54 protein-coding genes (2 of these 54 only partly in view) are annotated in these 56854 nt (G+C 68.7%); 41 read left to right on the top strand and 13 right to left on the bottom strand.

Annotation, left to right across the window (positions count from 1 at the left end):
* The 7 genes from ING98_10135 to ING98_10105 all read left to right on the top strand — a co-directional run.
* On the top strand, positions 1 to 741 hold the 3' portion of the coding sequence (locus ING98_10135) for a four-carbon acid sugar kinase family protein (protein MCA3102223.1). The gene continues 540 nt to the left of window position 1, outside the view; the window shows 741 of its 1281 coding nt (coding positions 541-1281); its start codon lies beyond the left edge, outside the window; its stop codon occupies positions 739 to 741.
* A 35-nt stretch (positions 742 to 776) separates the two neighbouring features.
* Positions 777 to 1430, top strand: coding sequence for an aldolase (locus tag ING98_10130; GenBank protein MCA3102222.1), 654 nt, complete (start codon positions 777 to 779; stop codon positions 1428 to 1430).
* Between the two features lie 105 nt (positions 1431 to 1535).
* Positions 1536 to 2534 carry a tripartite tricarboxylate transporter substrate binding protein gene (locus tag ING98_10125; GenBank protein ID MCA3102221.1) on the top strand — a complete coding sequence of 333 codons (999 nt, stop codon included), beginning with the start codon at positions 1536 to 1538 and terminating at the stop codon, positions 2532 to 2534.
* A 40-nt stretch (positions 2535 to 2574) separates the two neighbouring features.
* Positions 2575 to 3597: a tripartite tricarboxylate transporter substrate binding protein gene (locus ING98_10120; GenBank protein MCA3102220.1), complete on the top strand. Its 1023-nt coding sequence runs from the start codon at positions 2575 to 2577 to the stop codon at positions 3595 to 3597.
* A gap of 43 nt (positions 3598 to 3640) precedes the next feature.
* Positions 3641 to 4648 carry a tripartite tricarboxylate transporter substrate binding protein gene (locus tag ING98_10115; protein ID MCA3102219.1) on the top strand — a complete coding sequence of 336 codons (1008 nt, stop codon included), beginning with the start codon at positions 3641 to 3643 and terminating at the stop codon, positions 4646 to 4648.
* Complete coding sequence (locus ING98_10110; protein ID MCA3102218.1) at positions 4648 to 5724, top strand: Gfo/Idh/MocA family oxidoreductase; 1077 nt, start codon at positions 4648 to 4650, stop codon at positions 5722 to 5724. Before ING98_10115 ends, ING98_10110 begins: the two co-directional genes overlap by 1 nt.
* Positions 5725 to 5744: 20 nt before the next feature.
* Entirely contained in the window at positions 5745 to 6731 is a 987-nt protein-coding gene (locus ING98_10105; protein ID MCA3102217.1) for a tripartite tricarboxylate transporter substrate binding protein, read from the top strand.
* Between the two features lie 357 nt (positions 6732 to 7088).
* Here the strand turns inward: ING98_10105 and ING98_10100 are convergent, their stop codons facing one another.
* Positions 7089 to 7595, bottom strand: coding sequence for a DUF1993 domain-containing protein (locus ING98_10100; protein ID MCA3102216.1), 507 nt, complete (start codon positions 7593 to 7595; stop codon positions 7089 to 7091).
* Between the two features lie 170 nt (positions 7596 to 7765).
* Between ING98_10100 and ING98_10095 the strand changes: the two genes are divergently transcribed.
* Together ING98_10095 and ING98_10090 are read left to right on the top strand one after the other, a co-directional pair.
* Positions 7766 to 8614, top strand: a complete 849-nt coding sequence (locus ING98_10095; protein MCA3102215.1) for an RNA methyltransferase — start codon at positions 7766 to 7768, stop codon at positions 8612 to 8614.
* A 30-nt stretch (positions 8615 to 8644) separates the two neighbouring features.
* Positions 8645 to 9808, top strand: a complete 1164-nt coding sequence (locus tag ING98_10090; protein MCA3102214.1) for a mandelate racemase — start codon at positions 8645 to 8647, stop codon at positions 9806 to 9808.
* Between the two features lie 7 nt (positions 9809 to 9815).
* Here ING98_10090 and ING98_10085 read toward each other — a convergent pair whose 3' ends face one another.
* Positions 9816 to 10733, bottom strand: coding sequence for an NAD(P)-dependent oxidoreductase (locus ING98_10085; GenBank protein ID MCA3102213.1), 918 nt, complete (start codon positions 10731 to 10733; stop codon positions 9816 to 9818).
* Positions 10734 to 10751: 18 nt separating this feature from the next.
* A complete protein-coding gene (locus ING98_10080) occupies positions 10752 to 11711 on the bottom strand; it encodes an ornithine cyclodeaminase family protein (protein ID MCA3102212.1) in 960 nt (319 codons plus the stop codon).
* A 108-nt stretch (positions 11712 to 11819) separates the two neighbouring features.
* On the opposite strand from ING98_10080, the gene ING98_10075 reads away from it, so the two are divergent.
* The 7 genes from ING98_10075 (at position 11820) to ING98_10045 (ending at position 20068) form a co-directional block, all read left to right on the top strand.
* A complete protein-coding gene (locus ING98_10075) occupies positions 11820 to 13037 on the top strand; it encodes a CoA transferase (protein MCA3102211.1) in 1218 nt (405 codons plus the stop codon).
* The gene (locus tag ING98_10070) at positions 13025 to 13753 is read left to right on the top strand and encodes an enoyl-CoA hydratase/isomerase family protein (protein MCA3102210.1); all 729 of its coding nucleotides are present in this window, start codon (positions 13025 to 13027) and stop codon (positions 13751 to 13753) included. The genes ING98_10075 and ING98_10070 overlap by 13 nt, the downstream gene beginning before the upstream one ends.
* A 90-nt stretch (positions 13754 to 13843) precedes the next feature.
* On the top strand, positions 13844 to 14605 hold the full coding sequence (locus ING98_10065; protein MCA3102209.1) for a DsbC family protein: 762 nt from the start codon (positions 13844 to 13846) through the stop codon (positions 14603 to 14605).
* 158 nt (positions 14606 to 14763) lie between these two features.
* Complete coding sequence (locus tag ING98_10060; GenBank protein MCA3102208.1) at positions 14764 to 15903, top strand: MFS transporter; 1140 nt, start codon at positions 14764 to 14766, stop codon at positions 15901 to 15903.
* Complete coding sequence (locus ING98_10055) at positions 15900 to 17096, top strand: MFS transporter (GenBank protein ID MCA3102207.1); 1197 nt, start codon at positions 15900 to 15902, stop codon at positions 17094 to 17096. The genes ING98_10060 and ING98_10055 overlap by 4 nt, the downstream gene beginning before the upstream one ends.
* A 59-nt stretch (positions 17097 to 17155) precedes the next feature.
* Complete coding sequence (locus ING98_10050) at positions 17156 to 18427, top strand: MFS transporter (GenBank protein MCA3102206.1); 1272 nt, start codon at positions 17156 to 17158, stop codon at positions 18425 to 18427.
* Between the two features lie 105 nt (positions 18428 to 18532).
* Positions 18533 to 20068, top strand: a complete 1536-nt coding sequence (locus ING98_10045; GenBank protein ID MCA3102205.1) for a hypothetical protein — start codon at positions 18533 to 18535, stop codon at positions 20066 to 20068.
* A 27-nt stretch (positions 20069 to 20095) separates the two neighbouring features.
* Here ING98_10045 and ING98_10040 read toward each other — a convergent pair whose 3' ends face one another.
* The 5 genes from ING98_10040 to ING98_10020 all read right to left on the bottom strand — a co-directional run bounded on the left by ING98_10040 (position 20096) and on the right by ING98_10020 (position 24255).
* Positions 20096 to 20794: an alpha/beta hydrolase fold domain-containing protein gene (locus ING98_10040; protein ID MCA3102204.1), complete on the bottom strand. Its 699-nt coding sequence runs from the start codon at positions 20792 to 20794 to the stop codon at positions 20096 to 20098.
* Between the two features lie 8 nt (positions 20795 to 20802).
* Positions 20803 to 21408 (bottom strand): molybdopterin adenylyltransferase, encoded by a 606-nt coding sequence (gene mog / locus ING98_10035; protein MCA3102203.1) that lies wholly within the window; start codon positions 21406 to 21408, stop codon positions 20803 to 20805.
* Between the two features lie 58 nt (positions 21409 to 21466).
* Entirely contained in the window at positions 21467 to 22486 is a 1020-nt protein-coding gene (locus tag ING98_10030) for a tripartite tricarboxylate transporter substrate binding protein (protein MCA3102202.1), read from the bottom strand.
* Between the two features lie 127 nt (positions 22487 to 22613).
* Positions 22614 to 23624 carry a diguanylate cyclase gene (locus ING98_10025; GenBank protein ID MCA3102201.1) on the bottom strand — a complete coding sequence of 337 codons (1011 nt, stop codon included), beginning with the start codon at positions 23622 to 23624 and terminating at the stop codon, positions 22614 to 22616.
* A gap of 91 nt (positions 23625 to 23715) precedes the next feature.
* Positions 23716 to 24255 carry a DUF615 domain-containing protein gene (locus ING98_10020; protein MCA3102200.1) on the bottom strand — a complete coding sequence of 180 codons (540 nt, stop codon included), beginning with the start codon at positions 24253 to 24255 and terminating at the stop codon, positions 23716 to 23718.
* Positions 24256 to 24362: 107 nt separating this feature from the next.
* On the opposite strand from ING98_10020, the gene pmbA reads away from it, so the two are divergent.
* The 5 genes from pmbA to ING98_09995 are packed head-to-tail and all read left to right on the top strand — an operon-like array spanning position 24363 to position 29805.
* On the top strand, positions 24363 to 25703 hold the full coding sequence (gene pmbA, locus ING98_10015) for a metalloprotease PmbA (protein MCA3102199.1): 1341 nt from the start codon (positions 24363 to 24365) through the stop codon (positions 25701 to 25703).
* A 50-nt stretch (positions 25704 to 25753) separates the two neighbouring features.
* On the top strand, positions 25754 to 26623 hold the full coding sequence (locus ING98_10010) for a potassium channel family protein (GenBank protein ID MCA3102198.1): 870 nt from the start codon (positions 25754 to 25756) through the stop codon (positions 26621 to 26623).
* Between the two features lie 28 nt (positions 26624 to 26651).
* Entirely contained in the window at positions 26652 to 27572 is a 921-nt protein-coding gene (locus ING98_10005; protein MCA3102197.1) for a DMT family transporter, read from the top strand.
* Positions 27573 to 27574: 2 nt separating this feature from the next.
* Positions 27575 to 28645 carry a DUF2891 domain-containing protein gene (locus ING98_10000; GenBank protein ID MCA3102196.1) on the top strand — a complete coding sequence of 357 codons (1071 nt, stop codon included), beginning with the start codon at positions 27575 to 27577 and terminating at the stop codon, positions 28643 to 28645.
* Positions 28642 to 29805, top strand: a complete 1164-nt coding sequence (locus tag ING98_09995; protein MCA3102195.1) for a geranylgeranyl reductase family protein — start codon at positions 28642 to 28644, stop codon at positions 29803 to 29805. Before ING98_10000 ends, ING98_09995 begins: the two co-directional genes overlap by 4 nt.
* A 9-nt stretch (positions 29806 to 29814) precedes the next feature.
* On the opposite strand, the gene ING98_09990 is transcribed toward ING98_09995, so the two are convergent.
* Entirely contained in the window at positions 29815 to 31434 is a 1620-nt protein-coding gene (locus tag ING98_09990; protein ID MCA3102194.1) for a GGDEF domain-containing protein, read from the bottom strand.
* Between the two features lie 584 nt (positions 31435 to 32018).
* Between ING98_09990 and imuA the strand changes: the two genes are divergently transcribed.
* From imuA to ING98_09975, 3 genes are read left to right on the top strand one after another with little or no spacing between them, the layout of a single operon-like run.
* Positions 32019 to 32873 carry a translesion DNA synthesis-associated protein ImuA gene (imuA, locus tag ING98_09985; protein ID MCA3102193.1) on the top strand — a complete coding sequence of 285 codons (855 nt, stop codon included), beginning with the start codon at positions 32019 to 32021 and terminating at the stop codon, positions 32871 to 32873.
* A gap of 18 nt (positions 32874 to 32891) precedes the next feature.
* Positions 32892 to 34493, top strand: coding sequence for a DNA polymerase Y family protein (locus tag ING98_09980; protein MCA3102192.1), 1602 nt, complete (start codon positions 32892 to 32894; stop codon positions 34491 to 34493).
* Positions 34494 to 34506: 13 nt separating this feature from the next.
* Positions 34507 to 37719, top strand: coding sequence for an error-prone DNA polymerase (locus ING98_09975; protein MCA3102191.1), 3213 nt, complete (start codon positions 34507 to 34509; stop codon positions 37717 to 37719).
* A 72-nt stretch (positions 37720 to 37791) separates the two neighbouring features.
* Here ING98_09975 and ING98_09970 read toward each other — a convergent pair whose 3' ends face one another.
* Both ING98_09970 and ING98_09965 read right to left on the bottom strand, forming a co-directional pair.
* The gene (locus ING98_09970; protein ID MCA3102190.1) at positions 37792 to 39156 is read right to left on the bottom strand and encodes an MmgE/PrpD family protein; all 1365 of its coding nucleotides are present in this window, start codon (positions 39154 to 39156) and stop codon (positions 37792 to 37794) included.
* 56 nt (positions 39157 to 39212) lie between these two features.
* Complete coding sequence (locus tag ING98_09965; GenBank protein ID MCA3102189.1) at positions 39213 to 40292, bottom strand: HRDC domain-containing protein; 1080 nt, start codon at positions 40290 to 40292, stop codon at positions 39213 to 39215.
* A gap of 162 nt (positions 40293 to 40454) precedes the next feature.
* Between ING98_09965 and ING98_09960 the strand changes: the two genes are divergently transcribed.
* On the top strand, positions 40455 to 41672 hold the full coding sequence (locus tag ING98_09960) for a TRAP transporter substrate-binding protein (GenBank protein MCA3102188.1): 1218 nt from the start codon (positions 40455 to 40457) through the stop codon (positions 41670 to 41672).
* A gap of 87 nt (positions 41673 to 41759) precedes the next feature.
* Here the strand turns inward: ING98_09960 and ING98_09955 are convergent, their stop codons facing one another.
* Together ING98_09955 and ING98_09950 are read right to left on the bottom strand one after the other, a co-directional pair.
* Complete coding sequence (locus ING98_09955; protein MCA3102187.1) at positions 41760 to 43082, bottom strand: TRAP transporter large permease subunit; 1323 nt, start codon at positions 43080 to 43082, stop codon at positions 41760 to 41762.
* A gap of 13 nt (positions 43083 to 43095) precedes the next feature.
* Complete coding sequence (locus ING98_09950; protein ID MCA3102186.1) at positions 43096 to 43632, bottom strand: TRAP transporter small permease subunit; 537 nt, start codon at positions 43630 to 43632, stop codon at positions 43096 to 43098.
* Between the two features lie 140 nt (positions 43633 to 43772).
* Here ING98_09950 and ING98_09945 point away from each other — a divergent pair, with 140 nt between their 5' ends.
* From ING98_09945 to alaS, 16 genes are all read left to right on the top strand, one after another.
* Positions 43773 to 45026, top strand: coding sequence for a serine hydroxymethyltransferase (locus ING98_09945; GenBank protein MCA3102185.1), 1254 nt, complete (start codon positions 43773 to 43775; stop codon positions 45024 to 45026).
* A gap of 58 nt (positions 45027 to 45084) precedes the next feature.
* A complete protein-coding gene (gene nrdR, locus ING98_09940) occupies positions 45085 to 45561 on the top strand; it encodes a transcriptional repressor NrdR (protein MCA3102184.1) in 477 nt (158 codons plus the stop codon).
* Positions 45562 to 45616: 55 nt separating this feature from the next.
* Entirely contained in the window at positions 45617 to 46711 is a 1095-nt protein-coding gene (ribD, locus tag ING98_09935; GenBank protein MCA3102183.1) for a bifunctional diaminohydroxyphosphoribosylaminopyrimidine deaminase/5-amino-6-(5-phosphoribosylamino)uracil reductase RibD, read from the top strand.
* Positions 46712 to 46746: 35 nt separating this feature from the next.
* Positions 46747 to 47355 (top strand): riboflavin synthase, encoded by a 609-nt coding sequence (locus ING98_09930; GenBank protein ID MCA3102182.1) that lies wholly within the window; start codon positions 46747 to 46749, stop codon positions 47353 to 47355.
* 128 nt (positions 47356 to 47483) lie between these two features.
* Positions 47484 to 48626, top strand: coding sequence for a 3,4-dihydroxy-2-butanone-4-phosphate synthase (ribB, locus tag ING98_09925; protein ID MCA3102181.1), 1143 nt, complete (start codon positions 47484 to 47486; stop codon positions 48624 to 48626).
* 73 nt (positions 48627 to 48699) lie between these two features.
* Positions 48700 to 49188 (top strand): 6,7-dimethyl-8-ribityllumazine synthase, encoded by a 489-nt coding sequence (locus tag ING98_09920; protein ID MCA3102180.1) that lies wholly within the window; start codon positions 48700 to 48702, stop codon positions 49186 to 49188.
* On the top strand, positions 49175 to 49714 hold the full coding sequence (nusB, locus tag ING98_09915) for a transcription antitermination factor NusB (protein ID MCA3102179.1): 540 nt from the start codon (positions 49175 to 49177) through the stop codon (positions 49712 to 49714). Before ING98_09920 ends, nusB begins: the two co-directional genes overlap by 14 nt.
* A 43-nt stretch (positions 49715 to 49757) precedes the next feature.
* A complete protein-coding gene (locus tag ING98_09910; GenBank protein ID MCA3102178.1) occupies positions 49758 to 50045 on the top strand; it encodes a hypothetical protein in 288 nt (95 codons plus the stop codon).
* Position 50046: 1 nt separating this feature from the next.
* On the top strand, positions 50047 to 51033 hold the full coding sequence (thiL, locus tag ING98_09905; GenBank protein ID MCA3102177.1) for a thiamine-phosphate kinase: 987 nt from the start codon (positions 50047 to 50049) through the stop codon (positions 51031 to 51033).
* Positions 51034 to 51082: 49 nt separating this feature from the next.
* Complete coding sequence (locus tag ING98_09900; GenBank protein MCA3102176.1) at positions 51083 to 51559, top strand: phosphatidylglycerophosphatase A; 477 nt, start codon at positions 51083 to 51085, stop codon at positions 51557 to 51559.
* Positions 51556 to 52053 carry a nicotinamide-nucleotide amidohydrolase family protein gene (locus tag ING98_09895; GenBank protein ID MCA3102175.1) on the top strand — a complete coding sequence of 166 codons (498 nt, stop codon included), beginning with the start codon at positions 51556 to 51558 and terminating at the stop codon, positions 52051 to 52053. The genes ING98_09900 and ING98_09895 overlap by 4 nt, the downstream gene beginning before the upstream one ends.
* 40 nt (positions 52054 to 52093) lie before the next feature.
* Positions 52094 to 53023, top strand: coding sequence for a polysaccharide deacetylase family protein (locus ING98_09890; protein MCA3102174.1), 930 nt, complete (start codon positions 52094 to 52096; stop codon positions 53021 to 53023).
* 70 nt (positions 53024 to 53093) lie between these two features.
* Entirely contained in the window at positions 53094 to 53693 is a 600-nt protein-coding gene (lexA, locus tag ING98_09885) for a transcriptional repressor LexA (protein ID MCA3102173.1), read from the top strand.
* Positions 53694 to 53811: 118 nt separating this feature from the next.
* Positions 53812 to 54846, top strand: a complete 1035-nt coding sequence (recA, locus tag ING98_09880) for a recombinase RecA (GenBank protein ID MCA3102172.1) — start codon at positions 53812 to 53814, stop codon at positions 54844 to 54846.
* Positions 54847 to 54905: 59 nt separating this feature from the next.
* Positions 54906 to 55379 (top strand): recombination regulator RecX, encoded by a 474-nt coding sequence (gene recX, locus ING98_09875; GenBank protein ID MCA3102171.1) that lies wholly within the window; start codon positions 54906 to 54908, stop codon positions 55377 to 55379.
* 92 nt (positions 55380 to 55471) lie between these two features.
* Positions 55472 to 56854, top strand: the 5' portion of a protein-coding gene (gene alaS, locus ING98_09870; GenBank protein ID MCA3102170.1) for an alanine--tRNA ligase. 1245 nt of this gene lie beyond the right edge of the window; 1383 of the gene's 2628 nt are visible here — the first part of the coding sequence; the start codon lies at positions 55472 to 55474; its stop codon lies off the right edge, out of view.

The raw sequence follows: 56854 nt of genomic DNA, 5'->3' as shown, positions 1-56854 counted from the left end.
GCGGTGGAGAAGGGCGCGGCCGCCATCGTGTCGGAGATGCAGTCACTGCAGGCGCGTGGTGTGCGGATCGCGATCGCCGATGCGCTGAGCGAGCGCCACCTGATGACGCTGGGCGAGGCCTGCGCCGAGCTGGCGCTGGTCACCGGCGGGTCCGGCATGGCGATGGGGCTGCCAGCCAACTTCCGCGCGCGCGGCTGGGTGCCATCGATCGACAGTGCTGCGCTGCCCGCTGTCGATGGGCATCGCGCGGTGATCGCCGGCAGCTGCTCGGCGATGACGCGAGAGCAGGTGGCTCGCATGTCCGCAGTGGCACCGTCGTGGTTCGTGGATCCCGCGGCACTGGACGATGCCGACCGCGCGGTGCGGCAGGCGCTGGACTGGGCACGACCGAAGCTCGCCGCCGGCCCGGTGCTGGTGTGTTCGAGCGCTTCCCCGGAGCAGGTTGCCGAAGCGCGCAGGCTGCTGGGCGAGGATGCAGGACTGCGGGTCGAGCAGGTGCTGGCGCGCATCGCCTGCGGGCTGGTCGACGCCGGCGTGCGCCGGCTGGTGGTGGCTGGCGGCGAGACCTCGGGTGCAGTGGTCGGGGCACTCGGCATCCCGGCCCTGCGCATCGGGCCGGTGATCGCACCGGGCGTGCCGTGGACCGCGGCCGAGGGCGGCCGGCCGATGTGGCTCGCGCTGAAGTCCGGTAACTTCGGAGACCCGGACTTCTTCAGCGCGGCACTGGACTTCGCCGGCTGAGCGCGGACCGGGCCATCGAACGGAAGGATCCTGCCATGCTGAACGTGTCGAACGCGCCTAACGAAGATCGCCTGCGCGAAGAACTCGTGATGCTCGGCCGGTCGCTCTACGACCGGGGGCTTGCGCACGGATCGGCCGGCAACCTCAGCGTGAAGGTGTCCGATGGCTGGCTCATGTCGCCGACCAACTCGTGCCTCGGGCGGCTCGACCCGGCGCGCCTGTCGCGGCTGGATGCCGACGGCAGGCTGGTCGATGGCGACGCGCCGTCGAAAGAGAGCTTCCTGCACCTGTCGATGTATGGCGAGCGCGCGGACTGCGGCGCGGTGGTGCACCTGCATTCGGTGCATTCGGTCGCGGTCTCCTGCCTCGACGGCATCGATCCGGACAATGTCTTTCCGCCGATCACCGCCTATGCGGTGATGCAGGTCGGGCGGCTGGCGCTGGTGCCCTATTTTCCGCCTGGCGATGGCGCGCTGGCCGAGGCGGTACGCAGGGTCGCGTCGAAGCACCATTCGATCCTGCTCGCCAACCACGGTCCGGTGGTGGCCGGGCGCTCGCTGGCGGCCGCGGTCAATGCGGTCGAGGAACTCGAGCAGACCGCCCGGCTGATGCTGCTGCTCGACGGACGGCGCACGCGCCTGCTCGACCCCTCCCAGGTGGCCGAACTGGAGCGCCGCTTCCCCGGCTGAGCGCGGGCTGCGGCACAATACGCGGCAACAACAACCGCCGCAGGCCGAGCTGCCACTGACTGCCTCCTGGGCACCGGCAGTCGCGCCTGCACGGAGGAGAATCAGATGCGTAACCACGGACCCGGTTCCACGACCGCCGCCACCGCCGCGACCGCCGCTATCGGCGCGCTGGCGCTGCTTTGCGCCGGCGCCGTCCAGGCTCAGCCCGCCTGGCCGGTCAAGCCGGTGCGGCTGGTGCTGCCGTTCCCTCCCGGCGGCGGTACCGACATCCTTGGCCGTACCCTGGCGATCCGGCTGGGCGATGCGATCGGCCAGCCGGTGCTCACCGACAACCGTCCCGGCGCCGGCGGCAACCTCGGTGCCGAGATCGTCGCGCGCTCCGCGCCGGACGGCTATACCGCCGTGCTGGTCGCGCCGGGCTTCGTGATCAGCCCGAGCATGTATCGCAAGCTCGGCTTCGACCCGTTCAAGGACTTCGAACCAGTATCGCTCGTCGCCTGGATCCCGAACCTGCTGGCGGTGCATCCCTCCCTGCCGGCGCAGAACGTGAAGGAACTGGTCGCCTATGCCAGGGCGAATCCGGACCGCATCAGCTACGGCTCCGGTGGCGTCGGGACGTCCAACCACCTCGGCACCGAACTGCTCGCGGTGCGTACCGGCACCCGCATGGTGCACGTGCCGTACAAGGGCGCGGCCACCGCGATGATGGATACCGTCGCCGGCAACGTGCACCTGATCACGATCGGTACCGGCGCCGCTCTGGCGCAGGTCAGGGCGGGCAAGCTGCGCGCGCTCGCGACGCTCACCCCGGCCCGCGTGCCGAACGCACCGGAGATCCCGACCATTGCCGAAGCGGGCTTCCCCGGACTCGAGGTGCTGACTTGGTACGGCGTTTTCCTTCCGGCGAAGACGCCGCGCCAGATCGTCGATCGCATGAATTCGGAACTGTCGCGGCTGATGTTCGAACCGGAAGTTCGTGAGCGCTTGTCCAGCATCGGTGCCGAACCGATGAAGAGCACCACGGCCGAGACCGCGCGCTTCATCCGCGAGGAATACAAGCGCTGGGCCGAGGTGATCAAGGCCGCGAAACTGCAGATGGACTGATGCGATGGGGATGGCAATGGAGACGGTGACAGTGACAGCGATGCCGACCTGCGGATTGCAGGACGCGGCGGCTGCAGGTACGGGCGGGTGGCGCGTGGGCGTCTGCACGGCGATCGTGGTCGCTTGCGCGATGCTGCCGCTGGCTGGCGCCTCGGCTGCGGACACCGGGTTCCCGACGCGCCCGATGCGGATCATCGTACCCTTCGCGCCGGGTGGGCCGACCGATGTCGCGGCGCGGGTGATCGGACCGAAGATGAGCGATGCCTGGGGGCAGCCGGTCGTGATCGACAACCGCGTCGGGGCGGGCGGCAACATCGGCATGGCACTGGCCGCCAAGGCTCCGCCCGACGGACATACGGTGCTGTTCACCAGCAGTTCGGTCGTGGTCAACCAGACCCTGTTCAGCAAGCCCGGGTACGACGTGTTCAAGGATCTGATCGCCGTGACCCGCGCGAACACCACGCCGAACATCCTGGTCGTGCATCCATCGGTACCCGCGAAGAACCTGGCCGAACTGATCGCGCTGGTGCGTGCGAATCCCGGCAAGTACAGCTATGCATCGCCCGGGACCGGCACCACCGGACACCTCAGCTGCGAGATGCTGCGCGTGGCGGCGAAGATCGACATCCAGCATGTGCCGTTCAACGGGGCAGCGCCCGCAGTGACCTCGATCGTTGGCAACCAGACTCCGATCGGCTGCCTCGGCCTGCCACCGGCCCAGCCGCAGTTGAAATCGGGTGCGCTGCGCCCGATCGCAGTGACCAGCGCCCAGCGCTGGAAGCAGAATCCCGACGTGCCGACGATGGTCGAGAGCGGGTTTCCCGGCTTGGTCAACGACCTGATGACCGGCGTGTTCGTACCGGCCGGCACGTCCGTGGCGATCGTCAACCGCCTGCACGCCGAGATTGCCCGCATCGTGATGCTGCCCGACGTCCAGGACCGGCTCGGGCCGCTCGGATTCGAGCCGGTGGCCAATACGCCAGCCCAGTTCGCGCGCCAGGTGCGCGAGGAGGTCGAGATGTACGGCAAGGTCATCCGCGCGTCGAACATCAAGTCAGACTGATCCTGGGGCCTTCCGTCCCGGCGCATCCAACGAGGAGAACGAAGTGAAGACGAATCGACCCGCACGGCGGGCCATCATCGCAACCGGTGCGCTGCTGGGCGCAGCCTCCCTGATGCCGGCAGCGCCTGCGCTCGCGCAGGGCAAGGGTGCGGACGTATTCCCCTCCCGGCCCGTACGCATGATCGTCCCGTTCGCGCCCGGCGGCCCGACCGACATCGTGGCGCGGCTGCTCGGCCAGCGGCTGGGGGACCTGTGGGGCCAGACTGTGCTGATCGACAACCGCGCCGGCGCCGGCGGCAACCTGGGCGTCGAGATCGCCGCCCGTGCCGCGCCCGACGGCTACACCGTGCTGGTCACCAGCTCCAGCTACGTGGTGAACCCGGCGCTGTACGAGAAGCTGCGCTGGGATCCGTTCAAGAGCTTCGTGCCGGTGACCAATGCCGCGACCTCGCCGAACCTGTTCGTCGTGCATCCGTCGGTTCCCGCGAAGTCGATGAAGGAACTGGTCGCGCTGGTCAAGTCGCAGCCGGGCAAGTTCAGCTATGCCTCGCCCGGGCTCGGTACCACGCCGCAGCTGTCTTGCGAGATGTTCAAGGCGATGACCGGTGCAGACATCCAGCACGTGCCCTACGGTGGCGCCGGCCCTGCGACAACCTCGGTGGTCGGCAACCAGAACCCGGTTGGCTGCATGGCACAGCCGCCGGCGGTGCCGCACGTGCAGGCCGGCAAGCTGCGCGCGCTGGCGATCACCAGCGCGAAGCGTTCGGCCAGCCTTCCGGACGTGCCGACGATGGTGGAGCAGGGCTTCACGAACTTCGTCACCGACAACATGAACGGGGTGTTCCTGCCGGCCGGTGCGTCGCCGGCGCTGGTCGCCCGGCTGCACGCCGACATCCTCAAGGCGCTGGCGACCACTGACGTTCGCGAGCGCCTGCTGGCGCAGGGCCTCGAGCCGGTCGGCGACACGCCACAGGCCTTCGCGGCCTACGTGAAGCAGCAGATCGCCCAGTGGACCAAGGTCATCAAGGACGCCGGGATCAAGGTGGAATGATGAAACCGATCGGCCTGGGCATCATCGGCGCGGGCCGTATCGGTACCTTGCGTGCACGGCTCGCGGCGAAGCACGCCGGCGTGCGGTTCATCGCCGTGTCGGACAGCGATCCGAAGAACGCGGCGCGCACGGCGGGGCTCTGCGGTGCCGCGCTGCATGGTACCGACAACGACGCGATCATCGACCATCCCGAGGTCGATGCAGTGATCGTGTCGACGCCGGAAGGCGAGCATCTGGCGCCGGTGCTGCGCGCGATCGCCGCGGGCAAGCCGGTGCTGGTCGAGAAGCCGGTCGCGCTCACGCTCGCCGATGCCGACCGGGTGATCGCCGCGGCGCAGAAGGCGGGCACCGATCTGCGGGTCGGCTACAGCCGCCGCTACAAGGATCGCTACCTGATCGCACGCGAGCAGATCCTGCAGGGGCGGATCGGGAAGGTCCTCGGCGCCTCGGCACGCGTATACAACTCGCGAGCGCAGGCGCTGGCGATGATGGGGCGCAACCCCCATGCGACGCCGGTGGTCGATGCGCTGACGTACTACGTCGACCTGATCGGCTGGTTCCTCGACGGCGAGCCGTTGCGCGAGGTGTATGCGCGTGGCCAGAAGGGCGTGCTCGCGGCTGCCGGCCATGCGGCGGACGATGTCGACTTCGCGCTGCTGACCTATGAGCGCGGCACCGTCGCCAACCTCACCGTGAGCTATGCGCTTCCATCTATGTACCCGGCGCTGGGCCATGCCGCGCGCGTCGAACTGATCGGCGACCAGGGCGTGATGATCCTCGACGACGACCACACCGACCAGCTGATGTATTCCGAGAAGGGCATGCCGCACGTATACCTGCCCGACCACAACGTGAACATGGTGTTCCTGCAGAGCGGCACGCCCGGCGATTGGGCGCTGGGCGAGTTCTGGGGGCCGATCGCCAACGAGACGCGGGCGTGGCTCGATTTCCTGGTGCTCGGATCGCCATGCGTGCTGCCCGATGCGCGGACCGCCCGTGCGACACTCGAAGCAACGCTGGCGATCGAAGCTTCGGTCGCCTCGGGGGGCGCGGTGCACCTGCCGCTGCCCGGTTGAACGGGAAACGGATGGACATGATGCAGGGCAGGCAGGTATCGAGGTCGGCCGCTTTCCGGGCGGTCGTGTTGGCTGCGGCAGCCGCTGCGTCGGCACCCGCCGCGGCACAGACGGCGTGGCCGTCGAAGCCGGTCCGGATGATCGTCGCGTTCGTGCCCGGCGGTGGCACGGACATCGTCGCGCGCCTCCTGGCGCCGCGCTTCAGCGAAGCGCTGGGACAGACGGTGGTGATCGACAACCGCGGCGGGGCGGGCGGCAACATCGGCACCGAAGTCGCCGCGCGCGCTGCCCCCGACGGCTACACGCTGCTGATGGGCAACGTGGCGCCGAATGCGATCAACGTGAGCCTGGCGCCAGTCCCGTTCGATCCGGTCAGGGATTTCGCGCCGATCTCCCAGGTGGCGATCACGCCGAACGTGCTGGTCGTGCACCCGGCGCTGCCGGTGAAGACGGTCAAGGAACTGCTCGCGCTGGCCCGGGCGAAACCCGGGGCTCTCGCGTTCCCTTCCGCCGGCAATGGCACGTCCTCGCATCTCGCCGGCGAACTGCTGAAGAACCTGGCGAAGATCGACATGCTGCACGTACCGTACAAGGGCGGTGGCGCAGCACTGGCCGACCTGATGGGCGGGCAGGTGCAGCTGATGTTTGCGACCACGCCGGCGGCGATGCCGCTGGTGAAGGCCAGTCGCCTGCGCGCAGTCGCTGTCACGACCCGTGCGCGTTCCCAGGCCTTGCCCGACCTGCCGACGATGATCGAGGCGGGAGTGCCGAACTACGACGCGGCAACCTGGTACGGCCTGCTTGCTCCGGCGGCGACGCCGCGCGGGGTGATCGACCGGATGCATGCCGAGACCGTGAAGATCATCGGTACGCCGGACATGCGCGACAAGCTCATCGCGCAGGGCTTCGAGCCGGTGGGCAGTTCGCCGGCGGAGTTCGCTGCTTACATCCAGGCGCAGATCGAGACCTGGGCGAAGGTGATACGGGCGGCGGGCTTGAAGTCGTAGCGTTCCGGCTTCGGCTTGCGCAGGTTGGCTCTGCGTGCGGAGGCGCGCGGGGCCTGCCGGGGGGTGTCGTCGGCGGGGCTTAGGCTGGCGCAGGCGCCCCGCCGACGACACCCCCCGACAGGCCGGGCCAGCGATTTCCGGTGCGTTGGCTGGGTGCCCTGAGCGACGGGAGGCTGTCGTCTCGGCACGCCCGCGATGCCGCCACATTCCTCCTCCACCCCAACGGCGCGTGCCGGCCGGGCAGTGCGCAGGAAGCGGGGGTGGGGTTCCCCCCGGCAGGCGACTGTGCCAACCGGAGCCAGCCGGGGGGAACCCCACCCCCGCCAGCCGGAACCGATCAGCAAGGTACGCCGCCGCTCACCCCCGCCCGATGAAGTCGCCCTTGCCGATCGCCAGCCCGTTGTGCCGCAGCAGGTTGTACGCGGTCGTATAGTGGAAGTAGAAGTTCGGCAAGATGAAGCCGAGCAGGTACGCCTGGCCCTTCATGTCGATCGGGTACTTGCCCATCATGTACGACACCTGCCGCTCTTCGCTGCCGTCGATCTGCGCGGCAGTGAAGGTGTCGATGTAGGCGATGGTCTTCTCGACGCGGGCCTTCAGCTCGGCGAACGACTGCTCGGCGTCGTCGAACTTCGGCGGCTCGGCGCCGGCGAGGCGGCCGACGCCGGCCTTCGCGAAGTCGGCCGCGACCTGCACCTGCTTCGTGAAGGTGAACATGTCCGGAAACAGGCGGGCCTGCAGCATCGCCGGCTCGGTGATGTTGCTGGCGGCGCAGTGCGCGGCTGCCTTGTCGAGGATCGCGGCGAGGTTGGCGAGGTTACGAGTGAACACGGGGACCGAGGCGGTGTACATCGAGATCGTCATGCGTATGTCTCCTGTGGTTGAAGCGGGCTGGCCCGCAGGTGTGGCGGCTGGCTGCGGGCGGGTCGTTCGCTGGTCGAGTATAGGCGCGTGGCCGCGGCACGGTCGGCATCGCGGGTGCGGATGCCGGCCCTTGAGCGCACGCCGACCATGCCGGTTGCTATCATCGGCCGATGAGTGACGTCATCCAGATCACGTCGCGGGCGAACCCGACGTTCCAGCGGTTGCGCCGGCTGGCGACCGAACCGCGCGAGCGCACCCGTTCCAACCGTACGCTGCTCGAAGGCGATCACCTGATCGGAGCCTGGCTCGAGCGGGATCATCCGGTGACTACCCTTGCGGTCGATGCGGCCGCGCTCGAGGTGCCGGCACGCTGGCCTGGCGTGACCCGTGTACTCGACGATGCACGTGCCCGGCACATCGAGATCCTCGCTTTCCCGGCCTCGCTGCTGGACCAGCTGTCGGGCCTCGACTCGCCGTCCAGGCTGGTGGCCGAGATCATGCCGCGCGAGGGTAACCTCGATGCCATGCGCGGGCAGGATGTGGTGCTGCTCGACCGCATCCAGGACCCTGGCAACGTCGGAGCGATCCTGCGCACCTGCGCCGCCGCTGGCGTGGGCCACGCGGTGGCCGGGCCCGGTACCGCGGCATTCTGGTCGCCGAAGGTGATACGCGCCGCGATGGGCGCACATGCGCTGCTCAACCTCGCCAGCGTCGACGACCTGGCGCAATGCTGCCGCTCGCTGGGGGTGCCGGCCTACGGTACCTCGTCGCATGCGATGGTCACGCTCGATTCGATCGACCTGCAGCCGCGCTGCGCCTGGGTGTTCGGCCACGAGGGTGCCGGGCTGGGCGAGCCTGTCGAGGCGGCGATAGCCGAGTGCGGCGCGCTGGTGGCGATCGACCAGGCCCCCGACGTGGAATCCCTGAACGTCGCCGCAGCGGCTGCGGTCTGCCTGTTCGAGATGCGGCGCCAGCGGCGCGCCTCGGCCGGCACCGGGCCGGGCTTCGACGACTGCTAGACCCGATCAACCCTGGACGGAACGACTGCCATGCGCATCACCGACATCCGAGAAGTTGCCGTACCGCTCAACTCCAGCCTTCGAAATGCGGTGTTCGACTTCAGCGAGATGACTACCTCTGTGGTCGCCGTGTACACCGACCAGGTGTGCGACGGCCGGCCGGTGGTCGGCTATTCCTTCAACTCCACCGGCCGCTACGCGTGCGGGGCCCAGATGCGCGACCGGTTCATCCCGCGCATCCTGAAGGCAGACCCCGAGTCGCTGCTCGACGCCTCTGGCGGCAACATCGATCCCGGGAAGGTGCTCGCCGCGATGATGCAGCGCGAGAAGCCCGGTGGCCATACCGAACGTTCGGTCGCGATCGGCACCATCGAAGTCGCGGTCTGGGATGCCGTCGCCAAGATCGAATGCAAGCCGCTGCACCGGGTGCTTGCCGAGCGCTACAGCGGTGGCAGCAGGCTGGAGAAGATTCCGTGCTACGTCGGCGGCGGCTGGTACGAGCCCGGCAAGGGCATCCCCGAACTGCTGGACGAGATCCGGATGAAGTTCGGCCAGGGCTACGACGTGATGAAGATCAAGGTCGGCGGTGCCTCGCTCGAAGAGGATATCCGCAGGGTCGAGGCTGCGCTGGAACTGGTCGGCGATTCGAAGCGGCTCGCGGTCGACGCCAATGCCGGCTTCGACCGGGCCCGCTCCCTCGCCTATGCCAAGGCACTCGGCCGCTACCAGCTCAAGTGGTTCGAGGAGCCGACCGATCCGCTCGATTATGCGCTGCTGTCCGAGTTCTCCGGCACGTACGGCGCGGCGATCGGCACGGGCGAAAACCTCTTCTCTACTCAGGACATCGAGAACCTGATCCGCTTCGGCGGGCTTCAGCCGGCGCGCGACTTCATCCAGATCGACGTGCCCCAGAGCTATGGCATCGTGCAGTTCGCACGCACGCTCGAGATGATGGAGCGGCACGGCTGGGACCGCAGCAGGGTGTTCCCGCACGGCGGCAACCAGATGACGCTGCATATCGTCGGTGGCTTCGGGCTGGGTGGTTGCGAAGCCTATCCTGGTGTGTTCGGTGCGTTCGCCGGCTTCGCCGATGATGCGAAGGTCGAGGCCGGCTGGTTGCGGCTGCCCGATCGCCCGGGCATCGGCTTCGAGGCGCAGGATGCGCTCTACGCGATCATGAAGGCGATGGGCTGAGGATGCGTCAGTCGCCTTCGAGCAGGCCGAGGTAGCGGTCGATCGCAGTATGGTGGACGGAGGTGTCCTTCGTCGCGCCGAGTTTCTGCTCCGCCTCGTTCCACACGCGCACCACCGTCTCTGCGAGCGCGGTCTGCATGCCGGTGGCGTCGGCCACCTCGAGTGCGGTGCGCAGGTCCTTGGCCATCAGCGCCAGACCGAAGCCGTCGGCATACGTGCCGGAAAGCACGAACGGCTTCATCTTGACCAGCGTGCTGTTGTTCACGCCGGTGGAGGCGTTGATGATGTCGACCATCGTCGCGGGGTCGAGCCCGAAACGAGAGCCCGCGCGCACGGCCTCGCATGCGGCAAGCAGGCCGGCGGCGGATACGTAGTTGTTCAGCGCCTTGATCGCGTGGCCGGCGCCCAGGCCGCCGGCCACCAGCGGCTTGCCCATCGGCGCGAACACCGGCCGCATCGCCTCGATCGCCGCTTCATCGCCGCCGACCATGATCGCCAGCGTGCCGTCCACCGCGCGGCGCACGCCTCCCGACACCGGCGCGTCGATGAAGCGGATGTCCATCTTCGCCAGCTGCTCGCCCAGTTCGCGCGTCCCCACCGGCGAGGACGAGCTCATGTCGATCACGGTCGCCCCCTTCTTGAGCGAACCTGCCACCCCGCCGGTGCCGTCGCCGGCTTCGCCGAGCAGCACCCGCTGCACCGTCCTGCCGTCGGGCAGCATGGTGATCACGACGTCGCAGGCGGCGCCGATCGCCCCGGGCGAACCCGCTGCCTGCTGCCCGAGTTCCTTCGCCAGCGATTCGGTGAGCGTGCGGTCGATGTCGAGAAGCAGCAGCCTGTGGCCTGCGCCCGACAGGCGGGTGGTCATCGGCCTGCCCATGTTGCCGAGGCCGATGAATCCGATCGTGATTTTTCCGTCCGTCATGCGTCCTCCAGATGCTGTTCATCCCATCGGCAGTTCGGTGCCGATTCCTTTCGCGGCTGCGAGTTCGAGTACCCGGCGCCCGGTATACAGGTCCTGCAGCGCCATGCCGTGCGATTCGTACAGCGTTACCTGTTCCGGCGAGGTGCGCCCCTGGCGGCGGCCGATGATGACATCGCCCAGCGTCGGGATGTTCTCCCAGTAGATGATGCCGGCTTCCACCCCGGCGAGCAGGTCGCCGCATTCGCCGGCGGCCACCTCGACCGAGTCGACGACGATCAGGTCAGCGCGCTTGACGCTGGCGAGATCGATCTCCCGGCGGTTCAGTGCATTGGCGCCGGTCGCCGAGATGAACTGGCCCGGCTCGAGCCAGCGTCCGTCGAACAGCGGCTCGTCCGATCGGGTCATGGTGACGATGATGTCGGAGCCGCGCACCGTCTCTTCGCGTGAGGCGGCGGGGCGCACCGTGGTGCCGACCTTCTCCGACATCTCTTCACAGAACGCCTTCACCCGCTCTGCGTTGCGGCCGAACACCTTTACCTCGCGGATGTCGCGCACCGCGCAGGTGGCTTCAAGCTGGGTCACCGCATGCTGGCCCGAGCCGAACAGCCCGACCACGGACGATTCCGGGCGCGACAGATACCTGGCCGCCACGCCGGTCGCCGCACCGGTTCGCATCCGGCCCATCCAGTTCGCTTCGAGGATTGCCTCGAGGTTGCCCTGCGCATGGTTGATCAGGTGGACCAGGAAGGTACGCGAGCGATCGGGGCGGACGTAGTAGGCCTTGTAGCCGATCGTGTTGATCTCCGGCGCGGCACCCTGCACGATGTGCAGGTGCCCCCCGGGCTGCCGCGTGCGCCGGCGCGCGATGTCGAAGGCCTTGCCGTTCGCGCGATCGACGAACGCCTGTTCGACGCGCTCGATCGCCATCGGCATCGTCAGTACCGACCGGATGTCGGCTTCACTGAGGTATCGGACCATGGGATTCTCCTCGTTGCGCGCACGATACCATCGGTGCGGCAATCCACTAAACTCCGGCATGTTCCACGTTCCGATCCCCGCTTCGATCCCCTCAGCCTCGCACGACGCATGACTGCCGACGGCCCCGCCGATTCATCCGCCAGTACGCCGCCGGTTGCCGGTCATTCCGGCCCCCTGTCCGGCGTCCGCGTGCTCGAGTTCGGCCAGATCGCCGCTGGCCCGTTCTGCGCGATGCTGCTGGCCGACCTTGGTGCCGATGTGGTGAAGGTCGAGAAGCCCGACGGCGGTGACGACATGCGCCGCTGGCCGCCGATGAGCGAAGGGCCGGATGCATCGGCTGGCCGGTATTCCGAGAACTTCGCATCGGTCAACCGGAACAAGCGCAGCATCGCGGTCGACCTCAAGGATGCCGAGGCCGTTGCCGGGCTGCGCCGGCTGGCGGCGGTTGCAGACGTCATCGTCGAGAACTTCCGGCCCGGCGTGCTCGATCGGCTGGGACTCGGCTACGATGCGGTGCGTGCGCAGGCTCCGAGGCTTGTCTACACGTCGCTCACTGGCTATGGACAGACCGGGCCGTATGCCGGACGCGGCGCCTTCGACGTGACGATCCAGGCTGTCAGCGGCCTGATGAGCGTCACTGGCGAGCCGGGGGGCGCTGCGGTCAAGGCTGGTGTACCGGTCGGTGATTTCGTCGCCGGCCTCTACGCCGCCTACACGACGCTGGCAGCGGTGATGGCTGCACGCACGACCGGCCAGGGCACCCGGGTCGACTGCTCGATGCTGGGTGGCCTGCTCGGCATCGCGCAACTGCAGACCAGCGAGTTCTTCGGCACCGGCCGCATCCCGCAGCCGCTCGGATCGGCGCATCCGCGCAATGCGCCGTATCGCGGATTCCACGCATCGGACGCGCCGTTCGTGATCGCCGCGGGTAACGACAAACTGTGGCATTCGGTATGCGAGGCCGTCGGTTTCGAGGGCCTGAAGGACGACGAGCGTTTCGCTACACAGGAGCAGCGTGCCCGCAACCAGGCCGAACTGTTCGACCTGTTGCAACCGGTGTTCGGGACGAAGCCGGTGGCGCACTGGCTCGCGGAGTTCGACCGGCGAGGCGTGCCGTATGCGCCGATCAACGACTATGCGGAGATCCTCGACGATCCGCAGGTGGCGCACCTTGGGCTGGTGCATCCGATGACGCTGCCCAACGGCCGGCAGACGCGCACGGTCGGCTTTCCGGTCCAGGTCGCAGGCTTCGATTTCCGTGTTTACCGCCAGCCCCCGGCCCTCGGCGAACACAACGAGGAGGTGCAGCGCGAATGGCTCGGGTGACGCTGCTTGCGCAGTCCGAGGCGGGGGCATGCACGTTGCGCCTCGACCGCGCCGACAAGGCGAACGCTCTCGATGTGGAGATGGTCGATGCCATCGGAGCGGCGCTCGACGCCGTCGCCGCCGACCCGCCGCGGCTGCTGGTGCTCGAAGGTAGCGGACGCAATTTCTGCGCTGGTTTCGACTTCAACGGCTACGAAACGCTCGGTGAGGGTGAACTGCTCTGGCGTTTCGTGGCGATCGAGCAGATGCTGCAGAAGTTGCGCGCGATGCCTTGCGTGACCATCGCCTGCGTGCAGGGCGGCGCGTTCGGCGCAGGGGCCGACCTGGCGGCCGCCTGTACGTTCCGCGTGGGCGTGCCGTCCGCGCGATTCCGTTTTCCCGGCTTCCAGTTCGGCCTCGCGCTCGGTACGCGGGCACTGGCTGCCCTGATCGGACAGCAGGCCGCACGCGAGATCCTCCTGTCCGGCGAGGTGGTCGACAGCGCGCAGGCGCAGGCGACCGGGCTGCTGACTGCGGTCGTCGATTCGGCGGACGGATTCGCTGCCGAGGTAGATTCGATCAACGCCCGTTTCGGGCGGCTGGACGCCGCCTCTGTCGCGCTGGTGCTGCGCAATACCGCAGCACGGGATGCAGACGGCGACCTCGCAGACCTGGTGCGCTCGGTCGCGAGGCCCGGCCTGAAGCAGCGGATCGCAGCGTACCGGGGCGAAGCCTGAGCATGGCCAGCAGACACGCGTCCGCTGCGCAAGCCGTGTGCGCCCCGGGCGGATGTTGCACGATGGACGTTTCGAGATGAGGGATATACCGTGAACCGACTTGCTGCGGCACTGGCCGCACCCATACTGGCCATCCTGCTGGCGCTGGCGGGAGGTTCCGGCGTCGCTGCCGCGCAGACCCCGGAAGACAACCTGCGCAAGCTGGTCGAGGCGAAGATGCCCGGCGAACGCGTGCGCGAGATCCGCCGGACCCCGCTGCCGGGCGTATACGAGGTCGCGTTCGGCAATCGTCTCTTCTATGCGGACGAAGGACTGAACTACCTCATCATCGGCCAGATCATCGAGTCGGCGACCAACCGCAACCTCACCGACCAGCGCCTGCGCCAGCTCACCGCGATAGACGTGAAGCAACTGCCGCTCGACGCCGCGATCAAGACCGTCAAGGGCGACGGCAGGCGGATCCTGTACGTGTTCTCCGATCCGCTCTGTCCGTTCTGCAGCCAGCTCGAACAGGAACTGCAGAAGGTCACCAACGTCACGGTGTATACCTTCCTCACCCCGGTCGAGCAGATGCGGCCCGGCTCGCGCAACCGCGCGCTCGAGATCTGGTGCTCCAGCGATCGCCGTCGCGCCTGGGACGAGTGGATGCTGAAGCAGGTCGCCCCGGTCTCGAAGCCGACCTGTCGCAATCCGCTCGAACAGGTCGTCAAGCTGTCCGACAAGCTCGGTTTCACCGTGACCCCGACGCTGGTGTTCGCCGACGGCGCGGTGCTGTCGGGCATGATCCCGGCCGCCCAGATCGAGAAGTTCATGAATGCAGTGGCTCCGGCACCCGCTCCGGCGAAGAAGTAGCGCATTCGCCTGGCTGGGCCAGGCTGCGTTTGTGGCCGGCGACAGCGCCCTACGGCGGTCTTCGCGGCGCAGGGCCGATCGGTTAGTATCGCCATCACGACAGACGCGATTGCCGAGCGCGCAGTGGAAGTTTCGATGCCAGGGAGGCATCGACCCGGATGGTGTTGTATCTGACGATCGGCTTGCCCGTGCTTTGCATCATCGCACTCAAGGGCAGCACCGTGGTGGTTTCCCTCTACGCGCTCGAGCTTGGCGCGGGCGCGGCAACGATCGGCATCCTGATCGGGTTGTATGCGCTGTTCCCGACGCTGCTCTCGGTCGCATCCGGACGGTTGCTCGACCGCGTCGGTTACCTGCCGCCGATTGCCTGGGGCAGCGCCGGCGTCATCGGAGGGCTGCTGGTGCCGGTGCTGATGCCCGACATGATCGGGCTCGTGATCTCGGCGGCGCTGCTCGGTCTGTCGAACGTGTACTTCATCGTGCCGATGCAGAGCCTGGTCAACCGCATCGCCACGGGCGCCGATCGCGCGCGCAACGTCGCCAACTTCAGTCTTGCTGTGTCGATCGGTCAACTGGTCGGGCCAGTACTCGCCGGCTTCCTCATCGATGCGATCGGTCACCGGTTTTCGTATCTTGTGCTGGCGATGCTGCCGCTGGGCACGCTCGCCATGCTCTACCGTATGCGCGATGCGCTGCCGCCGAAGCCGGGCGCCGATGGTCCGGTCGAGAAGCCCGACCTGCTCGGCATGCTGTCCAACCGCGGGTTGCGCCCGATCTTCATCACCAGCGCGATCGCGGTGGCCAGCTTCGACCTGTATTCGTTCTTCCTGCCGATCTACGGCCACTCGATCGGTCTCTCGGCCTCGGCGATCGGACTCGTGCTGGGCACGTTCGCCGCCGCCGCATTCGTGATCCGCGCGATCATGCCCTGGCTGATCAAGCGCATCGGCGAGGCCGGGTTGCTGGTGCGCTCGCTGCTGCTGTCGGGTATCGCCTACCTGCTGTTCCCGTTCGTCAGCAGCGTCTGGCTGTTGGCGCTGCTGTCGTTCGTGCTCGGGCTGGGGGTGGGCTGCGGACAACCCCTGACGATGATGATGTGCTACAACCGCGCGCCGCCTGGGCGCTCGGGTGAGGCGCTGGGCGTGCGCTTCACCATCGTCAACCTCACCCACATGACGATCCCCGTGCTGTTCGGCACGATGGGTGCGGCACTCGGTCTTCTCTTCGTGTTCTGGGCCAAGGGCGCGCTGCTGGTCGGCAGTGCTGCTGCCGGATCGATCCTGGAGCGCCGGCGTTGACCATCGTCCATGTGACGATGATCGTCATGCTCACCCACCTGGGGGTGATCGGCGCCAAGCTGCTGCTTGCCCTGTTCGCCATCGACTTCGGCGCCTCGCCGGTTCAGGTGGGTCTGACCTTCGCCCTGTTCTCGATCCTGCCGGCGATCTTCGCAATCAGCGCGGGGCGCTGGGTCGACCGTATCGGCGTGCGGGCGCCGCTGCTGATCGGCTGCGGCGGCGCCGGCCTCGCGATCACCGTGGTGTTCTTCGCGCCAGGACTATGGGCGCTGTATCCCTGCGCAGCCCTGATCGGCGTGTTCTTCATGGTCTATGCGGTCGCCGGGCAGAGCCTGGTCGGCAGCCTCGGGGAGACGAGCGACCGCACCCGCAACTTCAGCTACTACGCGCTCGCGGTTGCCCTGGCCGGGGTGATCGGCCGGGCCGGCACCGGCGCGTCGATCGACCTGTTCGGCCATCGCGCGACCGCGCTGCTGCTCGCGTTGGCTCCGCTCGCCGCGCTGGCCATGGCTTGGTGGCTGCGCTCGCGCACGCCGGAGGCACTCTCCCCGTCGGAACGCCCGCCGCGCGCGTCGGTGCGCGACCTGTGGAAGATCCCGGCGCTGCGCCGGGCACTGATCGCGGCGGCGATCGTCGAGTCGGGCAACGAACTGTTCGCGCTGTTCATCCCGCTCTACGGTTCATCGCTCGGGCTGTCGGCCACCTTCATCGGGATGCTGCTGGCGACCTATGCCGCTGCGACCTTCCTGGTGCGCATCGCGCTGCCTCGCCTGGTCGCGCGTTTCGGAGAAGAGGGGGTGCTCTGCGGTGCCCTCGGCTGCGCCGCCCTGGTCGGCATGCTGTTGATCAGTACCGCGCAGCCCTGGCCACTGCTTGCACTGGCTGCAGCGTTCGGGTTCTCGCTCGGCTGCGGCATGCCGCTGTCGATGGCGCTGACCTACGCGCGTGCGCCTGACGGACGCGCCGCGGAGGCGATCGGCATGCGCCAGACGGTGAACAAGTCGATCGAAGTGACCGTTCCGGTCTGCTTCGGTGCACTGGCCGGGGTCGCCGGGCTGGCGCCGCTCGCGGTAGCCCTGAGCCTGGTGCTCGCCGTCGGGGCAGGCGTGATCGCACGCGATGCGCGCCGGCGTCCGTCTCTGCCCGGGCCGGCGCGGGCCGGGGCGAGATCAGGATCCGGATCCCACCGATGAGGTTTCTGTCCGACCAGCTTGCGCCCGGCGTGCGCCCGCGCGAGGCGGTGTCCTGGGCGATGTACGACTTCGCCAATTCAGGCTACACCACCGTGGTGGTGACCGCGGTGTTCAACGCCTACTTCGTCGGCGTGGTCGCCGCCGGCCATTCATGGGCGACCTTCGCGTGGACGATGTCGCTCGCGGTGTCTTACGCCGCGACCATCCTGCTCGGCCCGCTGATCGGCACCTATGCCGATCTGTACGGCTGCAAGAAGCGGCTGCTCGTGTTCACCACCATCGGCTGCGTCCTCTTCACCGCTGCGCTGGCGCTGGTCGGTCGCGGCGACATCTGGCTGGGTATCGTGCTGGTGGCGCTGTCGAACCTGTTCTTCAGCCTTGGCGAGAACCTCGCGGGGGCCTTCCTGCCCGACATCGCACGGCCGGAAGCGCTCGGGCGGCTGTCCGGCTGGGGATGGTCGGTCGGCTACCTCGGCGGGCTGGTCAGTCTGGGTGCAAGCCTCGCCTGGGTGTCGCATGCGCAGGCTGCCGGGCAGGGCGGCGATGCCTTCGTGCCCGTGTGCATGCTGATCACGGCGGTCATCTTCGCGCTGGCCTCGCTGCCGGCCTTCCTGTTCCTGCGCGAGCGCAGCGCCACGCAGCCACCGGCAGCCGGTGGTTCGATTCCGTGGCGGGCCGCCTTCGCGCAGTTCGGCCAGTCGCTGCGTTCGCTGCGCAGCTTCCCCGACCTGCGGCGCTTCCTCTGGTGCATCGTCTGTTACCAGGCTGGCGTGCAGACGGTGGTGGCACTGGCCGCCATCTATGCCGAGCAGGTCCTGAAGTTCGAAACCGCCGACACGATCCGCCTGATCCTGCTGGTCAATATCACTGCGGCGGTCGGGGCCGCAGTCTTCGGGCAGGTGCAGGACCGGCTCGGACATGCACGCACGCTGGCGATCACGCTGGTCGGCTGGCTGCTCGCGATCGGGCTCGCCTGGGCGTCGACCGGACCGGGCATGTTCTGGATCGCCGCGAACGTGGTCGGCATCTGCCTGGGCGCCAGCCAGTCCGCAGGGCGCGCACTGGTCGGCTACTTCAGCCCCGCCGAACGCCGCGCCGAGTTCTTCGGTCTGTGGGGTGTCGCGGTCAAACTGGCGTCCATCCTCGGTCCCGTCAGCTACGGGCTTGTGAGCTGGGCTTCCGGTGGCGAGCACCGCCTGGCGATGCTGATCACCGGCACGTTCTTCATTGCAGGATTGGCCGTGCTGCGCTCGGTGGATGTGGTGCGCGGCCGTTGCCGGGCGTTGCTGCCGGCGCCGATTTCGTCCCTGCATGCACGAAGCCTGCCGTGATGTCCGTGACATATGCCCTCGAAACAGGCGCAGCCTGGTGTTAGCGTGACGCGTTGAGAGCTCTCATGGCGGCGGGGCCGCTGCCCACGCGGATTGGATGTCAAGATGTTCGGATGGACTGCCGACGAGCCGGACCACCCGCTGGCCGATCCTCACACAGCACGTCAGGTCATCAACGAACTGCGCGGTGGCGACCCTGTCGTCCAGCTGGATGAGGTCATCGGTCACCTAGAGTCCCTGCTGCGCGCCGAGGGTTTCCGGCTGGTCAGGCTGTACGAGGTCATCGACCTGCTCGACCAGGCAGCCAAACCGCACCAGCGGCGGATCAACGCCGACTACATCGGTGCATCACGCCTGGCGCACCATCAGGAGAACCGTCTCTGGAAGTCCGCCTCAGACTTCTGGCGCGCGCTTGCACAGGCCTACCTGCGCTGCCTCGAGATCTTCCGGTCGAATGCGAAGGAGGCTCGTACCTTCGACGCGATGTTGCCGATCTGCTGCGCGCGCGCGATTCGGGCGCTCGGAGCCGAGGTGAAGTGGCGGTTCCTGCGCCACGGACCGGTGCCGCAGTACATGTGGTCGCATGCCTCCAGCGCCTTCGCGCTCGCGGAGGCCAGTGGTTCCGCGCTGCAGCCGATCCGTGTCTACGATGTCTCGCACAGCGACACGACGGTTCAGCAGGAGTACCTGCGTCTTCTGGTCCTCGGGGCAGCTTCCACCGACACCCTGCATCCGGCTCAGGTGGAGCTCGCCGAGCGTGCGATTGCCTGGTTCTCGCGCAGCTACGTACTGAGCACGGACCGCAGCGGCGAGACCACGCACTACATCGACCTTGCCTCCCGGCGTCCGCCGGGACGGCTCATGAAGTCGGTGGCGCCAGCTTCCAGCCTGCGCTACTTCGGCATCTCGAAGGCCCGTGCCGAGGTCGTCTCGCTGCTGCGAGTGGTGAAGGAGCGAGAACTGATCCCCGAGTCGGTGCTCCTCGGGGAATTGCATTCTGTGCCGCTGGTCATCACGACCCTGGAACACCTGCTGCGCGAGTTCGGCGCACGCCCGCCAGCACGCATCCGCGAGCGCCGTGCGGGTGCCGTGCGCCTGATGGTTGCCCACGGCTACAGGACGGTGCTCGACATCATCCAGCGCGATGAGCGGCGCGAGCCGCTGCGGTCGATCGACATCGAGACATGGATGGCCGCCGACTCGAGTCCGGGCGGCTACGGCGCTACGATCCGCTACGTGCGTGGCGACTGGGTGAAGCTGGGTGCGTTCGTGGGCGTCAGGCTGGAACAGGCGCCATATTGGGGTATCGGCGTCGTGCGCCGGATCAACCGCGCAAGCGAGACCGACCACCATGTCGGGGTGCAGTTGCTTGCACCAGCCGCGCTGCCGGTCGAACTCATGCCCGAGCCGCGGGATCCGACGGTCGACGCCGGGCCGCTGCACGCGCTGCTGCTGTCGGAGCGCCCGGACGAGAACGGTGAAGTCGACCTGGCGCTCGAGGTCGGCGCCTTCTCGAGCAGCGTCCGCTTCATCGTCAAGATCAAGGGCAAGCCCTATCTGCTGGTCGCTTCACGCCTGTTGGAGGCGGGGGATGACGTCGACATCGCCCGCTTCAAGGTGCACCGCGTCGCGGTTGCCTGAACTGTCTGGGCTGTCGGAGCGGCCGCCTCAGCCAGCCAGAACCCTGACCAGCCAGTCGCGGATATCGACTACCTCCTGGGGGTGCACCGAGTGCGGCATCCGGTATTCGTGCCATTCGACCGGGTAGCCGAGTGCCTGCAGCCGTTCGACCGACGCGCTCGCCATCTCGATCGGAATGACGGGATCCAGCGTGCCGTGCGCGAAGAAGACCGGCACCTGCCGGTTGGCTTCGGCGGCTTCGGCCGGCAGCGATTCTCCCAGCGGCAGGTAGGTCGACAGCGCCATGATCCCGGCCAGGCGGCGGGCATGGCGCAGGCCGGTCGCAAGCGCGATCGCGCCGCCCTGGGAGAAGCCTGCAATCGCGATCCGTTCCGGTGCCACGCCGCGCCGTACCTCGCGCTCGATCAGGCTTTCGATGTGTGCGATCGACGCGCGTACGCCGGCCTCGTCCGGACGGCGCGAGCGGCCTTCGAGGTCGCCGAAGGCCACGTCGTACCAGGCCCTCATCACATGGCCGTTGTTGATCGTCACCGGCTGCATCGGCGCATTCGGGAACACGAAGTTCACCGCCAGAGACGGTGGCAGCCGCAACTCGGGCACGATCGCCTCGAAGTCGTGGCCATCGGCGCCCAGCCCGTGCATCCAGATTACCGCGGCCTGCGGAATCGAGCCTTTCGGCCCGGTGGCGAGTTCGATCGTTTCAAGCAGTTCGGTCGGCGCCGGCATGGTGTCCCCTACTTCTTCTTCGGGCGGAAGGCCTTGACCACCGCCTCGTTGGTTTCGATGTACGGTCCGCCGATCAGATCCACGCAATAGGGAACCGCGGCGAAGATGCCTGGCACGACCGGCTTGCCGTCGCCATCTTTCAGGCCCTCGAGCGTCTCGCGGATCGATTTCGGCTGGCCCGGCAGGTTGATGATGAGCGCTTCGCCGCGGATCACTGCGACCTGCCGCGACAGAATCGCGGTAGGGACGAACCTGAGGCTGATCTGCCGCATCTGCTCGCCGAAGCCGGGCATCTCGCGATCGCCGATCGCGAGCGTAGCCTCGGGTGTCACGTCGCGCTTCGCCGGGCCGGTGCCGCCGGTGGTCAGCACCAGGTCGCAGCGTTCGATGTCCACGAGTTCGACCAGCGCCGCCTCGATCAGCGGACGCTCGTCCGGGATCAGCCGCGTGACCGTGGTCCATGGCGATGCGAGCGCGGCGGTGAACCATTCATGCAGCGCGGGGATGCCCAGGTCTTCGTAGACGCCGCGCGAGGCCCGGTCGCTGACGGAGACGAGGCCGATGCGCAGCGTGCGCGGCGGGACGGGCGAGGAGTCTGGTAAAGAGTCGGCCATAATCGGGATCGAAGCAATGACGAGCCTGCGATCGTAATCGGGATCGCCCGTACGTGCCCTATTCGATCCGGATGCCGGCTTCCCGTCCGACCCGGCTCCAGCGCGCGAGCTCGGCGCGGAGGTATTCCCCGAAGGCTTCCGGCGTGCTTGCCACCGGTTCAGCGCCCTCGGCCGTGAGCCTCTCCACGACATCGGGCTGGCGCAGGATACGGCCGATCTCGCTGCTCATGCGGCCGGTGATCTCCTTCGCGGTACCGGCCGGGGCGAGGATGCCCTGCCACGCGCTGATCTCGTAGCCCTCGAGTCCGCTCTCGGCGACGGTGGGAAGCTGGGGCGCGAACGCGGTACGCTTCGCGGTGGTCACCGCGATCGCGCGCAGCTTGCCGGTCTTCACGTGCGGCAGGAACTGGTGCGCGATGCCGAACGTCATCGATACCTGCCCGCCGAGCAGGTCGGTCAGGGTCGGCGCATTGCCCTTGTAGGGCACGTGGATCATGTCGGTCTTCGTGAGCCAGGTGAACATCGCCGCCGCCATGTGCGGCGAGGTGCCATGGCCGGAGCTGGCGTAGGTCAGCTGCCCGGGCCGTGCCCGGGCGAGTGCTGCGAGTTCCTTCACCGTCTTCACCGGCAGCGAGGGATGTACGACCAGCATCAGTGGCAGCGACACCAGCTGCGTGACCGGTGCGAAGCTGCGGATCGGGTCGAAAGACAGGTCCTTGCGCATCCCTGCATTGATCGGGAAGGCAATGGTCATCATCAGCATCGTGTAGCCGTCGGGTGGTGCCTTGGCCACGAGATCGGCGCCGATCATGCCGCCCGCGCCCGGCCGGTTGTCGACCACCACCGTCTGGCCGAGAGGTTCTGCCAGACGCTGCGCGACCAGACGGCCGATGTTGTCCGTGGTGCCGCCGGCCGCGAACGGAATCACCAGCCGCAGCGGTTTTGCCGGCCATGCCTGTGCGGGCGAGGGCTGCGCTGCAGCGGCCGGCGCATCCGCGAGTACGGCGAGCCCCAGCAGGGTCGCCGCCAGTACGGGTGACGTGCGGGGTGAATGGCAGGTGCCGGCGGAATCGCTCATTGTTGCGCCTCCTGGTAGGGTCGGGCGGCGGTCGTTGCCGCTGCCTCGAAGTCCGATGCAGCCGGACGTTACGCAGAAGCCCGCGGGCCGTCAACGCGCCTCTGCCCTGCAGGCTTCTGCGTAAAGTTCAGCGGCCGATGGTCGCCGATGGTGCACGCGCCTCGCGCAAGCCGGTGCCGTCCTCGTCGGGCATGGCGGCGCGGCCGCGGCCATTCATCTGTGCCCGGCGTAACCCGGCTTCGGCCAGCGCGAGCAGATCCCGAAGCGACTCTGCACCCGGCGAACTGGCGGCTGCGCCCAGGCTTATCGTGCACACCCCAGCGATATCGGAGCCGGCATGCGGGATATCGAGTGCGCGTATCCGACTCTCCAGCGCTTGTGCCAGTGCGAGCGCACCCGCGGCAGAGGTGTCCGGCAGGATGCACGCGAACGCGTCGCCTCTGTAGCGCGCGAACGTGTCGCCGGCGCGCTGTATCCGCCCGCGCAGGGCAGCTGCGATCAGCCGCAGGCAGTCGTCGCCGGCCTGGCGTCCGTAGTGCTCGTTGTATTGCCTGAACCGGTCGACGTCGATCATGAGCATTGCGAGCGACGTGCCGTTGCGCTGCGCGCGCGCGAACTCTTGCTCGAGCCGTTCGTCGAAGCAGCGCCGGTTCGCGGCGCCGGTGAGTGCATCGGTGCGGGTCAGCTCGCGCAGCAGGTCGGCCTGTCGCTTGATCGTCAGGTGCGCCTTTGCGCGTGCCCGGACGATCGCCGGGTTGAAAGGCTTGACGATGAAGTCGACCGCGCCCGCCGCGAGGCCGCGCACTTTCGCCGCGCTGTCGTCCTGCCCGGTGACGAAGATCACCGGGATGTCGCGCGTGGCCGGGTCGGCCTTCAGCCGTTCGCAGGTCTGGTACCCGTCCAGCCCTGGCATCACCACGTCGAGCAGTACGAGATCGGGTTGTCTGTCCCGGCATACCGTGAGGGCTGCCTCGCCACTCTTCGCCATGAAGACCTGGTGGTCGCCGGAGAACGTGTGATAGAGCGCCTGCACGTTCAGCGGGTTGTCGTCGACGACCAGGATGCGCTGCCGTTCACCGCGCGAATCCAGGGCGTCGGACTGCGTGGGCGTGGACTTGCGTGGCTCCTTGGATTCCATCTGGTCGGCGTGCTTCGGTGAAACCGGCTGCATCGGGTGCCTTGATGTCGCAAGCACGGTGCGCGGTCCTGCATCGTGCCGCTGCCAGCGGCTATTCGTCCTCGATCAGGTCGCTCGCGGCGGGCGTGGCGATGATCGCGCGCAGCGCGCGGAAGAGCTCGCGGTGGCTGCGCGGCGGCCTTTTCTGCGCGAACTCGCGCCGGGCATTGCGCATCAGGGTGCGCAGCTGCTGGACGTCGCAGCCAGGATGGGCTGCCGCCAGCTCGGTCAGCGCAGACGCAGCGGTGGCGTCGTCCATCAGTCGGTCGCGCCAGCGCTCGATCGAATGCTGCAACGCGACCTCGGCCGCGGATGTGCCGTCCCAGATCGAGAACTGGGCCTCGATCGCGGCTGGATCGATATCGCGCATCAGTCGTCCGATGTACTGCAACTGGCGCCGACGCGCCTCGTGACGAGTGATCGACTGGCATTCGCGCACCGCGTCGTACAGCGTCTCGGGCAGTCCGAGCCCCTGCAGCCTGTCCTTCGGCAGGTCTACCAGACGCGCGCCGAGTGCCTGCAGGTCGTGCGCAGCCTGCTTCAGCCGGGTCTTGCTGGGCGGCAGCGGTGGCAGGAAATCGGTTTCGGTCATGTCTGGGACGGACGTCGGCGCGTGCGTGCGGTAGGTCATGGGGTCACTGTTATCATAAGTATCGCCTTTCCAGCGCAAGATCGTGAACCCCGCGTGAGCCCCGAACGATGAGCAATGCCCGATTCAGCCTGTCCGAAGACACCCTGAAGCAGATCGCCGCAGACGCGCTCGCCCATGCGAAGATGCTCGGTGCCAGCGCGGCGGATGCGGAAGTGAACGACGGTTTCGGCCAGGGAGTGACCGTGCGTGCGCGCGAGGTCGAGACGATCGAGTACACGCGCGACAAGTCGCTCGGCATCACGGTCTACCTGGGCCAGAAGCGGGGTTCGGCCAGCACCTCCGACTTCACCCCGAAAGCGATCCGCGACACGGTCGAGGCAGCGCTGACCATTGCGCGCTACACCGGCGAGGACGACTGCGCCGGGTTGCCCGATGCACATCGCCATCCGGTGGCGCTGCCTGAACTCGACCTGTACCACCCGTGGGACGTATCGGTCGAGACGGCGATCGAGATCGCCAGCCGCTGCGAGGCGGCCGCGCTCGACTTCGATCCGCGCATCACGAATTCCGAAGGCTCGAACATCTACACCCAGCAGTGGCACTTCATCCATGCCAACTCCAACGGCTTCGTCGGTGGCTATCCGACCTCGCGCTACAGCCTGTCGTGCTCGGTGATCGGCGGGACGGGCGACGAGATGCAGCGCGACGACTGGTACACCGCGGCGCGGCGCGAAGACGAGCTCGATTCGGCGGAGTCGGTCGGCCGGCGCGCGGCAGAGCGCACGGTGCGCCGCCTGGACGCGCGCAAGCTCGACACGCTGCAGGCTCCGGTGCTGTTCGATTCGACGCTGGCCGGCGGCCTCATCGGGCATTTCGTCGGTGCCGTGTCCGGCGGCTCGCTGTACCGCAAGTCGTCCTTCCTGCTCGACAGCCTCGGCACGCAGGTGTTCTCGTCGAACTTCAACCTGCGTGAGGCGCCGCACGTGCCGCGTGGCCTGTCGAGCGCGCCGTTCGACGACGAGGGCGTGGCCACCACCACGCGCGACGTGGTCACCGCCGGCGTCGTGCAGGGTTACTTCCTCGGCACCTATTCGGCGCGCAAGCTCGGCATGCAAAGCACCGGCAATGCCGGTGGCAGTCACAATCTGGTGCTGGAGAGCGGCACTCTGGACTTCGACGGCCTGCTGAAGAAGATGGGCCGTGGGCTGGTGGTGACCGAACTGCTCGGCAGCGGCGTCAATTCAGTGACCGGTGACTATTCGCGGGGTGCTGCCGGCTTCTGGGTCGAGGATGGCGCGATCGCCTATCCGGTGCACGAGATCACCATCGCGGGCAATCTGAAGGAGATGTTCCGCGGCATCGTCGAGATCGGCACCGACGTGCTCAAGCGCGGCTCGAAGACCACGGGTTCGATCCTGATCGACAACATGACCATCGCCGGCAACTGACCGCCGGCGACGGGGGACTCGGCGCCATGCCCCGACAAGGCTTACGCTGGATGGCCGGCCTGGCAGGCGTCGGCGGGGTGCCGGCGCACGACAACCCGCGTGCCTATCTGTGGGAGCGCCGGCTGCATCCGGTGATGATCGTGGTCGCGCTGATCGCACTGCCGGCCGCGTTCATCGACGATGGGTCGGTCGATCCGCTGCTGCGCACGGTGGCGCATGCGGTCGACCTGTTCATCCTGCTCGCATTCGTGCTCGAGCTGGGCTGGATGCTGCATGTGGTGCGCCAGCGCCGGCGCTACCTGATACGCAACTGGCTTGATGTGCTGATCATCGCTGCCGCAGTCGTGAGCTTGACCGGCGCCGAGTCCGGATGGCTGGTGCTCGCCCGGTTCGCAAGGGTGGCGGTGGTCGGGATGATGCTGGTGCGCGTGCTGGGGTCGCTGCGCACACTCTATTCGCCCGATGCGCTGCCCCTGGTGTTCGCGTTCGCGATCGTGTCGGTGCTGGTCGGCGGTGCCGGCTTCTACGTGCTCGAGCCGACCGTGAACACGTTCGGCGACGGCGTCTGGCTTGCCTTCGCTACCGGCACCACCGTGGGTTACGGCGACTTCGTGCCTACCACCACCGCCGCGCGATTGTGGGCGGCGGTGATGGTGCTGCTCGGCTTCGCCATGCTGTCCCTGCTGACCGCGACCCTGGTGACCATGATCGTCGGCCAGGACGAGACACGGCTGCGGCGCGAGATGCACAACGACATCCGGATGTTGCGCGACGAGGTGCGTGCGCTGCGCGACCAGCTGCAAGCGCCATCGTCCGGGGCAGCTTCCTCGGTCGCGCCGACTGCCGAGGCAGCGCCGGCGGCCGCTTCCGCACCTGCACCCGGCGCGCAGGCCGCCCCGCCCGCTGGCAGTTCCGGATGATGCATCTGCGCATTGCCGGGAGCGCCGCATGATCGTGCCGGGTTCGCTCTGGGTCGCCTGCACCGTCGCCGCCGCCGCCGGCCAGACGCTGCGCAACGCCATGCAGCACAGCCTGATCGGCACCGTCGGCACCGCCGGGGCCACCCACGTGCGCTTCCTGTACGGCCTGCCGTTCGCCTGCGTGTTCCTCGCGGTGGTGGCCGCGCTGGGCGGCATCCGCGACCCGCAGATGGGGCCCGCGTTCTGGGCCTGGCTCGTGCTCGGCGCGCTGACCCAGGTGCTGGCCACCGCGATGATGCTGGTGCTGATGCAGCAGCGATCGTTCGTCGTGAGCACCGCGTACATCAAGACCGAGCCGGTGCAGATCGCGTTGTACGGATTCGTGTTCCTCGGCGACCGGCTGGGGCTGCAGGCGATCGCCGGTGTGCTGGTGGCCACCGCCGGCGTGGTGCTGATGTCGTGGAAGAAGGCGCCGGCGGCAGAGGGCGCTGAACCGGGCTTCTCGGCCTGGCGCGCGGCGCTGCTCGGCATCGCCACCGGCAGCATGTTCTCGATGTCGGTAGTCGGCTACCGCGGTGCGGTGCTGGCGCTGGGCGACGATCCGTTCTACGGACGAGCGACGCTGGCGCTGGTGCTCGCACTGGTGCTGCAGGTGGTGCTGCTCTCGCTCTACCTGCGGCTGCGCGAGCCGGGCCGGCTGACCGCGCTGGTGCGCGCCTGGAAGCCGTCGCTGCTCGCCGGCTTCCTCGGCGCGAGCGCCTCGCAGTGCTGGTTCCTCGCTTTCTCGCTGCAGACCGCGGCGGCGGTGCGCACCGTCGGACTGATCGAAGTCGTGTTCGCCGCGCTGATCTCGCGCCGGGTGTTCGCGCAACGCAGCGGGTGGCGCGAGTGGGCGGGCATCGGCATGGTGGTGGGCGGGGTGGCGCTGCTGCTGGCGGGGACGTTCTGAGCATGGCTGCAACGGACGCACTGCCGGCCGCTGCGCTGTGCCGAGTGGCCCTGGACAGCCTCGCGCGCGAATGGCCGTACCGGCCGGACGTGCTCATGGCGGACGAGCACGACTTCGCCGTGCCGCGCGAGCGCCATCCGCTGTTCCACACCAGCTACGACTGGCACTCGTGCGTGCACATGCACTGGAGCCTGCTGCGGCTGCTGCACCTGCATGGCGATGCGCTGGATGCGGGGCAGGGCGAGGCGATCGTCGGGCACTTCGATCGCACGTTCAGCGAGGCGGCGGTGGCAGGCGAAGCGGCGGTGTTCGATCGGCCTGGCTATGGGTCGTTCGAACGTCCGTATGGCTGGGGCTGGCTGCTGGAACTGCAGGCGGAGCTGTATCGGCTTGCCACCGACACCGCGCTGACGGGGGCGCTTCCCGGAGCGCTGCCCGACAGCCTGCAGCCGGCGGTCGCGCGCTGGCGGGCGTTGCTCGAGCCACTCGCGCTGCGCATCGCGCAGTCGATGGTCGACTTCCTGCCGCGCCTCGGCCATCCGGTGCGCACCGGCACCCATTCGAACACCGCGTTCGCCTGCGTGCTCGCGCTCGACCATGCACGCACCTGCGGCCACCCGGCGCTGCAGCATGCGATCACGCAGGCGGCCCATCGCTGGTACGGCCGCGACCACGCCTACCCCGCGCAGTACGAACCCGGCGGCGAGGATTTCCTGTCGGCCGGCCTGTGCGAGGCAGTGCTGATGCACCGGCTGCTCGACGGCTGCGACTTCGCCGACTGGTGGCACCGGTTCGCGCCCGGCCCCGCGTCGCTTGGCCACTGGCTGCTGCCGGTGGCGGTGGGCGATGCTACCGACGCACGCATCGTGCATCTGCACGGGCTCAACCTCTCGCGCGCCTGGTGCTGGCAGGCGCTGCGGCCGGGGCTGCCCCAGGAACTCCAGGAGCCGATGGCGCGCGCGATCGACGCGCACCGCCAGGCCTCGCTGTCGGCTGCGCTCGACGGCGACTATGTCGCAACCCACTGGCTGGCATCGTTCGCACTGCTGGCCGAAGGCAGAGGACAACCATGAGCATCCGATACGATGCGATCGTCGTCGGCACTGGCCCGGCCGGCGCCGTCGCCGCCGAGGCACTGGGCAGGGCGGGGCGACGCACGCTGCTGATCGAACGCGAACGCCTGCCGCGGCCGAAGACCTGCGGCGGCGGCGTCACCTGGAAGGCGGCACGCGCACTGGGCGTGGACCTCACGCCCCTGGCCGAACGCACGATCGGCACCGTCGACCTGCACTGGCGGCTGAAGGCGTCTACCACGATGCCCATCGGCCAGCCGCTGGTGCACATGTTCCAGCGCAGCCGGTTCGACGCCTGGCTGGTGGAACGCGCGCTGGCCACGGGGCAGGTCGAACTGAAGGACGGGCTGTCGGTGAAGTCCGTCGAAGCGACCGACGGCGGCGTGGTCGTACGCACCACGCACGACACCTTCGAGGCCGACTACCTGGTCGGCGCCGATGGCGCGGCCGGACCGGTGGCCCGCTCGCTCGGGCTGATGCAGGAACGCCACCTGCTGCCTGCGACCGAACAGGACATCGCGGTCGACGCGAAGACCATGGACCGCTGGCACGACCGCATGGCGCTCGACATCGGCACGCTGCACGGCTCCTACGGGTGGGTGTTCCCCAAGGACGACCACCTGAACGTGGGCGTCGGCTGCTTCTCGACGAACTCCCGCCCGGCGAAGCAGCTGAAGGACTACGGCAGGCGACACCTGGCCTACCAGCTGCCCGGGCCGATGCGGGTGCTGCGCACGGTGGGCTTCGTGCTGCCGCTGCGGCCGGTGGGCGCGCCGATCCAGAAGGGGCGGGCGCTGCTGGCGGGCGATGCGGCCGGGCTGGTGGAGGCGTTCACCGGGGAGGGGATCCACTGGGCATTGCGCAGCGGGCAGATCGCGGCGCAGGCGATCGTGGACCACCAGGTTGCAGGAGCGCGCGGTGAACTGGCTTACGAGGCGCGGATCGATGCGGAGCTGATGCCGACGCTGCTGGATGCGCGGCGGTGGGCGCACATCTACCTCTGGATGCCCCGTGCCTGCTACACGCTGCCGGCTCGCAGCCCGAGGTTCTGGGGGGCGGTGGCGAAGATCGTGCGGGGGGAGAGGGATTACACGGATGTGCGGCGGCGGTTGGGGGTGGTGGGAAGGGTGGCGGATTGGTTGCCGGTGGAGATGGGGTAGGGTTCTTTTCTAGCGCCCACGCGCCGCCTGCGCATATCCGCCACCCCCACCCCGCTTGACCTCATACATCGCCGCATCCGCCGCCGCGATCAGGCTGTCCGGATCGTCTCCGGTGCGTGACACGGCAATCCCGATCGACACCCGCAGCCGGTGCTCGAAGCCCTTCCATTCGATCGGCCGAGCGATGGCGTCGAGGCACTTGTCGGCCAGCGCCTGTATCGGTGCATCCCCTGTTGCGGCGTTGTCCGGCGCGAGCAGCACGAACTCGTCACCGCCCAGGCGGGCCAGCGTGTCCGCCTGCCTGATCAGCCGGGACAGGCGGCGTGCAACCTCGCGCAGCACCTCGTCTCCGGCTTCATGGCCCTGGGTGTCGTTGATCACCTTGAAGCCGTCGAGGTCGAGGAACAGCAGCGCGATCCGGGTCTGGTTACGCTCGGCGCGGGCCAGTGCCTGGATCGTCCGGTCGACCAGCAGCTTGCGGTTGGGCAGCCCGGTGAGCGTGTCCAGGAAGGCCATCGCCTCCAGTTCGGCCTGCTTGTCGGCCAGCGTGCCGATCAGCCGGTTGAAGGCGGTGGTGAGATGGCCCACCTCGTCCGCATGCGCGACCGGCAGCGGCCGCAGCGGCTGCTCGCCGAGTGTCATCTGCTCGGCCAGCCTCGCCGCCCGGTGCAGCGGACGCAGCAGCCAGGCGATCACCAGCCCCACCAGAATCAGGACCAGCACGGAGCGGACGAGGGTGAGCTGGATGAGGAAGGCCTGCGTGTGTTCGACCGGTGCCAGCGCCTCGCTGGCCGGTTGCCGCACCGAGGCATACCAGCCGGTGCCGCCGACCGCGGCAATGGCCCACAGCTGGTCGATGCCGTCGGCATCGACGGTGCGTCCGCTCTCCTGCAGGCTGGGGGCGACCGGGCCGGCCGGGGTATCCGGGCCGGCGGGCGCGACCGTCTGCAGCAGGCGGGCCGGATCGGCGGCGGCAACCACGCGCTGGTCGCGCGGGGAGACGATCACGATGTCGTGCGACCAGCCGGCGGCCGCCGGCTGCGTGGCCGGGTTGCCGAGCGGGGCCAGGGTGGCGAGGTCGGTGATGCCGACCAGCACCGCGATCCGCTGGCCGTTACCGTCCCACACGGGGGTGGCGATCGGCAGCACCGCGTGTCCGGTGGCGGCATCGCGCTGCGGCTGGCCGAGGGCGGTGCCGCCTTCGAGGGCGGCGCGGAAGCCGGGGTCCGTGCCGATGTCCGGCCCCGCCGGGAAGGTGGCCGTCGACGGGCCGCGGGCGAGGATGCGGCCCGCGGGATCGGCCACCAGCAGGCCAGGCGAGAACGCCGTCTGCAGCGCGTGTTGCGCGGCGAGCCAGGCGCGCAGCCGTTCCGGCTGGCCGGGCTGGATCGGGGGTAGCGCAGTGGCCAGGCGTTCCAGCAACTGGCGCCGCTCGTCGATGCGTGCCTCGGCGGTGCGTGCGACCTGGTCGGCCATCGCGCGCTGGCTGGCCGCGACCGACTGGCCGAGGTCTTCGCGCAGGAACCCGGTGATCCGGTAATAGCTGGCGATCGACCCGACGATCAGCAGGACCAGCCCGACCGCGATGAAGCGGGTGACGAGGCTGGTGGCGATATGGGTGGGGGTCACGAGGCGGCGGTGGGGCGGTTGGCGGACACAGGCCTGACTATCCCCCACGCAGGAGATTCCGGGCAATGGTGTAGCAGTGGAGGGCTACCGCTCACGGATGAGACTTAAGCCAGCGGCGAAGTTCCTCCCCATCTGCGATCGGGGCGGGGGAAGCGGGCAATCGTGAATCCATATTGAGTTGGCCTGCTTCAGGGGTGCCCAGGACTTCCCGTTCGTATGCGTCGAGCTTGGACATCGTCTGATTCCCTTGCGATGAAGTCGCGAGTGGCTTTGCCGACCGGCTTCATGGCGCCATGGTGCCAGAGTGTGTGCCGGATGCATTCGGCAGCGGCAGGCTGCCGATCCGTGACCGCCCTCCGTTTTCCCCCACCATCTCCAAAACAGTTGCACCCCACCCGAATACCGTATAAAAATACGGTATGCCTCCTGCCACCGCTCCCCTCCCTGCCGCCGCCTTCGCGACCGAGTCCGCCTCCGGACTGACGTCGTCGTTCGCGTCCTTCCACCCGTCCGCCGCCCCGGGCGCCTTCCCGGCACTCGCCGGGCTGCCGGCCGCATCCGCCCCGCGACCAGCAGCCGCCCGCGTGGCGCTGTCCGCCGTGCCGTCCGTCTTCCGCTGCGGCGAACTGCCGCCCGGCATCGCCCCCGGCATCCCCACAGGTTTCGCCGGCCTCGATGCCGAGATCCCGGGCGGGGGCTGGCCGGTGGGCGCGCTCACCGAGGTGCTGTGCGACACCTGCGGGGCGGGCGAGGCGTCGCTGCTGCTGCCGGCGCTGCGCTACCTGACCCGCGCCGCCGACTGGCGCGGTCGCGGGCTGCTGCTGGTCGATCCGCCGCACCTGCCGTATGCGCCGGCGCTGGCCGAGGCGGGCATCGACCTCGACCTGCTGGCGGTGGTGCGTCCGAAGACGGAGGAGGACGCGCTGTGGGCGGCTGAGCAGGCGCTGCGTTCCGGCGCGGCCGGGGCGGTGCTCATCTGGGCGCGTCCGGTGCGTGGCACCGACAGTGCCCAGCGCTACCAGCGGCTGCGCCGGCTGCAGCTTGCCGCGGCCGCCGGTGGCGGGCTTGGCATCCTGTTCTCGGCCAGCAGTGCCGCTACGTTGTCGACCCCGGCCGCGCTGCGGCTGTCGCTGTCGACCTCGCCGCACGGCCGGCTGGCGGTCACGCTGGTCAAGCGGCGCGGGCTGGCGCAGCCGAAGACGGTGACCCTGTCGCCGCGCCGCCTGCCGGTGCCCTACCTGGCGGGCGTTCCGTCCGGTCGTCCGGCGGCTGCATCGTCGGCGGCCGGTGCGGCACCGGTGCCATCGGCCAGCGCTGCGGTTGCGGGTGCCGAGGCCGCCGCGGGCGGCCTGCCGGGCGCGCTTGCCCGTTCGATGTCCGCGGTGCGTGCGGTCACGGCGCGGCTGGTTCGCGAGCGCGACTTCGATCCGTCGCGCTGATCGACTCGGGGAACGACCATGCTCTGGATTGCACTCTACCTGCCCGACCTGCCGCTGGAAGTGGTGAACCGGGTGCAGGCCGGCGAGGCCTCGACCGCGCTGGTCGTCGACCTGCCGCTGGCGGTCAGCGATGGCCCGGACAACCGGCCGTTCGTGCTCTCGGCCAATCCGCGGGCGCGGGCCGCCGGCGTGCATCCGGGCATGGCGGTGGCCGCCGCGTGTGCGCTGGCCACCGGGCTGGCGACGATGCGCCGGGATGAATCGCGCGAGCTGCAGGCGGTGCGGCAGGTGGCTGGCTGGGCGGCGCAGTTCACGCCGTCGGTGGTGCTGGAACGGTCCGGCATCCTGCTCGAGGTGGCCGCCAGCCTGAAGCTGTTCGGTGGCCTGGCCCGGCTGCTCGGGCAGTTGCGCACCGGGCTGGCCAGCCTCGGCTTCCGGGCCTCGTTCGGCGTCGCGCCGACGCCGCTCGGTGCCTGGCTGCTGGCGCGCGGCGGGTATGAGCAGGCCGGCGTGCGCGCCTGCCTCGAGGCGGCCGACCTGCCGGCGCGCCTGGGCGAGCTGCCGCTGTCGCTGTTCGACTGGCCGCGCGAGCGGCTCGATGCGCTGGCGGTGCTGGGCATCCACTGCATCCGCGAGGCACTGGCGCTGCCGCGCGACGGCTTCCGCCGGCGCTTCGGTGCCGATGCGCAGGCCGACCTCGACCGTGCGCTGGGCCGTGCCGCCGATCCGCGGCCGTGCTTCGCGCTGCCCGATCGGTTCTCCTCGCGCATCGACCTGCCGTTCGACGTGATCGACACCGCGCTGCTCGACATCCCGCTCGCCCGCATCCTCGCCGAACTGGAAGGCTTCCTGCGAGCGCGTGGGGCGGGGGCGCTGGAGCTGGTGCTCGAACTCGAGCACGGCCGTTCGGTGCCGACCCGGCTGGTGCTGGGGTCGGCTGCGCCCGAGCGTGCGCTGGCGCGCTGGCAGCGGCTGCTGCGCGAGCGCCTGGGCCGGCTGGAACTGAAGTCTACGGTCAGTGCGGTGGCGATCCATGTCGACACGCTGCACGGCTTCGGCGAGCACAGCACCAGCTTCCTGCCCGATGCCACCCGGCGCGCGCAGTCCTGGCACGAGCTGACCGAGCGCCTGTCCTCGCGGCTGGAACCCGGGGCGCTGTTCTCGGTCGCGCTGCGCGATGACCATCGGCCCGAGCAGGCCTGGCGCCGCGCCGATGGTCGGGCGCTGCGGCTGCGGTCGGGGACGGGTGCCGCAGGCCGTGCAGGGGCGGCATCGGCTGCGGTGGCCCCTGGCCGCGGCACCCCGGGTCAGGCGGCAGCCGACGCGACCGGCACGGCGGTGCCACCGCGTCCCGCGATGCAGTCGGCGCGTCCGCGCCGCGAGCGGCCGGTGTTCCTGCTCGAGCGGCCGCGCATGCTGGTCTGTGCCGAGTCCCGGCCGCAGTACCAGGGCCCGCTCGAACTGGTCAGCGGCCCGGAGCGCATCGAATCCGGCTGGTGGGACGGCCGGCCGGTGGCCCGCGACTACTACGTCGCCCGCAACCGTGCGGGCGAGGCCTGCTGGATCTACCGCGAGCCGGTCGACCCATCGCGCTGGTATCTGCACGGCCTGTTCGCATGATGGCGAGTCCTCCATGCTGCCGGCCTGCGCGGAACTCGACGCGCTCTCGAACTTCACCTTCCTGCGCGGTGCTTCGCACCCGGAGGAACTGGTTGCGCAGGCCTCGGCGCTGGGCTACCGCGCACTGGCGATCGTCGACGAGTGTTCGGTGTCCGGCGTGGTGCGTGCGCACCTGGCCGCGAAGGAGTGCGGGCTGCACCTGGTCATCGGTGCGCAGTTCGCACTCGCCGATGCGCCGTCGATCGAGCGCGTCATCCTGCTCGCCTGCAGCCGCGAGGGCTACGGCAACCTCTGCGAGCTGATCAGTCTCGCCCGCGGGCGCATGCCCAAGGGCAGCTACCGACTGCTGCTCGCCGACCTCGCGTGCGGCCTGCCGCACTGCCTGGCGATCGTCGTACCGTCTGCCACGGTCGCGGCGTCGGAGGGGGGCGAGTCGGTGGCTATGATCGGCGGCGCCTTCCCCGGTGCGTGCTGGATCGGCGTTGTGCTCGCGCACGGGCCGGACGATGGCGCGGTGCTGGAACGCGCGTCCCGGCTGGCGGCGGGCCTGCCGCTGGTCGCCTGCGGCGCGGTACAGATGCACCGGCGCGAACGAAAGACGCTGCACGACGTGCTGACCGCGATCCGCGAGGGCCTGCCGCTGGCCGAGCTCGGCACGCGGGTGCTGCCCAACGCGGAGCGCTGCCTGCGGCCGATCGCCCGGCTGGCCCGGCTGTATCCGCCCGAGCTGCTGATGGAATCGGTCGAGATCGCCGAGCGCTGCACCTTCTCGCTGGACGAGCTGCGCTACGAGTACCCGCGCGAGCTGGTGCCCGACGGCCAGACCGCTTCGGGCTGGCTGCGCCAGCTCACCGTCGAGGGCCTGCATGAACGCTATCCCCGGGGCACGCCGGACCACGTGCTGAAGCTCATCGAGCATGAGCTCGCGCTGATCGCCGACCTCGGCTACGAGGCCTATTTCCTCACCGTGCACGACATCGTGCGCTTCGCCCGCGAGCGCGGCATCCTGTGCCAGGGCCGCGGCTCGGCAGCCAACTCCGCGGTCTGCTATGCGCTGGGCGTGACCGAGGTCGACCCGGGCCGGATGCAGGTGCTGTTCGAACGCTTCATCTCCAAGGAGCGCAACGAGCCGCCGGACATCGACGTCGACTTCGAGCACGAGCGGCGCGAGGAGGTGATGCAGTACATCTACCGCAAGTACGGCCGCGACCGGGCGGCCCTGACCGCGGCGCTCGCCACCTACCGGCCGCGCTCGGCGCTGCGCGACGTCGGCAAGGCGTTCGGCCTGTCGCTCGACCAGGTCGACCGGCTGGCGAAGACGATCGCCTGGTGGGACGGCAAGCAGGTGCAGGACGAGCGGCTGGTCGAGGCCGGCTTCGATCCCGGCAATCCGCGGGTCGGGCAGGTGGTCGACTTCGCGCAGCAGCTGGTCGGCTTCCCGCGTCACCTGTCGCAGCACAGCGGCGGCTTCGTGATCGCGCGCGACCGGCTGACCCGGCTGGTGCCGGTCGAGAACGCGGCGATGGACGGACGCACCGTGATCCAGTGGGACAAGGACGACCTCGACGCACTCGGCCTGCTGAAGGTCGACGTGCTCGCGCTCGGCATGCTGACCGCGGTGCGCCGCACGCTCGATGCACTGAGCGCGTTCGGCGTGGAACCTGGTGATCCTGGGGTCTGTGATCCTGGGGTCAGGTCTTGTCTTTTGCACCCTGAGACAGGTGTTCGCCCTTTCCGCGAAGGGCAACATGTGCAAAAGGCAAGACCTGACCCCAGCCGACCCTGGCGGCTGCAGGACATCCCGGCGGAGGACGAGCGGACCTACGCGATGATCCAGCGCGCCGACACCATCGGCGTGTTCCAGATCGAATCGCGGGCGCAGATGACCATGCTGCCGCGGTTGAAGCCCAGGTGCTTCTATGATCTCGTGATCGAGGTGGCGATCGTGCGGCCGGGTCCGATCCAGGGCGGCATGGTGCATCCCTACCTGCGGCGGCGGCAGGGGCTGGAGCCGGTCACCTATCCATCCGAGGCGGTGAAGGGCGTGCTCGAGCGCACGCTCGGCATCTCGATCTTCCAGGAGCAGGTGATGCAGCTGGTGGTGGTGGCCGCCGGCTTCAGTGCCGGCGAGGCCGACCGGGTACGCCGCGCGATGGCGGCATGGCGGCGCAAGGGTGGCCTGGAACCGTTTCGCGACAAGCTGCTCGCCGGCATGCTCGCGCGCGGCTACAGCGCCGACTATGCTGAACAGATCTTCCGGCAGATCCAGGGCTTCGGCGAGTACGGGTTCCCGGAGTCGCATGCGGCGAGCTTCGCGCTGCTGGTCTATGTGTCCTGCTGGCTCAAGTGCCACCATCCGGCGGCCTTTGCCTGCGGACTGCTGAACGCGCAGCCGCTCGGTTTCTATTCGCCGTCCGAGATCGTGCAGGACGTGAAGCGGCATCGCGTGCAGGTGCTGCCACCGGACGTGATGGTGAGCGGCTGGGATTGCGTCCTGGAGGGGGGCGGTCAGAGCGGCAGTGCACCCGCGCTACGCCTCGGCCTGCGCATGGTGAAGGGCCTGTCCGAAGCCGGCGCGGCGCGGCTGGTGGCCGCGCGCGGGCAGTCGCCATTTGCCGATCTCGACGACCTCGCGCGGCGCGCGGCGCTGCAGCGCGCGGACGTCAATGCACTCGCCGCCGCCGATGCGCTGCGTGCACTGACGGGGCACCGGCGCGAGGCCTGGTGGCAGGCGCTCGCGCTGGAGTCCGACACGCCGCTGACGCGTGCACCGCGCGACGCAGTGCAGGCATCGCTGCTGCCGCCGACCGAAGGCGAGGACGTGATGCTCGACTACTCGACGCTCGGCCTCACGCTGCGTCGGCATCCGCTCGCGCTGCTGCGGCCGATGCTCGCCGGACGCCGCCTGTACACCGCCGACGCGGTGCGTGCCGCGCGCAACGGCCAGGTGATCCGCGCCTGCGGCATCGTCACCTGCCGCCAGCGTCCGTCCACCGCCAGCGGCGTGGTGTTCGTGACGCTGGAGGACGAGACCGGCCACATCAATGTGGTGGTCTGGCCGACGATCGTCGAGAGGCAGCGGCGCGAACTGCTCGGCTCGCGCCTGATGACCGTGTACGGCCATGTGCAGCGCGAGGGCGAGGTGGTGCACCTGGTCGCCGGCCGGCTGGTCGACGACACCCGGCTGCTCGGCCGGCTGGTGACCACCTCGCGCGACTTCGGCTGAGGTCCACGACCGGGGTCCACGACTGGGGTCTGACCCCACGGGGGTCAGACCCCGGGGTTTTCGCGCCGCTCCCTAGCGGGAGGCCTGCCGCAACAGCTTCACGAACCCCGCGACATCCTCCCAATCCTCCACCGCATCCACCGCCGCCTCCGCCCGTCGCGCGCCGTCCGCGCTCAGTACATGTGCCGCCAGCCCGTGGAACTTGGCCCGGATCTCCGACTCGTCGTACGGGTTCTGGAAGTCGCCGCGCGGCAGGTCGCAGGTGCCGCTCGCGCTGCGGCCGTCCTTCAGCGTGACGGTGGCCAGCGACGGCTTGCGATGGGGCAGTGCGGCGGTCATCGCCATGTCCTCGGACACGTGGACCCGCTGGCGCATCGCCGCCCAGGCCGGGTCGTGCACGGTGTCGTCGTTCAGTGTGTCGAAGCCGGTGCTGCCGCACAGCGCCAGCCCGGCTGCCGCGTGCGGCAGGGAGTAGCGCGACGCGAAGTAGTTCGCCGGGTCGCGCTCGCCCATCTTTGCGGCGAACTGGTAGGTGCGGATGTCGATGCGCTCGATCGACGCCGGGTCCGGTCGCAGCCGGGCAAGCGCCTCTTGAAGCGCATCGAGCGCGGAGTGGATCGGGTTGCAGCAGGCGCGCAGGCGGAACCAGTTGCGGGTGATCTCCCAGCGGGTGCCGAGGTCTTCCAGCACCGTCTCCGGGCGGAAGCCTTCGGCGACAAGCCGCCCCAGCGAGAGTTCGACCGCATCGGACTGGGCCTCGAAACCGGCCAGCGCCAGTTCGGGCGCGAGAGAGGCCGCATGTCCGCACATGCCGCCGGCCACGTTGAGTGCCGTCGCGCCGGAGATCGCATCGGTGTAGCTCGGCGTGAGCATCAGCGTCGCGCCCAGCCGCATCGCCAGGCTGGTGGTCGTCGCATCCAGCCCGCGCAGCCGGGCGCCGGCGGCCGAGGCGCCGAGCAGGGTCGCCTGCCCGTTCTGGTGCACGAGGTCGCGCGGGGTCATCGACAGCGAGAGCCGTGCCCCAGCGTCGTAGCCGAGGATGAACGCGCACAGCAGGTCGCGCCCGGGCAGGTGGCGCCCCTCGGCGACCGCGAGCAACCCGGGCAGGATCTGCGCGCCGCCCTGGAACATCACGAAACGATGGCCCTCGCACAGCTCGAGCGAACGTGCGGCGATGCCGTTGACCAGCGCGACGCTGCGCGGGTCGCCGGTCGGAAAGCCCATGGCATACGCAGTGGACGGACCGGGCGGGCCGTCGCCGGGAGCGGCCAGCAGCGCGGTACGCAACTGCCTTACCTCCGGCCGCTGCGAACCCGCGAGCATCACGCCCAGGGTGTCGAGCACCACCAGCTTCGCGTGCCGGCGTACCCGTTCCGGTATGTCCTCGAAGCGTGTGCCGGAGACGAAACCGGCGAGCGTCTCTACTTGTCTACCCATGTCCGGTCCTTGCGGCAGCTGCGGAGTCGACCATGCGTCGCATCACTCGCCGACGCTCAACGATCCAGCAGGTCTCCCAATGCCTTGCCACGCCAACCGGCAAGTTCAGGCGACTGCTCGCCCCGTACCCATGCTTCCAGCAGCCGTCGCGGGCAGAGCAGCGCCGGCGGCAGGTCCAGCTCGGCTGCGCGTGCCGCGACCTTGTCACGCACCTGTGTCAGCAGCTGGGCCGGTTCGCCACGGATCGGCGGCGGGATCGGTGGCAGCTCGAGTTCTTCGTCGGTCAACGGCGACTCCAGCAGCTCGAACAAGGGCAGCAGTTCGCGCTTCGGGAAGCTGCGCTGGCCACGCATCCGCGAGGCCAGCGCATCGGTATCGGCCGGCGGTGTCTCTACCAGGGAGGTGGCGAGTGCGTTGTCGAAGATCCAGGCGCGTGGACGGTTGATCCGGCGCGCCAGCGCTTCGCGCCAGTGCAGCAGCCGGCGCAGCCGTGCCTGTACATCGGGCGGGGACTTCCACAGCGCCGTGAAGGAAAGGTGCGGTTCGTCGTCGGGGACCGGGCCGGCGGCCAGCCGGTCGCAGTCCTCCTGGCACCAGTCGAGCATCTTCCGCTGCTCTAGCTTGCCGGACAGCAGGTCGTGCATCGCCGGCAGGTGCACCACGTCGATCGCCGCATACCGTTTCTGCTGCTCGGTCAGCGGGCGCTGCAGCCAGTCGGAGCGGGTCTCGCCCTTGCCGATCTCGATATCGAGCAGCATCTGCACCAGGCGCTGGTAGCCGATGCCAGGCCCCAGGCCGGCAAATGCCGCGGCGATCTGCGTGTCGAACAGCGCCGCGATCGGTGCGCCCGAAATCGGCGCCAGCGCGACCAGGTCTTCGCTCGCGCTGTGCATGATCTTCACGCAGCCGGCGCCGGTGAGCAGGGGTGCGAGCGGCGCCAGGTCTGCGCAGCCGATCGGATCGATCAGCGCTGGTGGGCCGTCGGCCTGCAACTGCACCAGCGCGAGGTCGGGCCAGAAGGTGTTGACCCGCATGAACTCGGTGTCGAGTCCGACCCGGGGCGATGCGGTAAGCCGGGAGAGCAGGGCCGACAGGCCCGCGGCGGTGTCGATCCAGGCGGCGGTGGGTTGGTCCATGCGCGATCATAAGCCGTTGGCGGCCGGAAGGGCTTGTAGCTACACTCTTGCCGGCAGCCGGGTGACCACGCCCGGCAGGATCGTACAGGGCACCGAACCCGGAACGAGGAGAATGGCATGCGAGGCAGGAGCAGCCGCGACGGCGGCAGGGATGCAAGCGGGATGACCGACAGCCGTGCGGCAGGCGACGGCAGTACCTTGAAGGCAGCCAGCCCCGGCACGGCGCCCGTTGCCGAGGGCAGCGCGGCCGCCGTGCGCCGCCACCGCCGCGCCTTCCTGCAGGGCGCTGCCGCGTCGGCCACCGCCGCGGTCGCTGCGCCTGCGATCGCGCAGAGCGGGCCTTCGGTGCGCTGGCGGCTGCAGTCGAGTTTCCCGAAGAGCCTCGATACCCTGTTCGGCGCTGCGCAGATGTTCTGCGAGCGCATCGACCGGCTGACCGGCGGACGCTTCCAGATCCGCCCGTTCGCCGCCGGCGAGATCGTCGGCGGGCTGCAGGTGCTCGACGCCGTGCAGAACGGCACCGTCGAGATGGGTCATACCGCGAGCTATTACTACATCGGCCGCAACCGCGCGCTGGCCTTCGACACCGCGGTGCCGTTCGGCCTGAATGCTCGCCAGCAGAACGCCTGGATGTACTACGGCGGCGGCCTCGAGCTGATGCGCGAGGTGATGCGCGAGTTCAACGTGATGAGCTTCCCGGCGGGCAACACCGGCACCCAGATGGGCGGCTGGTTCCGGCGCGAGATCCGCACGCTGAAGGACATGCAGGGCCTGCGTTTCCGCATTCCCGGCCTCGCTGGCGAGATGCTCGCGCGCATCGGCGTGCTGCCGCAGGTGATCGCCCCGGCCGACATCTACTCGTCGCTCGAGCGCGGCACGATCGATGCCACCGAGTTCGTCGGCCCGTACGACGACGAGAAGCTCGGCTTCGCCAAGGTCACCAAGTTCTATTACTACCCCGGCTTCTGGGAGGGTGGCGCACAGCTGTCGATGTATGTCGGCCTCAAGGAATGGGAGAAGCTGCCGCGCGAGTTCCAGCAGGCGATCGATGTCGCCTCGGCCGAGATCAACGTCAACATGCTGGCCGAGTACGACGCGAAGAATCCGCCGGCGCTCGCCCGCATACAGAAGACCGGCGTGCAGGTACGGTCGTTCCCGGCCGACGTGATGGCTGCGGCCCAGAAGGCGGCGTTCCAGATCTACGACGAAGAAGCGGCGAAGAACCCGTCCTTCGCGAAGATCTATGCGAACTGGCGCGCGTTCCGCGACGCCCAGCACGCCTGGCATCGTACCGCCGACCTGAGCTTCGACAGCTTCGTGCTCACCAATCCGCTCGGCGCGCCAGCGCCGGCCGGACCGGCTGCACCGGCGAAGAAGTAGATCGCCAGACGAAGGCGCGGAACGGCTGGGGTCAGACCCTGGGGTCAGACCCTGGGGTCAGACCCCGAGGTCTGACCCCAGGTCTGGCTACTTCGTGAAGTTGAGCACCAGGCCGGGGAACGCGATCAGCAGCCCGACCATGATCAGCTGGATGATGATGAACGGGATCGCGCCGAGGTAGATGTCGGTGGTCCTGACCGACGGCGGCGCGACGCTGCGCAGATAGAACAGCGCGAAGCCGAACGGTGGATGCATGAACGAGGTCTGCATGTTCACTGCGATCAGCACGGCGAACCAGACCAGGTCGATGCCCAGCTTGTCGGCGACCGGGCCGAGCAGCGGCAGCAGGATGAATGCGATCTCGAAGAAGTCGAGGAAGAACGACAGCAGGAAGATCAGCACGTTGACGAAGATGAGGAAGCCGGTCTGCCCGCCGGGCAGGCCGGTCAGCAGGTGCTCGACCCACAGGTCGCCGTCGAGCCCACGGAACACCAGCGTGAAAATCGTCGCGCCGATCAGGATGAAGATGGCGAAGCTGGTCAGGATGGTTGTCTGTTCCATCGCCTCGCGCAGCACGCGCCGGTCGAGCCGACGGTTGGCAGCGGCGAGCCCGAGCGAACCCAGAGCGCCCATCGCAGCGGCCTCGGTCGGCGTCGCCAGTCCCATGAAGATGGTGCCGATCACCAGGAACAGCAGGACGATGGCGGGCACCAGTGCCTTCAGGGCGCGCAGCAGCAGCGCCCGGTCGCGCGGCTGGCGTTCCGCTTCGGGGATCGCCGGGACCGCATCCGGGTAGACCAGCGACACGAGGAAGATGTACAGCGCATAGAGGCCGGTGAGCACCAGGCTCGGCACCAGCGCGCCGGCGTAGACGTCGCCCACCGAGATGCCCAGCACCTCTGCCATGACCACCAGCACGATCGACGGCGGCACGATCTGCGCGAGCGTGCCGGAGGCGGCGATGACGCCGGTCGACAGCCGGGTCGAGTAGCCGTGGCGGAGCATCACCGGCAGCGAGATCAACCCCATCGCGATCACCGTCGCGGCGACCACGCCGGCCGGTCCGCCGAGCAGCGCACCGACGAAGATGACTGCATAGGCGATGCCGCCCTTCACCGAGGCGAATACCTGGCCCATCGTCTCCAGCATCTCTTCCGCGATGCCGCTGCGCTCCAGCACTACCCCCATGAAGGTGAAGAACGGGATTGCCAGCAGGGTCTGGTTGGACATGATGCCCAGGACACGCTCCGGCAGCGCCTGCAGCAGCTGCGGCCCGAAGGCCCCGGCCTGGATGCCGATCAGCGAGAACGCCAGCCCGACTGCTGCCAGCGAGAACGCGACCGGGTAGCCGATGAGCAGGAACACGATCATCGTCGCGAACATGGCGGGGGCGAGAAGTTCGATGCCCATCAGCGCGCGTCCACTACTGCAGCTCGCGCCGCTGTACCGGTGCCGGTGCCAGCCCGCGCAGGAAGGCGACCCGCTTGATGATCTCGGATACTCCCTGCAGCGTGAGCAGTGCGAAGGCCAGCGGGATCGCCGCCTTGATCGGCCAGCGCGCCAGCCCACCGACATCCGGCGAACGCTCCCACACCTCGATCGAAGAGGCGACCATCGGCAGCGAGAGGATGGTGAGCGCGATCGTCGTCGGCAGGAAGAAGAAAAGTCCGCCGAGTATGTCGATCCAGGCCTGTCGGCGCGGTGTCTGCCTGCTGTAGAGGACATCGACCCGCACGTGCCCGCCGCGCGCCAGGGTGAACGCGGCGCCGAACAGGAAGATCAGCGCGAACATGTACCACTGCAGTTCGAGCAGACCGTTCGCGCCGAAACGGAAGCCGTAGCGCAGGATCGCGTTGGCGGTCGCGACCAGCACGACCGCCAGGGTGAGCCAGCAGGCTATCCGCCCGATCCGTTCGTTCACCGCATCGATCACCCGCGCGGCGGCCAGCAACGTCTTCAAACACCTTCCTCCCGATACCCGTCCGGCGACAGGAGTACCACGCGGCACGGCGCCGCGCCAAGGCCGGACGGCCCGCCAGTGCCGATCGGGCACGCGAATGTTGCTAAAATCAAGCCTTTGCAGCGTTCCGGAGCGGCCAGATGTTCAGCGAGAAAGACCGAATCGAAGGTTTCGACCCAGAACTGTGGGCCGCCATGGAGCACGAGCGCCAGCGCCAGGAAGACCACATCGAGCTGATCGCCTCCGAGAACTACGCGAGTCCGAGGGTGCTGGCGGCCCAGGGCTCGGTGCTCACCAACAAGTATGCCGAGGGCTATCCCGGCAAGCGCTACTACGGTGGTTGCGAGTTCGTCGATATTGCCGAGACGCTGGCGATCGAGCGGGTGAAGCAGCTTTACGACGCGCCGTACGCGAACGTGCAGCCGCACTCCGGCGCGCAGGCCAACATGGGCGTCTACCTGGCCATGCTGTCCGCGGGCGACACCATCCTGGGCATGTCGCTCGCCCATGGTGGCCACCTGACCCACGGCGCGACGGTCAACTTCAGCGGCAAGCTGTACAAGTCGGTCGCCTATGGCCTGGATCCGAAGACCGAGGAGATCGACTACGACCAGGTCGCCGCGCTCGCGCGCGAACACCGGCCGAAGATGATCGTCGCCGGTGCCTCGGCCTATGCGCTGCAGATCGACTTCAAGCGCTTCCGCGCGATCGCCGACGAGGTCGGCGCGCTGTTCCTGGTCGACATGGCGCACTACTCCGGGCTGGTCGCCGCCGGGGTCTACCCGACGCCGGTTCCATACGCAGACTTCACCACCAGCACCACCCACAAGACGCTGCGCGGGCCACGCGGCGGCTTCATCCTGTCGCGCACCGAGGCGCATGCCAAGGCGATCAACTCGGCTATGTTCCCCGGGGTCCAGGGCGGCCCGCTGATGCACGTGATCGCGGCCAAGGCAGTCGCCTTCAAGGAAGCGATGGAGCCATCCTTCCGCGCCTACCAGCAGCAGGTGCTCGAGAACGCGCGCACGATGGCCGGCGTGCTGCAGGCGCGCGGCCTGCGTATCGTTTCGGGCCGCACCGACTGCCATCTGTTCCTGGTCGACCTGCGGCCGAAGAACGTCACCGGCAAGGTGGCCGAGGCGCTGCTGGGCAGCGTGCACATGACGGTGAACAAGAACGCGATCCCGAACGACCCGGAGAAGCCGTTTGTCACGAGCGGTATCCGGCTCGGATCCCCGGCGATGACCACACGCGGCTTCGGTGCCGCCGAAGTCACGCGCGTCGCGCACCTGATCGCCGATACGCTGGATGCCCCGGCCGATGCCGCTGTCGCGGACCGGGTTCGCAGCGAAGTGAAGGCGCTGTGCGCGCGCTTCCCGGTGTACGGTGCGTGAGTAACCACCGGAGCCGCGCGAGCATGGCCGCCGCGCCGGTATCGTCCGGGGTGCACGCATGAAGTGCCCCTGCCCGAGGGGCAGCGATACCAAGGTCATCGACTCGCGGGAAAGCGAAGACGGCAAGGCGATCCGCCGCCGCAGGGCTTGCCTGTCCTGCGACAAGCGCTTCACGACGTTCGAGAAGTTCGAGCTGCGGATGCCGCACATCATCAAGGGCAGCGGCATCCGCGAAGAGTACGACGAAGACAAGCTTCGGCTGGGCTTCGAGCGGGCCCTGCACAAGCGGCCGGTACCGGTCGAGTATGTCGATGCCGCGGTCGACCGGATTTCACAGAAGCTGCTCTCCATGTCCGAGCGGGAGATCGATTCGCGCAAGGTCGGCGAACTGGTGATGCAGGAACTGCGCAAGCTCGACAAGGTGGGTTACATCCGTTTCGCATCGGTCTATCGCGACTTCCAGGACGTCGACGACTTCCGCGACGCGATCAAGGAAGTGCAGCGCGTGCCGGCGCGCAAGCGTCGGCAGGCCTGAGGCGGCCATGCCTGAGGCGGGGATGCTGCCGGGCGGTGGTGCGGACGACGCATGGATGGCGCGCGCGCTCGAACTCGCTGCGCGAGGCCTGTTCACCGCGACGCCGAATCCGAGGGTCGGTTGCGTGCTGGTGCGCGACGGCCGCGTGATCGGCGAGGGCTTCCACGCGGTCGCCGGCGGGCCGCATGCCGAGGCCGTCGCGCTGGCCGCAGCGGCCGCTGCCGGTCAGGATCCGCGAGGCGCGACCGCCTACGTGACCCTCGAGCCCTGCAGTCACTTCGGCCGTACGCCGCCCTGTGCCGAGGCACTGGTCGCCGCGGGCATCGAACGGGTGGTCGCCGCGATGGAAGATCCGAACCCCAAGGTGGCCGGTCGGGGGTTCGCCCGGCTGCGGGCGGCGGGCATCGACGTGATGTCGGGCGTGCGCGCCGCCGAGGCGCTCGACCTGAACGTGGGCTTCGTGTCGAGGATGACACGCGGCCGGCCGTGGGTGCGGCTGAAGGTCGCAGCCAGCCTGGACGGCCGTACCGCGCTGTCGAACCGGGTGAGCCAATGGATCACCGGCGAGGCCGCGCGCGCCGATGGCCATCGTTGGCGCGCACGCGCGTGCGCGGTGCTGACCGGCATCGGTACCGTGCGCGAGGACGATCCGCAGCTCACCGTACGGGCCATCGAGACGCCGCGCCAGCCGCTGCCGGTGGTGGTCGATTCCGGTCTCCAGCTGGCACCCGCTGCCAGGCTGCTCGCGGGCGGACGTGCACTGGTGTTCGCGGCGGTCGATGACCCGATCGCACGGGTGGCCCTCCAGGCGCGCGGCGCCGAAGTGGTGCTCTGCCCGAATGCCGCGGGCAAGGTCGACCTGCCGGCAATGCTGCTCGAACTCGGCCGGCGCGGCATCAACGAAGTGCTGGTGGAGACCGGAACGCGGCTCAACGGTTCGCTGCTGGGCGAGGGCTGCGTCGACGAGCTCCTCGCCTACCTCGCGCCATCCCTGCTCGGCGAACGTGCGCTTGGCATGTTCGACTTGCCCGCGATGGATGAACTCGCACAGCGGGCCGCGTTACGATTCACCGATGTCGCCCGGGTCGGCGACGACCTGCGCCTGCGGGCGGCGGTCGAGCAGCTACCCGGGCCTTTCCAGAAAAGGTAGCCGGCGATCCCGGCGTACAGAAAGGCAGGCCGTACATGTTCACCGGGATCATCGCCGCCGTCGGTACCATCGTCGAGCGTACGCCGCTGGCCGGCGGTCAACGGATCACCATCGACACCGCAGGGCTGGGGCTCGACGATGTCGCCCTGGGCGACAGCATTGCGGTGGATGGCTGCTGCCTGACGGTCGTCGAGCGCGCCGGCGCGCGCGCTGCCTTCGACGTGTCGCTCGAATCGATCGCCCGCACCGCCGGCTTCGACCTCGGGCGCAAGGTCAACCTCGAGAAGGCGCTGCGCTTGTCCGACCGGCTGGGCGGACACCTGGTCAGCGGCCATGTCGACGGCGTCGGCACGCTGCGCGAATTCAGCGAGGTCGGCGAGAGCTGGAAGCTGGTGGTCGAGGCCCCGGCCGGCCTCGGCCGTTACATCGCCGAGAAGGGGTCGATCACGGTCAATGGCATCAGCCTCACCGTGAATGCCGTGTCCGATGGCCCTGGTGTCCCCGACGAGCGGGTCACCGCGTTTGCCGTCAACATCATCCCGCACACGCTGCAGATGACCAACCTCGGCGAGCATCGGCCCGGCGCCCGGGTGAACCTCGAGATCGACATGCTTGCCCGTTACGTGGAGCGGTTGCGCGCCTGAGCGGTCGGACCGCACGACGCTCAGCCGCCGCGCGACACCGCGGCGAGGTGTCGGTCGGACGCGATCCGCGTGCCCAGTGCGCCGGATCCGGGCGATAATCGCGAGTTGCCCCTCTACGCCAGCCCGCCATGTCGATCGCCAGCACCACCGAAATCATCGAGGAAATCCGCGCCGGGCGCATGGTGGTACTCGTCGATGAGGAAGACCGCGAGAACGAGGGCGATCTCGTGATGGCCGCCGGGTTCGTCACCCCGGAGGCGATCAACTTCATGGCCCGTTATGGCCGTGGGCTTATCTGCCTTACGCTGACCGAGGATCGCTGCCGGCAGCTCGACCTGCCGTTGATGGTGCGCGACAACCGGTCGCCGATGGGCACCAACTTCACGATGTCGATCGAGGCGGCCGAAGGCGTGACTACCGGCATCTCGGCGCACGATCGCGCGCATACCGTGCGCACTGCGGTGCGCGCCGACGCATCGCCCGCCGACCTGGTGCAGCCGGGCCATATCTTCCCGCTGCGCGCGCAGCCGGGCGGCGTGCTGGTGCGCGCCGGCCATACCGAGGCGGGCTGCGACCTGGCGCAGATGGCCGGCCTCGTGCCCGCGTCCGTCATCTGCGAGATCCTGAAGGATGACGGCACCATGGCTCGTCTGCCGGACCTGCTCGTGTTCGCGCAGACGCACGGACTCAAGGTCGGCACCATCGCCGACCTCATCCAGTACCGGTCGCGCACCGAATCGCTCATCGAGCGTGCCGGGGAGCGTACCATCGAGACCGCCTACGGCACGTTCCAGCTCGTCACGTTCCGCGACCGCATGGCGACCGCCACCCACCTGGCGCTGGTGCACGGCACGCCGAAGGCGGGGGAAGAGGTGCTGGTGCGGGTACACGAGCCGATTTCGCTCATCGACCTGCTCGATGCCGGCAGTGCGACTCACTCGTGGAACGTACATGCGGCGATGCAGGCGGTCGTGAAGGCGGGCTGTGGCGCAATCATCCTGCTGCACCGGACCGAATCGCCCGACCAACTGCTGGAGCGAGCAACGCGGGTCGGCCTGCCGCCACGCCGCGGGCGGCTGGACCTGCGCGACTACGGCATCGGTGCGCAGATCATCCGGCAGCTGGGCATCACTCGCATGCGTGTACTCGCACAGCCACGCCGGATGCCGAGCATGACCGGCTTCGACCTCGAGGTCACCGGCTACCTTCTGCCCGAAGGCCCGGTCCCGGCAGGCGGATCCGCCAGCCCATCCAATCTTCCGACCAACTGAGCCGCACGATCGCCAATCCGGCCAGCGCCGGCGCACGCTGCGCGCTGGTGCGTCGCTCCCGAGGATCCTTCCGATGACCGCCAGACCCGTACTCGCCTCGAGCGAGTTCACCCCCGACCTCTCCGGTGCTTCGCTGCGTATCGGTATCGTGCAGGGCCGCTTCAACGAATCGATCGGCGCGGCCGAACTGACGGCGTGCCGTGCCGAGCTCGAATGCCTCGGCGTGCGTGCCGATTGCATCGTCCACTGCACCGTGCCGGGCGCCCTCGAGATCCCGCTGGTCCTGCAGAAGCTCGCCCAGACCGGACGCTTCGATGCGCTGATCGCGCTCGGCGCGGTGATCCGCGGCGAGACGTATCACTTCGAGGTGGTGTCCAACGAGGCATGCGCCGGTGCGGCGAGTGTCGCGCTCGACACGGGCGTGCCGGTGGCCAACGGCATCCTCACCACCAACACCGACGAGCAGGCTGAGGTTCGCGCCGCCGAGAAGGGCCGCGACTGCGCGCGCGCAGCGGTCGAGATGGCCAACCTTCTCAGAAGCATCGACGATGCCGCGCGCTGAGCGCCGGCCTGGTACGGGTGGCCCTGGCAAGGCCCGGGTCGCCCGGCACAAGGCGCGCGAATTCGCGGTGCAGGGCATCTACCAGTGGCTGGTCGCGGGCGGCGATCCATGGGACATCATCCGGCACCTGCGCGAATCCGACGAGTATGTCGGGGCCGATGCGGCCTTCGTCGAGCGCCTGGTGTCCGGCGTGATTGCCGATGCGGACGAATTGTCTGCATGGATGCAACCTTTCCTCGACCGGCCGGTCAATGCACTGAGTCCGGTAGAACGCGCAGTCCTGCTGCTGGCGGGGTTCGAGTTGCGCACGGCACCCGAGGCCGAGTTCGGGGCGCCGTACCGGGTCGTGATCAACGAGGCGGTCGAGCTGGCAAAAGTGTTCGGCGGCACCGATGGACACAAGTATGTGAACGGCGTGGTCGACAAGCTGGCCGCGACGGTGCGCACCGACGAGCGTTCGGCGCAACCCGGGCCGGGCGGCACGCCGGTGGTGCCGCCGGCATCGCCGGCCGGTGTAGAAGACTGATGGCCGGGCCCGGGAGCCCGTACGGACAACGCTGGAGCGGACGATGCTTTCGATAAAGGTTCGGATCTACCTGTTCTATGTCGCGGCGGTCGCCTTCGTGTCGATCGGCATGTGGCTGGTCGGCGCTGGGTTGTTCAGTACCGGCGGCTTCACCGCACTGGTGGTGGGCGGGCTGATGCTCGCTACCGGGGTGGTCGACTTCGCGATGGGCCGCTACCTGCAGCGCCTCTACCTCGCACCGGCGCAGCAGCCTCAGCCGGACGCCGGCACGGCACGGGCCGCGCCGGACGGCGGCAACACTCAATCGCCGGGCGGCGGCACCGCTGGCTGAGATGCACGGTCGACAGCGGGGCGAGGTGGGCGGCGAGTTCTCCCTGATCGCCCGGCACTTTACCTGGCCTTCCCCGTCAGCCGACCTCGGTGTCGGCGACGATGCGGCGCTTCTGCGTATCGCTGCCGGCATGCAGCTTGCCGTGTCGACCGACCTGCTCGTCGAGGGCACGCATTTCCTGGCCGGTACGGATCCCGGGCGGCTCGGTCACAAGTCGCTGGCGGTGAACCTGTCCGACATGGCGGCGATGGGGGCCACGCCGCGCTGGTTCACACTGGCGCTGGCGCTGCCGTCGGCCGACGACAGGTGGCTCGGTGCCTTCGCCAGCGGCATGCACGCGCTCGCCGATGCGCATTCGACCGAACTGGTCGGCGGCGACACCACCCGCGGGCCGCTGTCGATCTGCGTGACGATCTTCGGAGAGGTGCCGGCAGGACAGGCGCTGCGGCGCGATGGTGCCGGCGTCGGCGACGATGTGTGGGTGTCTGGCACCCTCGGCGATGCGGCGATCGGGCTCGCCCTGCTGACCGGTGGCCGCGCTCCCGCGCCGGACGCGGCGGCGGCGCAGGCCTGCATGCAGCGTCTGGAGGCGCCGCAGCCGCGGGTGGCACTCGGAATCGCGCTGCGTGGCGTGGCGAGCGCGGCGATCGATGTCTCGGACGGCTTCGCGGCCGACCTCGGCCATATCCTCGAACGCTCCGGGGTCGGCGCGCGTATCGAGTTCGACTGCCTTCCGGTGTCCGACGCGCTGGTACCGTGGGCCGGCGATGAAGCGGTACGCGCGGCGCTGCTCGGCGGTGGTGACGACTACGAACTCTGCTTCACCGCCCCGGCGACCGCCCGTGCCGCAGTCGAGCGGGCAGCCGGGCTGGCGGGCGTGCGGGTGACCCGTGTCGGCCGTATCGAGGCCGGCGGCGGCCTGGCGGTCATCGACCCGTCCGGGCAGGTCCTGCAGCCGCCGCGCGCCGGGTTCGACCATTTTGGCTGAGCAGCCGGTACAGGACGTGGTGCCGCCGGCCGGTACGAGCGCCGCGCGGGTGCCCGACGCGCGCTGGGTGTTCTCGAGCCCGGCCGCCTTCATCGCTTTCGGCGGTGGCAGCGGGCTTGCCCCGCGTGCGCCGGGTACGGCCGGTACGCTGGTAGCCTTTCCCCTGCACCTGCTTCTCGGCTGGCTGCTGGCCCCCACGCTGCACCTCGCGGCGATCGGTGCGCTGTTCGTGCTCGGCGTCTGGGCCTGCGCAGCCGCCGGCCGCGCCCTGGGCGCCGACGACCACGGCGGCATCGTCATCGACGAGGTGGCGGCTTTCCTGCTGGTGCTGTGGTGGGTTCCGCCCAGCCTGCCTGCATGGGTGGCCGCGTTCGCGCTGTTCCGGTTGTTCGACATCTGGAAGCCGCAGCCGATCCGCTGGTTCGACCGCAACCTGAAGGGTGGCTTCGGCGTGATGTTCGATGACCTGCTCGCGGCGGCGGCGACATTGATTGTGTTCGCCATCCCCGCTATCGTCTCGCCATGAGCCCGGAAGACCAACTCCTGTACCAGCTGTCCGAAAATGTCGGTCGCGCGCTGTCGGCGCGCGGGCTGATGCTGTCCACTGCCGAGTCGTGCACCGGCGGCTGGGTGGGCCAGGTGATGACGATGATCCCCGGCAGCTCCGAGTGGTACGAGCGCGGCTTCGTCACCTACACGTACCTGTCCAAGATGGAGATGCTCGGCGTGCAGGCCACGACGCTCGAGACTTGGGGGGCGGTGAGCGAGCAGACCGCGACCGAAATGGCGCGCGGGGCGCTCGAGCGCAGCCGGGCGCAGGTCGCGCTGTCGATCACCGGCGTGGCCGGCCCGGGCGGCGGCACGCCCGACAAGCCTGTGGGGACGGTGTGTTTCGGCTGGTCATTCCTCGACGGACGCAACCACGCCGAGACGCTCTGTTTTCCCGGCGACCGCGATGCAGTGCGCAGGCAATCGGTGCATCACACCCTGACGCGCCTGCTCGACCGGCTGCTGGCCTGACCGGGCGGCAGGTGCAGGGCGGCCACCGCCGGATCACGAAATGGCACGGAAAGCGAACACCATGGCAGCCACCTCCCGACCGGACGAGTCCGGCGCCCTCAAGCCGCAGCAGCGATTCGACTATTCGGCGATCGTCGATCGCCCGAAGCTGAAGCTGCCGCGAGGCGTACGGCTGATCGTCTGGCCAGTGGTCAACATCGAGGAATGGAGCATCGAGCGGCCGATGCCGCGCGGGGTGTCGAATGCGCCTGGCGGTCAGGCAAGCATTCCCGACACCCAGAACTGGGGATGGCACGAGTACGGCATGCGCGTGGGATTCTGGCGCCTCGCCGAAGCGCTCGCGAAGCACCGGATCCGGCCGACGCTGTCGATCAATGCGAAGGTCTGCGAAACCCGCCCGCGCGTGGCGCAGGCCGCGCTCGAAGCCGGCTGGGAATTCATGGCGCACTGCTACGAGCAGATGCCTATCCAGGCGGTCGCCGACCAGCCCGCGATGATGCGCCAGACGATCGAGGTGCTTCAGAAGTTCACCGGTCGTCGCCCGACCGGCTGGCTCGGGCCGGGCCGCGGGCAGACCTGGGCGACGCCCGACTACATGGCGGCGAACGGCTTCACCTGGTTCGGCGACTGGGTGATGGACGACCAGCCGTTCTGGGTGAAGACCGCGACGAAGTCGCTGCTGTCGATCCCGTATTCGGTCGAGTTGAACGACATCACGATCATGCTCACCGGGCTGCACGAATCGGATGCCATGCTCAAGCGGGCGAAGGATGCGTTCGACCAGCTCTACCGCGAGTCGGCGAAGCAGCCCCGGGTGCTGTCGTTCGGCGTACACCCGTACATCTCGGGTGCGGCGCACCGGGCGAAGTATTTCGATGCGATGCTGCGCTACTTCCGCAGCCACAAGGACGTGGTGTTCTGGCAGGGCGAGCAGATCTTCGAGTGGTTCAGCGGGCAGGTCAGGCCCTGACGCGCAGGGCGAGCCGGTTTTTTTCACGCAGGGCTTGCATTGTTGACCGGATACCGTATAAATTTACGGTATGGACGGTCTGACCCCACGCCAGCAGGAAATCCTCGACTTCATCCGCGGTTTCGTGGAGTCCGAGGGCATGCCGCCGACCCGCGCCGAACTCGCACGCGCGTTCGGTTTCAAGTCGCCAGCGTCTGCCGAAGAGCACCTGCGCGCGCTCGAAAAAAAGGGAGCCATAACCCTCTCGGGCATGGCGCGCGGGCTCCGGCTGACCGAGCCCTCCGGCCTGCCGCTGGTCGGCCAGGTCGCTGCCGGCGCACCGCTGCTGGCCGCGGAAAACGTCGTCGGCCACTACCCGGTCAACCCGAACCTGTTCAAGCTCCGTGCCGATTACCTGCTGAAGGTACGCGGCTGGAGCATGCGTGACGCGGGCATCCTCGACGGCGACTGGCTGGTGGTGCACAAGGCCAGCGAGGCGCGCGACGGCCAGATCGTCGTGGCCCGTGTCGACGATGAAGTCACCGTCAAGCGGCTAAAGCGCAAGGCGGGCCGTGCCTACCTGATCGCCGAGAACCCCGAGTTCTCGCCCATCGTCATCGAACTCGCCCGCACGCCGCTCGTGATCGAAGGGATCGCGATCGGTGTCGTGCGTGACCTGAACGCAATCTGAAGCCTCCGGAAAGCCTGCCGTCCGAACCCCTCGTAATGTCCGCCAAAGCCCGTTTTCCCGCCAGAACACAACAGAAGAGGATGCGATAATGCCGCCTGACTCAGGAGTACACCAGCAGATGGATACCAACAAGCAGAAGGCACTGGTCGCAGCCCTTTCGCAGATCGAGAAGCAGTTCGGCAAAGGGTCGATCATGAAGCTCGGCACAGCCGAGGTGAACAAGGAGATCGACGTGGTCTCCACCGGATCGCTCGGCCTCGACCTCGCGCTCGGCATCGGCGGGCTGCCGCGCGGCCGGATCGTCGAGATCTATGGCCCTGAATCCTCCGGCAAGACCACGCTGACGCTGCAGGCGATTGCCGAAATGCAGAAGCTCGGCGGCACTGCGGCGTTCATCGACGCCGAGCATGCGCTCGATCCCCAGTACGCCCGCAAGCTCGGCGTGCAGATCGAAGATCTGCTGATCTCCCAGCCCGACAGCGGCGAACAGGCGCTCGAGATCGCAGACATGCTCGTGCGCTCCGGCTCGGTCGACATCGTGGTCATCGACTCGGTTGCGGCGCTGACGCCGAAGGCCGAGATCGAAGGCGACATGGGCGATCAGCTTCCTGGCCTGCAGGCCCGCCTGATGTCCCAGGCGCTGCGCAAGCTCACCGCGAACATCAAGCGCTCCAACACGCTGGTGATCTTCATCAACCAGATCCGGATGAAGATCGGCGTGATGTTCGGCAGCCCGGAGACCACCACCGGCGGCAATGCACTCAAGTTCTACGCGTCGGTGCGCCTCGATATCCGCCGCATCGGCTCGATCAAGAAGGGCGAGGAAGTGATCGGTGCCGAGACCCGGGTCAAGGTCGTCAAGAACAAGATGGCGCCGCCGTTCCGCCAGGCCGAATTCGACATCCTCTACGGGGAGGGCATCTCGCGCCATGGCGAGATTGTCGAGCTCGGCGTGTTGCACAAGATCGTCGACAAGGCCGGTGCCTGGTACAGCTACAACGGCGAGCGCATCGGTCAGGGCAAGGACAACGCCCGCGATTACCTCCGCGAGCACAACGAACTCGCGATGGAGATCGAAGGCAAGATCCGCGCGGCCGTCAGCACACCCTCGCTCGTCGACGAAGTCGAGGACGACGAAGAAGAAGAGGCCTGACCGGAACGCTTCGGCCGCCCGGCTGCCGGCTTTTTCACGGAACCTTCGCGGGCGCCGCGTTGCCGCCTCGTCCACCGCTTTCGCTGCGCGGCCGGGCGCTCGGCTACCTGGCGCGCCGCGAGCATTCCCGGGCGGAACTGCTCGCCAAGCTAAGGCGGCATGCCGGCCCCGATGACGACATCGACGCGCTGCTCGACGATTTCGTCGCCCGCGGCTGGCTGTCGGAGAAGCGCCTGGTCGAGCAGGTGGTCAACCATTCGCAGCGTTTCGGTGCAGCCCGGGTGCTCAACGACCTGCGTCGCCGCGGGGTCGATCCGACCCTCGTCGGGGAAGCCGCCCCAGCCCTGAGGCAGGGCGAACTGGCCATCGCCAGGGATGTCTGGCGGCGCAAGTTCGGTACTGCTCCAGCCGATGCGAAAGACCGCATGCGGCAGATCCGGTTCCTGCGCACGCGTGGCTTCAGCGGAGCCACCATCGCCCAGGTGCTGAAGGATCGTTCGATCGATGAAGAGCCGGACGATCCGCTCGACTGAGTGGTGTTACTTTCCGCCCTATAATCCAAGGCTTGTCACATTTTCCATCCGTGCATCGGCGCCTGCGGCGCCTGCATCGACCGAAAGCCGAAATGACAGCCAACGAGATCCGGGCGAAGTTCCTCCAGTACTTCGAGCAGCAGGGGCACACCGTCGTGCGTTCGTCGAGCCTGGTGCCCGGCAACGACCCGACCCTGCTGTTCGTCAACAGCGGCATGGTGCAGTTCAAGGACGTTTTCCTCGGCACCGACAAGCGGGCGTATACGAAGGCGACCACTTCGCAGCGCTCGGTGCGCGCTGGTGGCAAGCACAACGACCTCGAGAACGTCGGCTACACGGCCCGGCACCATACCTTCTTCGAGATGCTGGGCAACTTCAGTTTCGGCGACTACTTCAAGCGCGAGGCGATCCACCATGCGTGGACGCTGCTGACCAGCGTCTACCAGTTGCCCAAGGACAAGCTGTGGGTCACCGTCTACCACACGGACGACGAGGCCTTCACGATCTGGAAGGATGAGATCGGCGTGCCGGTCGAACGTATCGTGCGCATCGGCGACAACAAGGGTGCGCCTTATGCGTCGGACAACTTCTGGCAGATGGCCGATACCGGTCCCTGCGGTCCGTGCAGCGAGATCTTCTTCGACCACGGCCCGGAGGTCGAAGGTGGTCCGCCGGGGTCGCCCGACGCGGATGGCGATCGCTACATCGAGATATGGAACCTGGTGTTCATGCAGTTCAACCGCGACGAGGCGGGCAACATGAACCCGCTGCCCAAGCCCTCGGTCGATACCGGCATGGGCCTGGAGCGGATCGCAGCGGTGCTGCAGCATGTGCACAGCAACTACGAGATCGACCTGTTCCAGGCGCTGATCGGCGCGGCTGCGCGCGAGACGGGCACGAAGGATCTCGAAGCAAACTCGTTGAAGGTGATCGCCGACCACATCCGCGCCTGTGCGTTCCTGATCGTCGACGGGGTCATCCCCGGAAGCGAGGGCCGCGGCTATGTGCTGCGCCGCATCATCCGGCGCGCGCTGCGCCACGGCTACAAGCTCGGGCAGCAGAAGCCGTTCTTCCATCGCCTGGTCGGCCCGCTGGTCGAGCAGATGGGCGAGGCCTACCCTGAACTGGTACAAGAGGCCACGCGGGTCGAGCAGGTACTGAAGGCCGAAGAGGAGCGTTTCGGCGAAACCCTCGAGAACGGCATGCGAATCCTCGAAGGCGCGCTCACCCGCGAGGACAATGTGCTCGACGGCGAGATGGTGTTCACGCTGTATGACACCTTCGGTTTTCCGGTGGACCTGACCGCGGACATCGCGCGTGAGCGTGGCAAGACGGTCGATATCGCCGGCTTCGAGCAGGCGATGAGCCGGCAGCGCGAGCAGGCGCGGGCGGCGGGCAAGTTCAAGTCGGCTGCGGCGGTCGCGTATTCCGGCGACAAGACCCGTTTCAAGGGATACGACACGCTCGAGTCCGAG

The organism is Rhodocyclaceae bacterium (assembly GCA_020248265.1).
Classification (GTDB): Bacteria; Pseudomonadota; Gammaproteobacteria; order Burkholderiales; family CAIKXV01; genus CAIKXV01.
Note: the sequence above shows the minus strand (reverse complement) of the source record. Positions and strands in the feature narration are given on the sequence as shown.

Excerpts from the sequence above, each read along its gene's own strand:
- ING98_10130 (MCA3102222.1), top strand. The coding sequence starts at position 777 with ATGCTGAACGTGTCGAACGCGCCTAACGAAGATCGCCTGCGCGAAGAA.
- ING98_10125 (MCA3102221.1), top strand. The coding sequence starts at position 1,536 with ATGCGTAACCACGGACCCGGTTCCACGACCGCCGCCACCGCCGCGACC.
- ING98_10120 (MCA3102220.1), top strand. The coding sequence starts at position 2,575 with ATGCCGACCTGCGGATTGCAGGACGCGGCGGCTGCAGGTACGGGCGGG.
- ING98_10110 (MCA3102218.1), top strand. The coding sequence starts at position 4,648 with ATGAAACCGATCGGCCTGGGCATCATCGGCGCGGGCCGTATCGGTACC.
- ING98_10105 (MCA3102217.1), top strand. The coding sequence starts at position 5,745 with ATGCAGGGCAGGCAGGTATCGAGGTCGGCCGCTTTCCGGGCGGTCGTG.
- ING98_10100 (MCA3102216.1), bottom strand. The coding sequence starts at position 7,595 with ATGACGATCTCGATGTACACCGCCTCGGTCCCCGTGTTCACTCGTAAC.
- ING98_10095 (MCA3102215.1), top strand. The coding sequence starts at position 7,766 with ATGAGTGACGTCATCCAGATCACGTCGCGGGCGAACCCGACGTTCCAG.
- ING98_10090 (MCA3102214.1), top strand. The coding sequence starts at position 8,645 with ATGCGCATCACCGACATCCGAGAAGTTGCCGTACCGCTCAACTCCAGC.
- ING98_10085 (MCA3102213.1), bottom strand. The coding sequence starts at position 10,733 with ATGACGGACGGAAAAATCACGATCGGATTCATCGGCCTCGGCAACATG.
- ING98_10080 (MCA3102212.1), bottom strand. The coding sequence starts at position 11,711 with ATGGTCCGATACCTCAGTGAAGCCGACATCCGGTCGGTACTGACGATG.
- ING98_10075 (MCA3102211.1), top strand. The coding sequence starts at position 11,820 with ATGACTGCCGACGGCCCCGCCGATTCATCCGCCAGTACGCCGCCGGTT.
- ING98_10070 (MCA3102210.1), top strand. The coding sequence starts at position 13,025 with ATGGCTCGGGTGACGCTGCTTGCGCAGTCCGAGGCGGGGGCATGCACG.
- ING98_10060 (MCA3102208.1), top strand. The coding sequence starts at position 14,764 with ATGGTGTTGTATCTGACGATCGGCTTGCCCGTGCTTTGCATCATCGCA.
- ING98_10050 (MCA3102206.1), top strand. The coding sequence starts at position 17,156 with ATGTACGACTTCGCCAATTCAGGCTACACCACCGTGGTGGTGACCGCG.
- ING98_10045 (MCA3102205.1), top strand. The coding sequence starts at position 18,533 with ATGTTCGGATGGACTGCCGACGAGCCGGACCACCCGCTGGCCGATCCT.
- ING98_10040 (MCA3102204.1), bottom strand. The coding sequence starts at position 20,794 with ATGCCGGCGCCGACCGAACTGCTTGAAACGATCGAACTCGCCACCGGG.
- mog (MCA3102203.1), bottom strand. The coding sequence starts at position 21,408 with ATGGCCGACTCTTTACCAGACTCCTCGCCCGTCCCGCCGCGCACGCTG.
- ING98_10030 (MCA3102202.1), bottom strand. The coding sequence starts at position 22,486 with ATGAGCGATTCCGCCGGCACCTGCCATTCACCCCGCACGTCACCCGTA.
- ING98_10025 (MCA3102201.1), bottom strand. The coding sequence starts at position 23,624 with ATGGAATCCAAGGAGCCACGCAAGTCCACGCCCACGCAGTCCGACGCC.
- ING98_10020 (MCA3102200.1), bottom strand. The coding sequence starts at position 24,255 with ATGACCGAAACCGATTTCCTGCCACCGCTGCCGCCCAGCAAGACCCGG.
- pmbA (MCA3102199.1), top strand. The coding sequence starts at position 24,363 with ATGAGCAATGCCCGATTCAGCCTGTCCGAAGACACCCTGAAGCAGATC.
- ING98_10010 (MCA3102198.1), top strand. The coding sequence starts at position 25,754 with ATGGCCGGCCTGGCAGGCGTCGGCGGGGTGCCGGCGCACGACAACCCG.
- ING98_10005 (MCA3102197.1), top strand. The coding sequence starts at position 26,652 with ATGATCGTGCCGGGTTCGCTCTGGGTCGCCTGCACCGTCGCCGCCGCC.
- ING98_10000 (MCA3102196.1), top strand. The coding sequence starts at position 27,575 with ATGGCTGCAACGGACGCACTGCCGGCCGCTGCGCTGTGCCGAGTGGCC.
- ING98_09995 (MCA3102195.1), top strand. The coding sequence starts at position 28,642 with ATGAGCATCCGATACGATGCGATCGTCGTCGGCACTGGCCCGGCCGGC.
- ING98_09980 (MCA3102192.1), top strand. The coding sequence starts at position 32,892 with ATGCTCTGGATTGCACTCTACCTGCCCGACCTGCCGCTGGAAGTGGTG.
- ING98_09975 (MCA3102191.1), top strand. The coding sequence starts at position 34,507 with ATGCTGCCGGCCTGCGCGGAACTCGACGCGCTCTCGAACTTCACCTTC.
- ING98_09970 (MCA3102190.1), bottom strand. The coding sequence starts at position 39,156 with ATGGGTAGACAAGTAGAGACGCTCGCCGGTTTCGTCTCCGGCACACGC.
- ING98_09965 (MCA3102189.1), bottom strand. The coding sequence starts at position 40,292 with ATGGACCAACCCACCGCCGCCTGGATCGACACCGCCGCGGGCCTGTCG.
- ING98_09960 (MCA3102188.1), top strand. The coding sequence starts at position 40,455 with ATGACCGACAGCCGTGCGGCAGGCGACGGCAGTACCTTGAAGGCAGCC.
- ING98_09955 (MCA3102187.1), bottom strand. The coding sequence starts at position 43,082 with ATGGGCATCGAACTTCTCGCCCCCGCCATGTTCGCGACGATGATCGTG.
- ING98_09945 (MCA3102185.1), top strand. The coding sequence starts at position 43,773 with ATGTTCAGCGAGAAAGACCGAATCGAAGGTTTCGACCCAGAACTGTGG.
- nrdR (MCA3102184.1), top strand. The coding sequence starts at position 45,085 with ATGAAGTGCCCCTGCCCGAGGGGCAGCGATACCAAGGTCATCGACTCG.
- ribD (MCA3102183.1), top strand. The coding sequence starts at position 45,617 with ATGGCGCGCGCGCTCGAACTCGCTGCGCGAGGCCTGTTCACCGCGACG.
- ING98_09930 (MCA3102182.1), top strand. The coding sequence starts at position 46,747 with ATGTTCACCGGGATCATCGCCGCCGTCGGTACCATCGTCGAGCGTACG.
- ribB (MCA3102181.1), top strand. The coding sequence starts at position 47,484 with ATGTCGATCGCCAGCACCACCGAAATCATCGAGGAAATCCGCGCCGGG.
- ING98_09920 (MCA3102180.1), top strand. The coding sequence starts at position 48,700 with ATGACCGCCAGACCCGTACTCGCCTCGAGCGAGTTCACCCCCGACCTC.
- nusB (MCA3102179.1), top strand. The coding sequence starts at position 49,175 with ATGCCGCGCGCTGAGCGCCGGCCTGGTACGGGTGGCCCTGGCAAGGCC.
- ING98_09910 (MCA3102178.1), top strand. The coding sequence starts at position 49,758 with ATGCTTTCGATAAAGGTTCGGATCTACCTGTTCTATGTCGCGGCGGTC.
- thiL (MCA3102177.1), top strand. The coding sequence starts at position 50,047 with ATGCACGGTCGACAGCGGGGCGAGGTGGGCGGCGAGTTCTCCCTGATC.
- ING98_09895 (MCA3102175.1), top strand. The coding sequence starts at position 51,556 with ATGAGCCCGGAAGACCAACTCCTGTACCAGCTGTCCGAAAATGTCGGT.
- ING98_09890 (MCA3102174.1), top strand. The coding sequence starts at position 52,094 with ATGGCACGGAAAGCGAACACCATGGCAGCCACCTCCCGACCGGACGAG.
- lexA (MCA3102173.1), top strand. The coding sequence starts at position 53,094 with ATGGACGGTCTGACCCCACGCCAGCAGGAAATCCTCGACTTCATCCGC.
- recA (MCA3102172.1), top strand. The coding sequence starts at position 53,812 with ATGGATACCAACAAGCAGAAGGCACTGGTCGCAGCCCTTTCGCAGATC.